Here is a 56,643-nt window from a genome sequence, read left to right as displayed (position 1 = left end):
CCGGCGGCCTGTGGTCACCGCGGCGGCCGCCCTGCTCTCGAGTGCCGCCCTGCCGCGCACAGCGGCCGCGGCCGGGACCGCCGCCGCACCCGGTGTCAGCATCCACGTCTCCCCCCGTGGCAGCGACCGGGCCCCCGGCACCTCCGCGCGGCCGCTGCTCACCTTGCAGGCCGCCCAGGAGAGGGCACGGGTCGCCGCCCGCACCGAGGCGGGACCGGTGAAGGTCGTGGTGCACAGCGGCACCTACCACCTGAAGAAGACCCTCACGTTCGGTGTCGAGGACTCCGGCACGGCCGGGGCTCCGGTCTCCTACGAGGCCGCGCCGGGCGAGACGGTGGTACTCAGCGGCGGCCGGCTGCTCAGGCCGACATGGCAGGAGTACCGGGGCGGCATCATGGTGGCCGACATCGGCACCGGCCTCGACTTCGACGGGCTGTTCCTGAACGGTGAGCGCCAGACACTCGCCCGCTATCCCAGCTACGACCCCAAGGCCCAGGTCCTCGGCGGCACCGCCGCCGACGCCATATCCCCCGCGCGCGTGGCCACCTGGCGAAACCCGGCCACCGGCCTGGTCCGTGCCCTCCACCAGGGAGAGTGGGGTGGGAACAGCTACAAGATCACCGGAGTGAACGAGGACGGCACCCCGCAGCTGGAATGGGTCGGCGACAACAACCGCGGTAGCGGAATGCACCGCACCCACCGCATGGTGGAGAACGTTTTCGAGGAGCTCGACACCCCTGGAGAGTGGTTCTACGACAAGGATGCCGGACAGCTCTACTTCTACCCGCCCGAGGGCACCGACCTGGCCTCGGCCCGGATCGAGACCGCCGAACTGAACGAGCTGATCCACGTCGAGGGCGAAGGCCCCGGCAAGCCGGTCGCGCACCTGGCCTTCTCCGGGTTCACCTTCACCCAGACCCATCGCACCCTCTTCAACACGCCTTACGAGAAGCTCCAGTTGGGTGACTGGGCGATCGCCCGCACCGGCGCCGTCTACCTGCGGAACACCGAGTACATCACCGTGGAGGGCTCTCTCTTCGACCAGCTCGGCGGCAACGCGGTCTTCATGGACGGGTACAACCGCCGCAACACCGTCGCCCGGAACGAGTTCAGCCACTCCGGCGCCTCCGACGTCGCGATCGTCGGCCGCCCCGACGCGGTGCGCGAGCCGTCCACCTGGGACGCCTTCCGCAAGACCATCGACGACACCACACCTGGTCCGCAGTCCGAGAACTACCCGCGCGAGATCACCGTCAGCGACAACCACATGCACGACAACGGGCAGTTCGAGAAGCAGACCTCGAATGTGCATATCTCGATGAGCAGCCGCATCACCGTCAAGGGCAACACCATGCACGACGGCCCCCGTGCCTGCGTCAACATCAACGACGGCACCTGGGGCGGTCACCTGATCGAGGACAACTCCATCTTCAACGCCGTCAAGGAGACCTCGGACCACGGCCCGTTCAACTCCTGGGGCCGCGACCGCTTCTGGCCGCTGGACGCCGACGACGCGACGAAGAAGAGGTACGCCAAGCTGGACGTGATCGAGACCATCGTCATCCGGCACAACCGGATCCGGCACCACTCCGCGTGGGACATCGACCTCGACGACGGCTCATCCAACTACCTCATCGAGGACAACCTGCTGCTCAACGGCGGTGTCAAACTACGCGAAGGCTTCTACCGCACCGTCCGCAACAACATCTTCGTCAACGGGGGCGCCCACTTCCACGTCTGGTACGCGGAGAGCAGCGACGTGATCGAGACGAACGTCTTCGTCACCGGCGAGCCGTACAGCCTGATCGGCGTCGACATGGCCAAGTCCAGGCCGGTCATCGACAAGAACCTCTTCTGGGCGGACGGCAAACCCGTCCGTGACATCAGCGACTCCTGGCGTGCCCAGGGGCTCGACGTCAACTCGGTCGTCGCCGACCCGGAGTTCAGCGGCTCCAACCCCTTCACCGACCCGAAGAACCTGGACTACACCGTCACGGACGACTCCCCCGCGCTCGCCCTGGGATTCCGCAACGTCCCCATGGACAACTTCGGCACACCGGGCACACCCACGCCGCCGCCGCTCACGTGGCAGGCCGCCGCCCCGATCGACCCGTACGAAGCACTCGCCGAGCCACTGTGGGGCGCGCCCGTGACCATGGTCTACTCGGAAGAGGTCAAGTCCTCGACGGGACTGACCGACTACGACGGCCTGGTGCTGCGCACCGTCCCCGGAGACTCGTACGCCTACCAACAGGGACTGCGCACCAACGACGTCATCCAGGAGATCAACGGCACGAAGGTCACCGACCGGAACAGCTTCTGGCGCCCGTACACCAAGCTCCCCGCCGGTTCGGAGATCAAGCTGACACTCTGGCGCAACCAGGCTGCCGCCACCCTCACCGTGCACAAGCCGACCGGGGTCGAGACCGTCAACAACACGGCAGGCACAGCGTTCACCGGCACCTGGGGTCTCTCCGCGGGCCGCGGCCTCGGTGACCTGGCCGACGACGTCCACTACACCACCGGCAATGGCGCTTCCGCGTCCCTGACCTTCCACGGCACGGGCATCGAGGTCCTCGGCGAGAAGTACTCCGACCAGGGCAACGTGGAGATCTTCGTGGACGCCACCTCCCAGGGCGTCGTCGACACCACCTCCCCCACGCGCCAGGTGCAGCAGGTGATCTTCTCCGTCGAGGGGCTGACGGCCGGTGAGCACACCGTGCAATTGGTCAAGCTCAGCGGCAAATACGCGACGCTGGACGGCTTCCGCATACGCGGTTAGACCGAGCGGCGTCTGCACCCGGCACACGACGGGACGGGTTCGTACTCCGCGGCTCGAAAGCCGGGGCGCCGGCTGGGGCATGCGGTTCCTCCGATACTGCGACATCAGGACCGTCAGCCGGACGGGCGAGGCCAAGAGGTACAGGAAGTGCACGACTAGACCTCCTACCTATCTGGGAAGACTGTCGCAATCTGGCGCTTTACCTCTCGAACATCTACGGTTCTCTCGCGAAATCAATCCGATGTATCCGGAGCTTGCAGCGTGAACGACTTCCCTCAGAGCGGTCGGCCGGTCCCCACGTGGTTCACCGACGCCAAGTTCGGCATCTTTCTCCACTGGGGCGCGTACTCGGTGCCGGCGTGGGCCGAGCCCACCGGCGAGCTCGGCGTCGTCGACCCCGACGTGTGGTTCAAGCACAACCCGTACGCAGAGTGGTACTGGAACACCATCCAGATCGAGGGCAGCCCCGCCCAGGAACACCATCGCACCGTTCACGGCGGACGCCCCTATGACGAGTTCCTCGACGCGTGGAAGGCCGAGCTCTTCGACCCCGCGGACTGGGTGGACCTGTTCGCCCGGGCGGGTGCGCGCTACGTCGTTCCCACGACCAAGCACCACGACGGAATAGCCCTGTGGGAGGCGCCGGGCACCGGCACCCGCAACACCGTCCACTGTGGTCCGCGCCGCGACCTGATCGCCGACCTCGCCGCCGCCGTCCGGGCCCGCGACCTGCGGTTCGGCGTGTACTACTCCGGCGGCATCGACTGGTATGCCGGCCGACGGGATCCCATTCTCCACGAGGACCGGATGGACGAGGGACGGCCTCACGAGGCCGCTTACGCCGCCTACGCGTACCGGCAGGTCCTCGACCTGATCGACCGCCATCGCCCGGACGTGCTGTGGAACGACATCGGCTGGCCCCGAGCGGGCCGCCCCGACCTCCCGGAGCTCTTCTCCCACTACTACGCCACCGTGCCGGAAGGCGTGGTGAACGACCGCTGGGACAGCGCTCACGCCGACTACCTGACCACCGAGTACGAGGCGGGCCGGGCCAACGAGCGGGCCGCCTGCTGGGAGAACTGCCGGGGCATCGGTTTCTCCTTCGGCTACAACCAAACGGAAGGACCCGAGCACCTGCTGGATCCGGCGGGCGCAGTCCGGCTGCTGGTCGACGTCGTCTCTCGCGGCGGGAACCTGCTGCTCAACGTCGGCCCGAAGGCCGACGGCACACTCCCGCCGGAGCAACGCGCCGTTCTGGAGGGCATGGCGTCCTGGATGGCATGCCATACCGGCGCCGTGCACGCGACGCGGCCGTTGCATCCGGGTGACGTCGAGCCGCAGGACGGCGCTCCGTGGGTCCGTTGGACCCGCGACGAACACCACGCCTACGCCTTCGTGGCCGACATCCCTGACGTGGCAGGCGGACGTGTCGTCCTGAAGACGCGGCAGGGACTGCTGGATCCGGCTACGGCGGAACGCCTGGACGGTCATCCCGTCGAGGCGGAAGCCGCCCCGGTCGGCGTCCACGTCACGACTGGCGGCCTTGGTACGGCGCTACCCGTCGCCATCCGCTTCGCCCTCCGGTGACCGCCCACCGAGCCGCTCGAGGAGCGGGAGGGATCCTCGCAGGGCGAAGCTGATCCTTGCCCGTCCTCGCCACCTCGCCTTCGGCCCTGGCGGCGAGCTGGTGTTCGGCGCGGACGAAAGGGCTGACCACTCCGACGTACCCGCCGTCCATGGGCCTGCCGACCACGGCCAAGGCCACCATCACGCTCACGCCTGGGAAGAACCGATGACCCCCATTGCCCGACCTCTGTTCCGCGACCCCATCCACGACGGCGCGGCCGACCCCACTCTCATCTGGAACCGGCACGCCCGCGCATGGTGGATGTTCTACACCAACCGCCGTGCCGACGCGCCCCCCATGAACGACGTGAGCTGGGTGCACGGGACGGACATCGGGATCGCGTCCTCCGCGGACGGCGGAGCCACGTGGCTGTACCGGGGAATCGCCGAAGGGCTGAACATCGAGCCCGGGCGGCATACCTACTGGGCCCCCGAGATCATCGACGACGGAACCCAGTACCACATGTACGTCAGCGTGATCCGCGGTGTTCCCACCCAGTGGGACGGCCACGCACGTGTGATCCGCCACTACACGAGCCACGACCTCTTCTCATGGACTTACCGTTCCACCCTGTCGCTCTCGTCCGACAGAGTGATCGACGCCTGCGTCCTGCGTCTGCCCACGGGGGGCTACCGCATGTGGTACAAGGACGAGGCCGATCAGTCGCACACCTACGCGGCTGACAGCGACGATCTGGCCCAGTGGACCGTCCGGGGGCCCTCCGTGGAGATCTCGACGCACGAAGGTCCGAACGTCTTCGAGTTCGGCGGTAGCCACTGGATGATCATCGATGAGTGGCACGGACAGCGGGTACTCCACTCGACGGACCTGGAGACATGGGAACCGCGAGGACTCATCCTCGATCGCCCCGGGCAGGGCCCGGACGACGGAGGATACGGCTACCACGCTGATGTCGTCACCAGCGAACTCGGCGCGTTCATCTTCTACTTCACGCACCCCGGGCGCTCCGACGAGCACCCCGGACCCCACACCAGCCGCGAGGACCGCCGGAGTTCGGTCCATGTCGCCCGCCTCCGGGTGAGCGGAGACACCCTCGTGTGCGATCGCGACGAAACCCTCGCGGCCCCCGTCCTCCCTCTCGACGGACCTGACCGATGACACTGGGCCTCCAGGCCGGCCGGGACGGCGACCTCTGCAAGGTCGCGGCCGACGAACTGCAAGGCCCGCTCGCCCCGCACGCCGGACAGACCGCTGTGTCCTACCTCAGCCCGGCACAACCCGAGCCCACCACTTGAGTTGGAGGCTGCCGCAGTCATGTACGAGGATCGGAGAGGAGACCCGGCCGCGGACTCCTGTGGCGTCGGTGATTCCGCGGCCGGGCCGTTCACTGCACCCGCCCCGTCCCCACGGGTGTGCGGACCGGGCACGCATCCGCTCGCTGCGCGTTGCCCGGGGCCAAGCGTCGATCCCCCTCGCGGAGGCTACGGTGGACGCCCGCGCTCACCCGCTGCTCGGCCGGGGTGACGGTGACCGGCCGGTCCGGCCTGGTGTCCTTGCCGGTCTGCCAGGTGTGCAGGGTGTAGGGCTGGCTAATGACGCCCTTCGGGAGGGCGTACTGGACGACGTAGACCTCGTAGGTGCCGGGCTCGGTGAGGTCGACGTGCTCGTCGGTGCCGCTGGTGGGGTCGGAGGGCAGGTCGCCGCCCTTGTCGAGCACCCCTAGGCCCTGTCGCTTGGATCATCCCGGCGTCGCGGGGTCTGGCGCCGACGCCGCGGACTACTCGCTCGACCGGCCCATCGACAGGCACCACCATGACGTCGTGCTCTGAGGTTCGGCAGCCGCGGGCGAACCACTCCGGGCGCGTGCTAGACCGCCGCGAACCGGAGCTGTTCAACCACCTCGCCACCCTCCCGTCTGGTGAAGGTGGCCGATCGCTTGCCCAGTTCATTGCCGCGGATGACAGCGCTCCAGCCGGGACGAACGTCGGCTGCGACTTGAAGCAGCTTGCTGTCGGGGCTGGTGATGGTGACGAAGGGCTTCTCATCGGCGTACGGGTCGGGCTCTCCCTCTGCCAGCTCTCGCATGAAGAGGTATTCCTCCACTATCTGCCCCTTGTGGTGGCGGGCGAAGGTGCAGAGGCGGAAATCGCCGGGGACGTAGTGGCCGACGACCGCCGTCCACTCGCCCTGGGCCACCTGCGGGTAGTGCTGGAGTATCCGGGCGTCGGGGTTGTCGACCAGGATGTCCTTCATGGCGGCGATGTGTTCGTCGACGGTGGTGGTCGCCGCACCGCCCATCTCCACGTAGACATCCGATGCGTGGTAGTAGGCCTGCATGTCGAACTTACGGTTGTTCCAGGCGACGAAGTCGACCATGTGGAAGTGGATGCAGTTGTCCTTCTCCAGCTCGTACCTGCCGCCGGAACGCGGCCACTGAGGCGACGCCGAAGCGGGCGCCACCAGTGCAGGGGCCACAGCCAGCGGCACACCAGCAGCAGCGGCACCGAGGAGAGTCCGCCGGTTCAACGATTCCATGTCCATCTCCAGTTCACTCGAAAAGCCAGGTCGAGCAGGGCCGACCTGGCCCAGGCCGTTGCCCTGTGCATCACGTCTGATGCGAGGACGCGTGGGGTGCGGCTTCGAATCGAAGCCGAGAGCGCATCAGCCTTGTGTGCCGTCGCGGTTGATGGGGTACAGGCCGAGGACGCCGTTGGGGTCGGAGGGGTCGACGCCCTTGACGTCGCCGACGTAGAGGGTGATCAGCGCCTTGTAGCGGTCCAGGGCGGCGCGGTTGCTCATGAACGTGCCGAGGCCGAGCGGGTTCGTGTTCTTGTAGTCGAAGATGCCCTTGCGGCCGGCGGGTGCGGCGACGTCGTTGCGGGCGCTCCAGGTGAAGATGGAGTTCTGCTGGGCGTCCTTGGACAGCAGCCAGCTCAGGTAGAGCTTGGCGGTGGCCTTGTGCGGGGCCTTCTTGAGGATGGCGGCAGTCTGGGGCCAGGTGACCCAGGGGCTGTGCCGGGGGATGCTCGCGGTGGACAGGCCGGAGAAGCTGCCGGCGCTGCCGAAGTTGGCCACGTAGCCGTCGGTGCCGACCGTGTCGGCGGCGGCCTGGGTGCCGCGGACGAACTTCGGCTGCTGGGCCATGAGCTTCTTCAGGTAGTCGAAGCCGTACTTGTCGGTGAGCTGCTTGAAGTAGTAGAGGACGGCGTCGTCGTCATTGGGGTAGGTGAAGACGAGCTTGTTCTTGAACTCGGGCTTGAGGAAGTCCTTCGCCTCGACGGGCGCGTTGCTGCCGAGGCTGGTTGCGGTGACGTTGGCGAAGCCGAAGAACATCGCGCCGGTGTAGTAGCCGTCCGCGTCCTTGATCTGGTTGTAGACCTTGTCCCAGCCGACCGGCTTGTACTTCGCCAGCGCGCCTTCCTTCTTCCAGCGCGGGAAGTCGTCGAGGGTCTGCAGCTGGACGACGTCCGCGACGACTCTGCCTGTGGCGATCTGGTTGTCGATGCGGGCGTCGTGGTACTTGCTGAGGTCCGTGACCATATTGAACTTGATCTTCGGGAACTTCTTGAGGAAGGCGTCACGGAGGTAGTCGGCCTGGTAAGGCGTGTCGCCGCCGGCATAGACGGTCAGGGTGCCGCCCTCCGCCAGCGCCTGCTGGTACAGCTTCTGCAGCTCAGCCTGCTCGCTCGACTGTGCGGTGCTCGTGCTGTCGGCGCCGCTGGAGGCGGAGTCGGCGAGAGCGACGGTGGCGCCGCCCGCCAGCACGCTGAGCGTGAGGGCTCCGATCAGGGTCTTGCGCATGGGGGTCATGACAGCTCCCGGGATTCAGTTACTTCAACTTTTGAGCACTTTCGTCACGGCTCAAGCTAGAGCGAGAAACTCAAAACTTCAAGCACTTGGCGAGAAGTTGCTTAAAAGTTGAAGTAGCGCTACGGTCGCCCGCATGAAGGAGACCCGCTGGCTGAACGCCGAAGAGCAGCACGCCTGGCGCGCCTACTGCAACGCCAGCGCCCTTCTGGAAGACACCATCGATCAGCAGCTCAGAAGTACGATGGGCGTCCCCCAGCTGTACTACGCAGTGATGGTCCGCCTCTCCGAGGCCCCCGGCAGGCGTCTACGCATGACGGACATCGCCGAACAGCTGAAGATCTCCCGCAGCCGGCTCACCCACATGGTCCGCCGACTGGAGGAGGAGGGCTGGGTGCGCCGCGAGGACTGCCCGACCGACAAGCGCAGCCAGTTCGCCGTCCTGACGAATGAGGGCGTGGCCGCCCTGGAACGGACCGCACCCGGCCACGTCAGCACCGTCCGTGCCGCGGTCTTCGATCACCTCACCGCCGAGCAGACCCGCTGCTTCGCCGAAATCTGCGAAACCATCCTCAACGCCCTCACCGACCCGCACGGCCCCGCCACCACCGGATTGCCCTGGCGCCGCTGACAGGCGTGAGAACCTAGCCGTCTTCCGTCAAAAGACCTTGCGGGACGGCTGTTGAGCTCGGCGGCCACGTAGGCAAGATCTGGTGTTCTCTCTCCCCCCGGCCGAGGTTGCGGCCTGGCCTGCTCCGAAGTCCTCGCCCGGAAGCGCCACCACCTCGCCGAGAACGACTTCGCCCCCTCCGGCCCGGCCCGCTACCTCATCAAAGACCTGGGCTTCGTCCAGGACAGCGCCGCCGACCAACGACTCGCGCTCCCGCTGGCCGACACCGTCAACCGGGCCCGCCCGGCATGGATGACCCCGCAGGGCGTCACCGCGCGCGGCAGCGTGCTGGAGAGCGTGGGCATCCAGGCCCCGAACCTTCAGCGGCCATCATCGCCCAGCTCCGGGTCAGACCGGCGTCGGTCTGGGCGTCGTAGTGGAGGACCGGGTGGACGGCGCCGGTGATCTGCCGCAGCGGCTTGAACTCCGCCAGGAGGCGGCAGAAACCGGGCAGCGCCTCGATGGGGGTGGTGGCGCCACACGGTGACCAGGGTCCCCATCAGCGGGGACAGGCCGACCATGAGGGTGCTGCTGATGGCGAGGGCCTGCACCGGAGTCGCCCGGATCAGCGCGCGATGCCGGCACAGCGGGCCCAGGTCGTTGTGGGTATAGCCGAGGGCATGATCCACCTGCCCGCTGATGACGGTATCGGAGAGCATTCCGCAGACCACCAGGACGAGCGCGTGGTAGAACGCGTCAGGCCCAGGCCGCTGCGCGAGGCGCGGCCGGGCGCAATGATGAGGGTGGAATCACCGGCGCAGGCGTGCGACTTCTGACTGGCCGGGCTGCCACGTACCGACTATTCAGTTGATGCCATCGGCCTGTTCAGTCGATGTCGTCGGTACGGAGGAGCAGGTCCAGCAGCCCGGGGAAGCGCGCGTCGAACTCCTCGCGGCGCAGTCGGTTGACCCGCCTGGGTCCCTCGTCGCGCTGCTCGACCAGCCCGGCACCGCGCAGTACCGAGAAGTGGTGGCTGAGAGCGGCTTTGCCGACCGGCACGTCGAAGCTGCCACAGCTGCGCGTCCACTCGGCGGAGCCCGCCAACTCGCGGATCAGCTGGATGCGCACAGGATCGGCGAGCGCGGACAGTGCTGTCAGCACGGAGACGTCCTCGGGGTCCGTGTGCACCGGGGCCGCACGGTGACTGCTCCCCACCTGGTTCGACATACCCCTCTCCTGCCGCGCACATCCCGCTGGGGCACCCCGGGGAGTGCTCCAGCCGCTTGCTTAGTGTTCGATGAGCATCTTACAGTGCCAGTGTTCGCTTTCCATTGAACACCTTGTTGAAGGGTGCGTTCCGCCATGCGTGCAGTCGAGTTCCAGGAGTACGGCGATCCCGAGGTGCTGCAGCTCGTGAAGGCCGAAACCCCCCAGCCCGGGCCTGGCCAGGTGACCATCGACGCCGCATACGTGGGCGTGAACTTCGCGGACCTCAAGGCGCGCGCGGAGGGATACCGGGTGGACTCGCTGCCCTTCCGCCCGGGTCTGGAGGTCTCCGGACGGATCCGGGCCGTCGGCCGCGACGTCGAGGGGCTGGCACCGGGGCAGGAGGTCGCCGCCCTCGTCAACAGCGGCGCCTACGCGGAAGTCGTGGTCGCCGAGACCGCCACCGTCTTCCCGCTTCCCGAGGGCCTGGATCTGCGGACCGCCGCCACGCTGCCCACCGTACTGCCGACCGCGCACGCCCTGCTCCACGAGGTGGGGCGGCTCCGGGCCGGAGAGAGTGTGCTGGTGCACGGCGCCGCGGGAGGCATCGGCACGGTCGCCGGGCAGCTCGCCCGGGCGGGGGGCGCCGGTGCGGTGTACGGCGTGGTCTCCTCCACGGCCAAGGCCGATCATGCCCTCAAGCACGGCTACGACGAGGTGTTCACCACCGACACCTTCTCCGACGGCGTCCGCCGCGCCACCGGCGGCAGGGGCGTCGACCTGATCCTCGACCCGGTCGGCGGCGACACCTTGCGCCAGGGCCTCGACACGCTGGCCGTCTTCGGACGCCTGGTGTCCTTCGGCAACGCGAGCGGGGCGGAGCCGTGGCACGTCGGGCAGCCCGAACTCTACGCACAGGGCCGTTCCGTCGGGGGCTTCTCGATTCTGGCACTCGCGCAGTCGGCGCCCGACGCACTGCGATCGCTCGCCGAGCGCGCCTTCCGGACCGTCACCGACGGCACCGTGCGCCTTCCGGTCACCGCGGAGTTCCCCCTGCGGGACGCGGCCGAGGCCCACCGGCTCATGGGCGGGCGCGGGTCAACGGGCAAGTTGCTGCTGCGGATCGCCGACTGAGCGGAACGGCTCCGGCAGCAAATCACCTCGGCGTTCCACCCGGCTCAGGCCCGGACGCGCACCACGTGCGGATACCGCGGCGTGGGCTGCGCCCTCGACGTGGTCACACAGGATGTTCCGACACCGGGCCGCGCGGTGTGCCCGGGCCCTGGGGCCGTACCGCAGGCGCACGAGCATCTTCGTGTAGCCCGCGTAGAACCCGGCGCCCACGCCGATCGCGGCCATACCGCCCACGAACCGGCCGGTGGTCGTCGTTGAGCCCGCTCATCGGTGGACCGGTGAGGTCGCCGTCCCGGTCCAGCCATACACGCACGGTGCTGGAACTGGCCGCCCGGGGCGGTGGCCCCGGGGACCGGCCACGGCCGCATCGCCGGCGCGGCCCCTGGGAGGAACTGACGACAGTGCCCGGACCGCTGCTGCGCACGGCGGAGCGCGAGCGCGCCGCCGGAGTCCGCCCCGCCGACCAGGGCGGAAGCACCTGTCGGCGCTGAGGCGGTGCGGCTACTGGCCCGTCACCGGCACCCGCCAGCGCAGGACGGTGCCGCCGGTGGCCGGGCTGGTCCACTCCAGGTTCCCGCCCAACTGCTGTGCCCGTTCCGCCATGTTGCGCAGGCCGCTGCGTCGGCCCTCGGCCGGGATGCCCACGCCGTCGTCGGAGACCTCCAGCCGCACTTCGCGCCCGTCGGTCTCCAGCACCACCTCGGCACGGTTGGCCCGCGCGTGCCGGGCGACATTGGTCAGGGCCTCGGAGAGGACGGCCACCACATGGTCGGCGATCTCCTTGGGCACGTGGGTGTCCAGCAACCCCTCCATCCGCAGGCTGGGGGCGAATCCCAGCACCGGAGCGGTCTCGCCGACCACGCGTACCGCCCGTGCCCGCAGGCCGGGTCCGGCGGCCTCGTCGCGCGACCGGAGCCCGAAGATCGTGGACCTGATGATCTTGATGGTCTCGTCCAGGTCGTCGATCGCCCGCACCACGCGCTCCGAGGCCTCCGCGTGCTCGATGAAGCGGCCGGCGCTCTGCAGCGTCATACCGGTGGCGAACAGTCGCTGGATCGCCAGATCGTGCAGGTCCCTTGCGATCCGGTCGCGGTCCTGGAGTACCGCGATCTGTTCCGCGTCCCGGCGGCGTTCGGCCAGTTCCATCGCCACCGCGGCCTGTGCCGCGAAGCCCTGCAGTGGTTCGGTCTCCTGCTCCGCGAACACCTTCCGGCCCGCCTCCCTGACGAGCAGCACCACGCCGCGCAGTCCGTCGCCGGAGCCGATGGGCACGGCCACGGCCGGACCGAGGCCGATGAAGCGCTGCCGGTCCGTCGCCACGCGCTCGTCGCGGGAAATGTCCGGGGTGGAGACGGGAGCCACGTCGGAGAAGGCCTGGCCGATCAGGCTGCCGTTCACGGGCAGTACCAGTCCGCGGTGCGCCTCCGCCTGCTGTCCGATGGCCAGCTCCACCGTGAGCGAGTCGGTGTCGGGCATCGGCAACGCGACCACGGCCAGGGCCGCACCGATGATCTCCCGGGCCCGATCGGCGATCAGCTGCAGCACCTCGCTGCGATCGCTGCCGGACATCAGGCTGTGCGTGATCTCGGCACTCGCCCGCAGCCAGCGCTCGCGCAGCCGGGATTCCTCGTACAGACGGGCGTTGTCGATCGCCACACCGGCCGCCACGGCCAGCGTCGACAGCACCGACTCGTCCTCGTCGTCGAACTGCTGCCCACCCCGCTTCTCGGTCAGGTAGAGGTTGCCGAAGACCTGGTCACGCACCCGGATCGGAACGCCCAGGAAGGTGTTCATCGGCGGGTGGTGGGGCGGGAAGCCGTACGAAGCGGGATGCTCGGAGAGCTTCGTCAGCCGCAGCGGCTCCGGGTGGCGGATGAGTTCACCGAGGATGCCGTGGCCCTCCGGGTAGTTGCCGATCTGGACGATCTGCTCGTCGCTGATGCCCACGGTGAGGAAGTCCGACAGCCGCTTGCCGTCCGGACCGATCACACCCAGGGCGGCGTACTCGGCGTCCACGAGCACAGCCGCGGCCTCCACGATGCTGCGCAGCGCCTGTCCGAGGTCAAGCTCCCGGCCGACCGAGAGGACCGCCTCCAGCAGGCTGTGCACGCGGTCCCGGGTGCCGCGGGCCGCGTCCAGACGGGCCTGCAGCTCCTCCAGCAGCTCGTCCAGCCTCAGCTGGGGCAGCTGTACGCGGGCCTCCCGAGGCTCCTCGGAACTTCCCACCCGTGATCCTCCAGGTCCCCATCCAGCGCGCCGACAACCGACCGTGACCGGTCATGTGCCACGGTACGGCCCACCGCAGGGGACGGTACAGGATCAGACGGTGCCGGGTACGACGGCGACCGGGCAGGCGGAGTGGTGCAGCAGAGGGTGGGCGACGCGGCCGAGCCGGAGTCCGAAGGCGCCCTTGTGGCGTCGGGCGCCGACAACCATCAGGTCGGCGGTGGCCGACGCGTCGAGCAGGATCTTACGGGCGGGGCCCTCGGCGGTGCGATCGGCTGCTCGCTGTCCGCCACCGAGCACTCCTCGCCATACGTCTGGTCATGCGCCGGGATCATGCGTCATGCGCCGTTGTCAGCCCGCCATGGGCTGTCAGCTCCCCATACGGGATCCTTCCCGCTTCAGAGCGTAACGGCCAGGGCCCGCCGAGCCCGATTCCCGTCGGCGGGCCTGACGGGCGAGGTACTGGGTGGCCGAGGGCCGACCGGCCCACCGGCCGGGACATCCGGCACCTCCCTCCAGGCGGGTACCCGTTCGACGCTGGAACGGCCACAGAACCGCCCTATGAGGCTGAGGAGCGCGACACCATGGTCCGTTACGTGTACGACTTCCACCAGGGCGGCCGTGACATGGCCGACCTGCTCGGCGGCAAGGGAGCGAACCTGGCCGAGATGACCCGGCTGGGTCTGCCTGTGCCGCCCGGTTTCATCATCACCACCGAGGCATGCCGGGCCTTCCTGGCCACTGGTGCCGAGCCCGAGGGGCTGTCCCGGGAGGTCTCCCGCCACCTGGCCGCGCTGGAGGAGTCCGCCGGGCGCCGTGTGGGTCAGCCCGACGATCCGCTGCTGCTGTCCGTGCGCTCCGGGGCACGGTTCTCCATGCCCGGGATGATGGAAACGGTCCTGGACATCGGCCTGAACGACGACTCCGTGCTGGGGCTGGCGAAGGTGTCCGGCAACGAGCGGTTCGCCTGGGACTCCTACCGCCGCCTGGTCCAGATGTTCGGCAGTACGGTCATGGGGGTCGACTCCGCGCTGTTCGAGCAGGCCATCACGCTGCTGAAGGACTTCCGGGGCGTCCCGGACGACGTACACCTGGACGCCGGCGATCTCGCCCAGCTGGTGGAGACGTACAAGAACCTGATTCACGACGAGACCGGCGAGTACTTCCCCCAGTCGCCCGCCGAGCAGCTGCGCCGGGCCATCCTCGCGGTCTTCCAGTCATGGAACGGCGACCGCGCCCGCCTGTACCGCAGACGCGAGCACATCCCGGACGACCTGGGCACCGCCGTCACCGTCCAGCGCATGGTCTACGGCAACCTCGGCTCCGACTCCGGCAGCGGCGTCGCCTTCACCCGCGACCCGGCCACCGGACGCCCCGGCCTGTACGGCGACTACCTGCCCAACGCCCAGGGCGAGGACGTCGTCGCCGGCATCCGCAACACCGTGCCCCTGGCCGCACTGGAACGCCTCGACACACGGTCGTACCGGCAGCTGCTCACCCACATGCGCACCCTGGAGAACCACTACCGGGACCTGTGCGACATCGAGTTCACCATCGAGCGCGGCACCCTGTGGATGCTGCAGACCCGAGTGGGAAAGCGCACCGCCGAAGCCGCGTTCACCATCGCCGCGGAGCTGGCCGACGAGCAGCTCATCACCGCGGACGAGGCGTTGGCACGGGTGAGTGGGGAGGGACTGGCCCGGCTGATGTTCCCCCGCTTCGACGCCTCGGCCACCGGTGAGGCGCTCGCCCACGGCCTGCCCGCCTCGCCGGGCGCCGCGGTCGGCTCCGCCGTCTTCGACTCCGCCACGGCCGTACGGCGCGCCGCGGCCGGCGAGAGGGTGATCCTCGTACGCCAGGAGACCACCCCCGACGACCTGCCGGGCATGGTCGCCGCCCAGGCGGTACTGACCAGCCGCGGCGGCAAGACCAGCCACGCTGCCGTGGTGGCCCGCGGCATGGGCAAGGTCTGCGTGTGCGGCGCCGAGGAGCTCACCGTGGACAGCGAGCGGCGGCGGTTCACGACCCGCGACGGCACTGTCGTCGAGGAGGGCTCGGTCATCTCGGTGGACGGCTCCGCAGGTGCCGTGTACCCGGGCGCTGCCCCGCTGGTCGACTCCGAGGTCATGCGGTACCTGGAGACCGGTGAGCGGTCGGAGGGCGTGGTGACCGCGGTCGCCCGCGTCCTGGAACAGGCCGACGGGGCACGGCGGTTGGAGGTGCGGGCCAACGCGGACACCCCGGAGGACGCCGCGCGCGCCCGACGGTTCGGCGCGCAGGGCATCGGTCTGTGCCGCACCGAGCACATGTTCCTCGGCGAGCGCCGCAAGCTGGTCGAGGAAATGATCCTCGCCTCCGACGACACCACGCGCCGGCGTGCGCTGGACGCACTGCTCCCCCTGCAACGGCAGGACTTCATCGGCATTCTGAAGGCGATGGACGGCCTGCCGGTCACCATCCGCCTCCTGGACCCGCCGCTGCACGAGTTCCTGCCCGACCGCACGGAACTCGCCGTGCGGACCGCCACCGCCGAGGCCCGTGGCGGTCTTCCGGACCCGCACGATGCCGAGTTGCTCGACGCGGTGAGCCGCCTGCACGAGGAGAACCCGATGCTCGGCCTGCGGGGTGTTCGTCTCGGCCTGGTGGTGCCGGGTCTGGTCGCCATGCAGGTGCGGGCCATCGCCGAAGCCGTGGTCGAACGCACGAGGGCCGGAGGCTTCCCCCAGGCCGAGATCATGGTGCCGCTGGTCGGCGCCGTCGAGGAACTGCGGATCGAGCGCGACGAGGTGCAACGGGTGCTGTCCGAGGTCTCCGCGGAGACCGGTATTCCCGTCACATGCCCGGTCGGCACCATGATCGAGCTGCCCCGCGCCGCACTCACGGCGGCCCGGATCGCCGAGCAGGCGGAGTTCTTCTCCTTCGGCACGAACGACCTCACCCAGACCACCTGGGGCTTCTCCCGCGACGACGTCGAGGCCGAGTTCTTCTCCGCCTACCTGGACCAGGGCATCTTCGCCACCTCACCGTTCGAGACCCTCGACCGGGAGGGCGTGGGCCGACTGGTCCGGATCGCCGTCGCCGAGGGCCGCGCGACGCGGCCGGAGCTGAAGATCGGAGTCTGCGGGGAACACGGCGGCGACCCCGACTCGGTGCACTTCTTCCACGGTGCGGGACTTGACTACGTCTCCTGCTCGCCGTTCCGCGTCCCGGTGGCCCGCCTGGAGGCCGGACGGGCCGCGCTGTCGGGGACCGAGGTGAGCGACAGCCGGTGACGAGAATCCAGGCCCCGCCCCTGGACCCAGCGGTGCTGCCCCGGCTCGCGCCCGGCCGACGTGACAAAGAGCGGCAGTTCGGTGGGAGACCATCGCCATCGCCGGAATCGGCGAGAACCCGGCGAGCCGGTCCGACCCGTACGCCTTGATGGTGTGCACATGCACGCGGCTGCGACCATCTCCACCGCCACCCGTCACCAGATGGCCCGGGCCTCCCGGTGAATCTGCGGCAACACCCGTCCGTCTGCCGGCCGCCGGCGCTGCGCACCCTGGCGCCGGCATCGGCAGCACCGTCCGGCGAACCAATCTGAAGCCGTGGGATCCGGTTCCGTGGCCAGCGCGCCGCAATCTCGTCCGCCCGGCGGCAGCGCACTGCGCCGGGCGGACGATCGAGGTCAGCGCCCCCTTCGGGGCATCGGGTCAGGGCGACGTCGCCGGTAGGCGGCTGCCGACGCGGGCGCGTACCGCCTCGACGGCCTCCCACTGCTCGGGGTCGAGTACGGCCAGTGCGGCGGGGAAGACCCCGTCCTGCTCCTTGAGGATGTGTTCGCGCAGCAGGGCGAGCGTCTTGATGAGACGCTCCGGCCAGGTGGGATCGGCCAGGAACGGCCCGTCCGCCTCTGCCAGCACCACCTCGATGCGGCGGTGCTCGGTCTCCAGCGCGGCGATCTTCTCGGGGAACTCAGCGGCCATCGCGGGGAACAGGCCGCCTTCCTCCACCTGGGTGTGCGGATCGAGCACGGCGGCGATCTCCCGGGCCAGTTCCGCCATGCGCGTGACCCTGCCGTCGCGGTGGGCGTCGCGCACGTGGCTGATGAGGGTCACGACCGTGTCGTGCTCACGGGTCAGTTCGTCGATCGCGGTGAGGGACTGGCATCCGCAGTATTCGCACATGTCAGGCTCCGTTCCTGATCAGTGCGAGTGGACGGCGGGCGACCGGCGGGTGAGCGCGTGCCGTACACCCGTGCCCGTGAAGGCCAGCGCCAGCGCCGCGACCACGCCCAGCAGGATCAGTCCGATCGCGTAACTGCCGTAGGCGCCGTACAGCGAGCCCATCACCAGCGGCGGTACGAACCCGCCAAGGCCGCCCGCGGCGCCGACGATGCCGGTGACCGAGCCGACCTTGTTCGCCGGGGCCACCAGCGCCACCAGGGCGAAGACGGCGCCGCTGCCCGCGCCGAGCGCGGCGGCCATCGACAGGAACGCGATCGTGCCTCCCGGAGCCAGGGACGGAGTGAGCGACTGTGCGAAGGCGCCCACGAGGACGACGGCCAGCGATCCGGCCAGCACCCTCACCGGGCCCAGCCGGTCGGACAGCCAGCCGCCGACCGGGCGCATCGCCACCGCCAGCAGCACGAAGCCGGCCATGCGGTTCGCCGCGTCCGCCTGGGTCAGGCCGTAGCCCGTCTTGAGATAGGTCGGCAGGTAGACGGAGAACGCCACATAGCCGCCGAAGGCCACGGCGTACAGGGCGGACGCCTGCCAGGTGATGCCCAGCTTGCAAGTCGCTGCCAGACGACAGGCCAGCGGCTCAGGGGGCACCGTACGGCCGGGTGCGTCCCGCAGCACCAGCGCCGCCGCCACGCCGTACGCGGCGAGCACGCCCGCGGTGATCAGGAAGGGGTTCGCCATGCCGTACGCGTCCACCAACCTGACCGTGGTCAGCGCGCTGATCGCGGTGCCGCCCATGCCCATGCCGAAGACACCGATGGCCAGACCGCGCCGCTCGGGCGGGAACCAGGCGTTGACGAAGGGCACCCCGACGGCGAAGGCGGTGCCGCCGATACCGAGGAAGAACCCGCCCACCAGCAGGGCCGTCAGCGAGGAGTGCCCCGCGAGACCGAGACAGAGCACCGGGACGATCGTGGCGGCGGAGACCAGCGGGAACATCACCCGCCCGCCGAACCGGTCGGTCAGCGCCCCGACCGGGATCCGCCCCAGGGAACCGACCACCACCGGCACCGCCACCAGCAACGACTGCTCGAACGAGGACAGCTCCAGGGAGTCCTTGAAACGCGGGCCCAGCGGGCTGAGCAGCGCCCACGCCCAGAAATTCACGGCGAAGCCGACCGTGGCGAGCGCCAGCATCAGCCACGCCCGGCCCGACACGGTGGCCGGCCCGTCGTCGTTCTTCCTCGGTGCTTGCAGCATGCTGCCGCTCCTCCTGCTCACAGTTCTGGTCCGGCCGGCTCCTCCGGCCAGGACCGAGCCCCGTCCGCGACGTACCGCGTGGGCCCTGAGCCAGAGTCGGTGAACGAGCGCCGTCGCGCGGTGGGCCGAAAGTCCCTCGCCGCACGCCGAGCGGGCCCCGCCCGGTGGCCCGGGTCGGCCTGCGAAAGGACCTATGGCCCCATGAATCGACGCCGGGGTGTCCAGGACAGTGGAAGTGCGGCCATGCATCGGGCACTGATGGCCGTCAGTCCGCAGGGAGTGGAGGAGCCACCCACATGCACGAGAACGACGGCTTTCGCAGGCTCGACCGGCAGGAGTGTCTGCGTCTGCTGGCCACAGCACCCGTGGGCCGAGTCGTCTACACCCGCCAGGCACTGCCCGCGGTCCTCCCGGTGAACTACAGCCTCGACACCGACTCCGCTGTGGTGCTGCGCACCTCGGCGGGCTCCGACCTGGTGCGTGCCGTCGACGGCGTGGTCGTCGCCTTCGAGGCCGACGACTTCTCCCCCGCCCACCACTGCGGGTGGAGCGTGATCGTCACCGGCCGGGCCACCGTCATCACCGACTCCGCCGAGCGGCAACGGCTGTCCCGCACCGGTCCCCGCTCATGGGCACCCATCGCGGACCCCGTCTTCGTACGGATCGAGTCCGAACTCGTCACCGGCCGGGAGCTCGTGGGCGCCGGGGCACGGACCGCGTGAGCGCCTCCACCTGAGCTTCCAGCCATGCCCCGGAACGTCCGTACGCGAGGGTGTGCCGACACCCTCGGAACCTGCGGGGCGGATCACCTGTCCCCTGGTGTCCGAGCCGGTGCCCCAGGGCCGGATCGGGCGTCCTCGGCTGTCGCCGTTTCCCCTTCCATGGCACCGCGGCCGTTCGGACGTGCTGCCGCACGCGGGGTCGGCTCGCCCTCGGGTCCGTAGCCGAACCGGATCAGCAGCTGCGGATGGCACCGCTTGGCCGCGAGGTCGCGCATCGCCTCGCGCAGATCCCGCCACTCCATACGGGGCGGCCACCGCTGCTGCGCTCCGTCCCGAAACAGGCGCTCTCCTGCCCGAACGGGGCCCTCGGTCCCACCGGTGCGGAGGAAGGTCGGGCCGGAAGGACGCACGGAGAGGGACCTTCGGCCCCAGGCTCGGCACGCCGCGGGAGCCTAGCGTTCCCGGCCATGGAGAACGATCAGAACGCCCGACGGGGACAGTCGCGCGTCACCCAGGACTGGCCGCTTGACGCGCGGCGACTGCTGACGCGCCGAGAGGTGTCGGCCGACGGGCGCGCCGTGTTCGGCACGGGCGATCCGCAGTGGGAGGGCTTCTACCGCGACCGATGGGCCCACGACAAGGTGGTGCGCTCCACCCACGGGGTCAACTGCACCGGTTCCTGCTCGTGGATGGTGTACGTCAAGGACGGCATCATCACCTGGGAGCACCAGGCCACCGACTACCCCTCGATCGGCGCGGACTGCCCCGAGTACGAGCCGCGGGGCTGCCCGCGCGGGGCGTCGTTCTCCTGGTACACGTACTCCCCCAGCCGGGTCCGCTACCCGTACGTGCGCGGCGCGCTGCTGAAGCTGTGGCGCGAGGCCCGCAAGCGGCTCGGCGATCCGGTGGCGGCCTGGGCCGAGATCACCTCCGACCCGGCCAAGGCCCGCGCCTACAAGCGGGCCCGCGGCAAGGGCGGCCTGGTGCGCGCCGACTGGGACGAGGTGTCCGAGCTGATCGCCGCCGCCCAGGTGCACACCGTGAAGGCGTACGGCCCCGACCGCGTCGCGGGCTTCTCGCCCATCCCGGCGATGTCGATGGCGTCCTTCGCGGCCGGTGCCCGGTTCCACTCGCTGATCGGCGGCACGCTGCTGTCGTTCTACGACTGGTACGCCGACCTTCCGATCGCCTCGCCGCAGGTCTTCGGCGACCAGACGGACGTGCCGGAGGCGGCCGACTGGTGGAACGCGGGCTATCTGATCATGTGGGGTTCCAACATCCCCGTCACCCGCACGCCCGACGCGCACTTCCTCACCGAGACCCGTTACAACGGCACCAAGGTCGTCGCGGTCAGCCCCGACCACGCCGACAACGTCAAGCACGCCGACGAGTGGCTCGCCCCGCACCCCGGCACCGACGGCGCGCTGGCGATGGCCATGGGGCACGTCATCCTGCGTGAGTTCCTGGTCGACCGCGAAGTGCCGTACTTCCAGGACTACCTGCGCAAGTTCACGGACGCGCCCTTCCTGGTGGCGTTGCGCGAAGGGGTCCACGGTCTCGTCCCGGACGGGTTCCTGACCGCGGCCGACCTCGGCCAGGACGAGGAGACCGAAGAGAACGCGGCGTTCAAGACCGTCCTGCTGGACCGGGCCACCGGGGAACCGGTGGTCCCCAACGGCTCGCTCGGCTTCCGCTGGGGGGAGGCCGGGCGAGGCCGTTGGAATCTGGACCTGGGTGATGTCGAGCCCGAGCTGAGCCTGCTGCAGCGGGCCGAGGACACGGTGGAACTCGCGCTTCCACGTTTCGACGAGGGGGCGACCGAAGGCGGCTCGTTCATGGTGCGCGGTGTCCCGGTCCGCCGGCTCGGCGGGCGCCTGGTGACCACCGTCTTCGACCTGATGCTGGCGCAGTACGGGGTTCGGCGGCCGGGTCTTCCGGGCAGTTGGCCGTCGTCGTACGAGGACACCTCCGAGCCGTACACCCCCGCCTGGCAGGAGACGGTCACCTCGGTGCCGGCCGGGCAGGCGGCACGGATCGCCCGGGAGTTCGCCCGCAACGCCGAGCGCACCAACGGCCGTTCCATGATCGCGCTGGGGGCCGGTACCAACCACTGGTTCCACTCCGACACCATCTACCGGGCCTTCCTGGCCCTGACGACGATGACCGGCTGCCAGGGCGTCAACGGCGGCGGCTGGGCCCACTACGTCGGCCAGGAGAAGGTCCGCCCCGTCACCGGGCAGCAGCACCTGTCGTTCGCCTTCGACTGGCAGCGGCCCACCCGGCACATGGCGGGCACCTCGTACTGGTACCTGAACTCCGACCAGTGGCGCTACGAGGCCTTCGGGCCGCAGGAGTTGGCTTCGCCGCTCGGAGAAGGGCGGTTCGCGGGCAAGGGGTTCGCCGACTGCCTGGCACAGGCCGTACGACTGGGCTGGACGCCCGGCCACCCCGGATTCAACCGCAACCCGCTCGACCTGACGGACGAAGCCGAGCGGGCCGGTCGGCCCGTCGCCGAGCACATCGTCGGCGAACTGAAGTCCGGCCGGCTGCGGTTCGCCGCCGAGGACCCCGACGACCCTGCCAACTTCCCCCGCGTCCTGACCGTATGGCGGGCCAACCTGCTCGGCTCCTCCGGCAAGGGCAACGAGTACTTCCTGCGCCACCTGCTCGGCACCGACGCGGCCGTCCGCTCCGAACAGACGCCGCCCGAGCACCGGCCGAAGGACGTGGTGTGGCGGGACGAGGCGCCCGAGGGCAAGCTCGACCTGCTGGTCTGCATGGACTTCCGGATGACCTCGACCGGCCTGCTGGCCGACGTCGTACTGCCGGCCGCTACCTGGTACGAGAAGGACGACCTGTCGTCGACCGACATGCACCCCTTCGTGCACGCCTTCACACCCGCCATCGCCCCGCCGTGGCAGGCCCGCACCGACTACGACACGTTTCTGACCATCGCCGACCGGTTCAGCGAGCTGGCCGTCGACCACCTGGGCACCCGCACCGACGTCCTCGCCGTGCCGCTGCTGCACGACACGCCCGACGAACTCGCCCAGCCCGGCGGGGTCGTACGGGACTGGAAGACCGGCGAGTGCGAACCGATCCCCGGCCGCACCATGCCCAAGCTGGTCGTCATCGAACGCGACTACGCCGCGACGGCCCAGAAGATGCGCGCCGTCGGCCCCCTGCTCGACACCCTGGGCACCACCACCAAGGGCATCACCGTCCACCCCGACCAGGAGATCGACGACCTGCGGCGCCGCAACGGGACCGTACGCGACGGGATCGCCGCCGGACGCCCCTCCCTGGCCACCGCCTCCGACATGTGCGAGGCGATCCTCGCCCTGTCCGGCACCACCAACGGACGTCTGGCCACCGAGGGCTTCCGCGAGTTGGAGCGGCAGACCGGCAGCGAAGGCCTGGCCGAGCTCGCCGCCGAACGCGAGGCCGAGCGGATCACCTTCGCCGACACCCGCACCCAGCCCCGCGCGGTGATGACCTCCTACGAGTGGTCCGGCAGCGAGACCGGCGGACGCCGCTACTCCCCCTTCGTCATCAACACCGAGCACAAGAAGCCCTGGCACACCCTCACCGGCCGGCAGCACTTCTTCGTGCAGCACGACTGGATCGCCGAACTCGGCGAACAACTTCCCGTCTACCGGCCGCCGTTGAACACGCCGAGGCACTACGGCAACGAGGAACTCGGCGGCGACCGCGCCGAGGTGACGGTCCGCTATCTCACCCCGCACTCCAAGTGGTCCATCCACTCGAACTACCAGGACAACAAGTACATGCTCGACCTGTCCCGCGGCGGGCCCACGATCTGGATGTCCGTGGCGGACGCCGACAAGATCGGCGTGAAGGACAACGAGTGGATCGAGGCGTACAACCGCAACGGCGTCGTCGCCGCCCGCGCCGTGGTCACCCACCGCATGCCCGAGGGCACGGTGTACATGTACCACGCCCAGGACCGCACTGTGAACGTCCCGAAGACCGAGGTCAGCGGCCGTCGCGGCGGCATCCACAACTCCCTGACCCGGCTGCTGCTCAAGCCCACCCATCTCGCGGGCGGCTACGCGCAGTTCACCTACGCCTTCAACTACTACGGGCCCACCGGCAACCAGCGCGACGAGGTCACCGTCATCCGCCGGCGCTCCCAGGATGTGGAGTACTGACATGCCCCGTGGCGAAGCCACCATCGGACGCGTCATGGCCCAGGTCGCGATGGTGATGAACCTCGACAAGTGCATCGGCTGCCACACCTGCTCCGTCACCTGCAAGCAGACGTGGACCAACCGCACCGGCGTCGAGTACGCCTGGTTCAACAACGTCGAGACCAAACCCGGCGTCGGCTACCCCCGCCGCTACGAGGACCAGCAGCAGTGGAAGGGCGGCTGGACGCTCGACAAGCGCGGTCGTCTCGTCCTGCGCTCCGGCGGCCGGATCAAGCGGCTGCTGTCCCTCTTCTCCAACCCCGACCTGCCGTCCATCGAGGACTACTACGAGCCGGTCACCTACGACTACGACAGCCTCGTCAGCGCACCCGCCCGGAAGGACCTCCCCGTCGCCCGCCCCCGCTCCGTCCTCACCGGCAAGCCCACCGCCATCACCTGGGGCGCCAACTGGGAGGACGGCCTCGGCGGCGCACCCGAGAACGCCGGTGGCGACCCCAACCTCACCGGCGCCTGGGCCGAGAAGGTCAAGTTCGAGTTCGAGCAGACCTTCCTCTTCCATCTCCCCCGGCTGTGCGAGCACTGCCTCAACCCGGCCTGCGTCTCCGCCTGCCCCTCGGGCGCGATGTACAAGCGGGTCGAGGACGGCATCGTCCTCGTCGACCAGGACCGCTGCCGCGGCTGGCGGATGTGCGTCACGGCCTGCCCGTACAAGAAGGTGTACGTCAACCACGCCACCGGCAAGGCCGAGAAGTGCACCTTCTGCTTCCCGCGCATCGAGGCCGGACAGCCCACCGTCTGCTCCGAGACCTGCGTCGGCCGGCTCCGCTACCTCGGCCTGCTCCTCTACGACGCCGACAAGGTCGGCGAGGCCGCGGCCGGCCCCGACGAGCAGGATCTCCTCGATGCCCAACGGGGCGTCTTCCTCGACCCGCACGACCCCGAGGTCATCGCCGCCGCAAGGGAGTCGGGGATCCCCGAGGACTGGCTGGACGCCGCCCGCCGCTCCCCCGTGTACGACCTGGTCATGCGCTACAAGGTGGCCCTGCCGCTGCACCCGGAGTACCGGACGATGCCGATGGTCTGGTATGTCCCGCCCCTCTCCCCCGTCCTCGACGCCGTCGACGCGGCGGGCGGCGACCGGGACGACCCCGACCACGTCTTCGCCGCCGTCACCCGGCTGCGCATTCCCCTGGAGTACCTGGCGGAGCTCTTCACGGCCGGGGACACCGACGTGGTCGCCGGTGTCCTGATGAAGCTCACCGCGCTCCGCTCGTACATGCGTGAGCGCACCCTCGGCGAGCCGGGCGACGACATCGCGCTCAAGGCCGTGGGCCTCACCGGTCGCGAGGCGCAGGACCTGCACCGACTCCTCGCCGTCGCCAAGTACGCCGACCGGTACGTCGTCCCCGCCGCCCACAAGGAGGACGCCGCCGCGCTGACCGCGCTGGAGAACCGCTGTCCGGTCGAGTCATCCGGCGCCCCGCAGCCCGCCGGCGGCCGCCGCGTGATGCTCGGCATCCCCACCCTGCGCCGCCGTACGACCGACACCCCTGCCGGAGGCCACCTGTGAGCCCGCTGCCCTCGCGCAGGACTGAACGCCCGGGGGGATCCCCCTCCATGACGGCCATCGTCCGCACCCGCGTCCGCGCGGCCCTGCGCCGCCCGGACCGTGCGTCCCGCCCGACCCGTCCCACCCTGATCACCCCGGAGGAGGCCGAGGCACGCGCCCTTCTGCTGCGGCTGATGTCCCTGCTGTTGCAGTACCCGGACGCCGACCTCACCGCCGCCCGTCCCGTGCTCACCAGCACCGTCGTGGCACTGCCGCCCTCGCCCGCCGCCGAGCACCTGACCGCCTTCACGGCCTGGTTCGCCGAGCAGGAGCCGGAGGCGCTGGAGCGGCACTACGTCGAGATGTTCGACCTGCGTCGCAAGAGCAGCCTCCACCTCACCTACTACCTGCACGGCGACACCCGCCGCCGCGGCATGGCCCTGCTCACCCTCGCCCAGCGCTACCGCGCCGCCGGCTGGGACACCGACGGCGGTGAACTCCCCGACCACCTCCCGGTCGTCCTGGAGTTCGCCGCCCTCACCGGACCGGGCCGGGGCGAAGCGCCTTTGCGTTGGCACCGGCGCGGGATCGAACTGATCCATCGTGCCCTGACCGACGCGGACTCCCCCTACCGGCACGTCATCGCCGCGCTGATCGCGCTTCTGCCACCGCCGACCGAGGCCGACTTGCGGGCCGTGGCCGAACTGGCCGCCCAGGGCCCGCCCCATGAGGACGTCGGCCTCGACCCGTACGGAGCGGGCGAGTTCGCCCCGCCCGGCGCGTTCGTCCCGCCGGAGCAGGCCCCGCCCACACTTTGCCCACCTGCCGCGCACCGCCACGAGGACCGCTGATGAACGCCTCCGCAGCCGACCTGCTCCTGTGGGTCGCCATCCCCTACGTCTGCCTTGCCGTCTTCGCCGTCGGGCACGTCTGGCGCTACAGACAGGACCAGTTCGGCTGGACCTCACGCACCACCCAGCTCCTGGAACACCGGTGGCTGCGCTGGGGCAGCCCCTTGTTCCACCTGGGCGCCTTCATGGTGATCGCCGGGCATGTCGTGGGGCTGGCCATCCCCGACTCGTGGACCGAGGCCGTGGGCATCACCGAGCACGCCTACCACGCCATGGCAGTCTGGGCGGGCTCGGTGGCGGGCGTCGCCATGGTGACGGGCCTGGGCATGCTGTGCGCCCGCCGGCTGCTGACCCGCCGGATCCGCCTCGGCACCGACCGCAGCGACAAACTTCTCTTCCCTCTGCTCTCCGCCACCGTCCTGCTGGGCGTCACCGCCACCTTCGCCCACAACGTCTTCGGCCACGGCTACGACTACCGCTCCACCGTCTCCGTCTGGTTCCGCGGCCTGTTCGTCCTCCAGCCCCGGCCCGAGGCCATCGCCGGCGCCCCGCTGCTGTTCCAGGTGCACGCCCTGACCGCCTTCCTGCTCTTCGCGGCCTGGCCGTTCACCCGGCTGGTGCACGTGTGGAGCGCCCCGATCGGATACCTTGCCCGGCCGTACCTGGTCTACCGCCGACGAGCGGCCACCCCGGCACCGGAGGCGCCCAGCACCCGGGCGCACCGGCCGCGTACCCGACGCGCCGCATGAGAGGGGCGCCGGGGAGGCGCATCGGCCGGCTCATGACTGGGACCGGTGTCGTCGGCCCGGCCGGCAGGGCAACCTCTTCGGCTTCCCCAGCACGCTTGCTCGGACTGGGCGCCTTCGCCGCCGTGACCGCCCTGGTCATCGCCGCGCTCTCCGGGGCACGCCTGCACCGGGCACTGCGACCTCAGCTGCGGCCTGATACGACGCCGGCCCCCGCGACCGCCGATGTCCTCGTCGGTCGCGGGGGCCGGTTGTTCGTTCTCAGCCCTCCGCGTGGGCCAGCCACAGGTCGGGGCCGAAGACCTCGTAACGGATGTGCCGGGCGGGGACGCCGGCCGCCAGCAGCTGCGAGCGCACGGCGCGCATGAAGGGCACCGAGCCGCACAGGTAGACGTCCGCGTTCTCCGGGAGGTCCAGGTCGGCGAGGTCCATCAGGCCGGTGCGGGCGCCGGGTTCGTCGGTGGCGTCCTGCTCGTACCAGAACTGGGCCCGGGCGTCCGGCAGTTCACCGAGCAGTCGGTGCGTGTCGGCGCGCAGGGCATGGTCGGCCGGGGAGCGATCGGCGTGCAGCACATGGACCGGACGGTCGCTGCCGGTGGCCGCGAGGTGCTCCAGCATGCCGGCCATCGGGGTGCAGCCGATGCCCGCCGACACGAGCAGCAGCGGGGTGTCGGCGTCGTCGAGAACCACGTCGCCGAACGGTGCTGACAGGGTGAGCTCGTCGCCGGTCCGGACGGTGCGGTGCAGTTGGTTGGACACCTCGCCCTCGGGGGCGTCGGCCACGCTCGCGACCCGCTTGACCGTGATGCGGCGCAGCTTGTCACCGGGCGCGTTCGACAGGCTGTACTGGCGGGTCTGGTGCACGCCGTCGGGCATGCGGACGCGGACGCTGACGTACTGTCCGGCGCGGGCGGGCGGCAGGGGGGCGCCGTCAGCCGGCCGCAGCAGGAAGGACACGGCGTCGGGGGTCTCCTCGCGCCGCTCCACCACGGTCCACTGCCGCCAGGGGTGGCGCGGGTCGACCTGTGCCTCCAGGTACAGGCGGGCCTCCTGGGCGATGAGGGCGCCGGCCATCAGCCAGTACACCTCGTCCCAGGCGGCGGCGACCTCGGGGGTGACCGCGTCGCCGAGGACGTCGCCGATGGCCCGGAACAGGTACTTGTGGACGACCGTGTACTGGTCCTCGGTGACGCCGAGCGCGGCGTGCTTGTGGGCGATCCGGGACAGCAGGGCGTCGGGGCGTGCGTCGGGGTCGTCGAGCAGCGCCTGCGCGAAGGCCGCTATGGACCCGGCCAGCGCCTTCCGCTGTTCGCCACTGGCCTGGTTGCCGCGGTTGAACATGCCGTCCAGCAGCTCGGGGTGCTCGCTGAACATGGTCCGGTAGAAGCGCGTCGTGATCTCGTCCAGGGCACCGCCCACGGCGGGCAGGGTGGCACGGACGACAGCGGCGGACTCGGGCGAAAGCATGGGTCTCCTCGGACAACGCAGACGGAAGTGCAGACGTGAGGGCACGCGGCCCACGCATCACAACTGCAATCCATTTATCCGCCGATCGGTCCCCCTGTCGGCCTCCTCGGCTCGATCGAGGCCCAACGGCTCTGCAGGTCAGGCCCTTGGGCCCGGCAATGTGGAGCGAACCGGGGCCGGACGGCCCTACCGAGCCCCTCACCACCCGCATTCAAATGGCCTGATCCACCCCTGCCGGTGACCCGCCGTCCACCGGGCTCCGCCCCGAGGCTTCGGCGGTTCCATGCCCCCGATCTCCGAAGGGACACGCCGATGCGGTACCGGCCCCGTCACGGCAACGGCAACGGCAACGACACTCCCACCGAAGCCCCGAGCAGTGAGCGACGAACCCCTACGGAAACCCGTTATGACCACCGACAACACCCCGCTCCCCACCGCCGGACCACGGCACAGCGTGGAACTCGACAGCGCCGAAGCCCTGCGACTCCTGGGCAGCGTCTCCCTGGGCAGGATCGTCTTCACCCAGCACGCGCTCCCCACGATCAGGCCGGTCAACCACATCCTCGAAGACGGCGACATCGTCATCCGCACCCACGAAGGCTCGGCGATCACCGCGCACACCCGCCATGCGAACGGCTCGGGCGTCGTCGTCGCCTACGAGGCCGACGCCATCGACCCGGACACCCACCTCGGCTGGAGCGTGGTCGTCACCGGCTACGCCCGGCTGATCACCGACCCCCACGAACTGGCCCGCTACCAGGCACTGCTCCATCCCTGGGTGAAACAGACCATGGACTACGCGGTCCGCATCCATCCCGACCTGGTCACTGGAATCCGGCTCACCGCCGCCGACGAGCCCAGCGTGTCGCCCCGTCACCGGCGGTCCGGCTGCCCACCGAACCGTCCACGCCGACCACAACCATCCGCCCCGTGACGGCTCGCCTCCCTCTCCATACGTCCGCCCGTCACCCGCGACCAGCGCCCCGTGGCCACGGCTTCCACCAAGTGGCCGCCTGTTCCGTCGATCGGCGTGCACGTGCGCGACAGGCCCGCGACCGCGGTCATGACCATGGAATTCGCCGAGCAGGACGGCCACACGCAGATCGGAGCCGCCGAGCACGTCTGGCCCGTACGGGCCACGTCGCGGGACCACCGGCCCCTCCCCCACACCGCCAGGGCACTCCCACCATCGGTGAGAGCACGATCCGCGCGGCCTCCGCGCGGCCCGGGACGGGCAAGGAGGGCCCTCATGCGATCCACCACTCTTGACGCCTCGATGTTGGAAGCCTGCCTCGCGGCCGCGACCGCCGCGCCCTCGATCTTCAACACCCAGCCATGGCGCTTCCGCCTGGCTCCCGAGACCGTCACACTCCAGGTCCGCGCGGCTCCGGAGCGAGGTCTGCGGCACGTGGACCCCGCGGGCCGTGCCCTGCATCTGTCGGTGGGCGCGTCCGTGTTCAACCTCCGTGTCGCGGTGGCCCGCTTCGGCCGGCGCCCCGTCACCCGTCTGCTGCCCTCACCGGAGGATCCGGAGCTCCTCGCCACCGTCCGCCTGACAGGCCCCGCTTCCCGGTCTGCCACGGGGCATCGCGGGAACCTGTACGAGGCGATCGGCCGCAGGCACAGCAGCCGGTTCCCGTTCCTTGACAGGCCGCTGCCGCCCCCGCTGTGCGCGGAACTCACCGAGGCCGCCCGCGCGGAGGGTGCGGTGCTCGCTTTCCCCGCAGCCGCCGAGACCGATCGTCTGCTCCGGGTGACCGCCGAGGCCGAGCACCGCAACCGGGCAGATCCCGACCGGGGAGCCGAGAGCCGCCGCTGGATCCACCGCGACCGGGACGCGCTCACCGACGTCGGGCTCGCGCAAGCCGCCCTCGGCCCGCAGGACGCCCACGAACACCTGTCCATGCGCGATTTCACCGCGCAGCGGCACACCGAGCGGCTTGCCGCCCGGCCCTTCGAGACGAACCCGGTCATCGCGCTGCTGACCACCGAACACGACCGCCGGGCGAACTCGACACCCCACCTCATCGGGCACCCCCAGATGCTGATCCGCCTGGGATACGGCACCGAAGGCCCGGCCACCCCACGCCGCGTCACGCTGCTCGACACCGGACCGACCGGCCTCCACGGCGACTGAGGGACGCGCGTGACCGCCCTGTTCTTGCCGCCGGCCGTCACGCCGGCCCGGCATCCACCTGCCACGTAGGGGCTGAACGGCCCACTGGTCCTGGGCCGTCCGGCCCCAGACCGCCGCACCGGACAGAGCGATGCTGGACGTGAAGGCAAGAAGTCCCCGGGAGCCCGTCCAGCGCCCGGTCGCCGATAAGCAGGTGAGTGGCGATGATGTTCTGGTACGCCCACGGTATGAACGGGTGGGGCTGGTTCGGGATGTCGATCGGCATGGTCGCGTTCTGGGCACTGGTCATCACAGCCCTCGTGCTGGTCTTTCGCGCTGCCAACCGGCCCCACGAACACACTCACACCCCGCACAGCTCCGCCGCAGCCACACCGCAGCAGATCCTCGGTGAGCGGTTCGCCCGCGGGGAGATCGACGAGGAGGAGTACCGGCGCCGCCTGGACGCGCTGCACGCCGGTCCTTCCGCCAAATCCTGACCACCCGGCAGCACCCCGTGCGGCAGTGGCCCTCCGCTGAAGCGGTAAGGCACGAGGAGGAGTGGCGCGCGGGGCTCAGGGATCGACGCAGGACGTGCCCGCGCGGGGGCGGGGCTGCGCGGACGCGGGCCCGAGCCCCCGACGCGGGTGTCGTCAGCTCGTGTCCTGCCGGCCACGGTGACCGCCACCGCCTGGCCGCCGACGAGATGTCATGCCGGCTGCGATCGCCGGCGGAACGTGCGCGGCTGCCGCGGTCCCGGCCGATCGACTTCACGGCCGTCCGCCGGTGAGGTGGGGGTCCGGCGTCGGCCGACGTCGCCCGGGGCGGGCCGGGTGACCGGCCCGCCCGCGGTTGCCGCCCGGTGCTGGCGGCGCCGGTCAGTACAGTTTGTCGACCGCGGTGACGGTGGTCTTCTTGAAGTCGGCCACCTGGGCGTGCTGGAAGGTGCCCATCTGGCCCCACTGCACGACCGTGACGGTCCTGCCGTCCCGGCCGACCGAGAACAGACCGATGTCGGAGGCGCCCCATTCGGCGACGGTGTGGATGCCGTAGACGTGTGCGCCTTCCTCGACGTTCAGCTTGCCGTAGTACTTCTGCGTCGCCGTGATGTCCGGGTACTTCTTCATCAGGTTCTTCGCGCAGTCGGCGAGGTCCTTGCGGAGCAGGGCCGCGAACTCCTTCGCCCGCTGTGCGTCCCGCTCCACGACCGTGACCTGCAGGGCGCCGGTGTCGTACTCGGTCCAGTACCTGCGGTGGCTGGAGATGGACGGCAGCGCGTCGCCGACGCAGATCGGCAGCGGGTCCGGCTGCCCGGCGGTGACGTCCCCGGCGTACCAGGCGGAGGTCGGGTGCGGCGGCAACTCGTCCGGCGCCAGGAACCGGGGCGTGCCGGAGTCTGCGGTGCCGGCAGCCGCCGGTACGGCGGTCGCGGCGACACCGGCCACCGCCGCGAGGGCGGCCACGGCCAGTCGGACACGTCGAGCACGGACGTACATGGTGTTTCCCCCTGTGAGGTGCTGCCCGGGGCGTCAGGCGCGGCTCGGCCTCAAAACCCCTGCGGCTCTTGGTCCTTGCACCACATACGACCCGTCACCACCCCCATCCGTTGCCCTCCGCATCTGCTACGGATCCGTGCCGAATGTCACCGGCGGGCAACAGCGGTGACGTCAGCCGGGCGCGTTCCCGGGGCCGAGGCCCTCGCCGAGGGCGGCGATGGCGGCGGGACCGTGCCCCGCGGCCAACAGGGGGGCGCGGACGTCGTGTTCGAGGTCGGGGACGTAACCGATCAGCACGTCGGCCGGGCCCTGGATGCGCAGGTCGCCCAGGACGGCGGGGAGCAGCAGGGTCCGCGCGCGGTCGAGCCGCCCGGACCAGCCGCCGGAGGTGACGGTCACGGGTGCTCCGGCGTTGCTGAGGATCAGGGCGGTGGAGAAGGTGTGCACCAGCGGGGCCGCGGTGCCGGCGGTCCACCGTTCGAGGGCGAAGTACGGGCCCGCGCACAGCACCGTGCGCTCGACCCCGTCGTCCACCGCGATGCTCAGGCCGGGCCGGAACTCGGGCCGTGGCTCCGGGCGCCACTCGTCGAGGAGCCGTGCGATGTTCGCGTGCCGCTCCTCCTCGTCGACGGGCGAGCCGTCTTCCATGTGCCAGGGCATGGCGTGCTGCTGGATGTCGGAGGTCTGCTCGATCTCGTACACCAGTGTGTCCGGGCCGAAGCTGTGCAGGGTGCCGCCGGGGACGTAGACGGTCTGCCCGGGGCGCACCGGCAGGCGGCGCATGACCGCGTCGAAGTCCTGTGCGAGCAGCGCCTGTCGGAGTCGGTCGCGGCCGACGCCGGATCGGACCCCGACCAGGGCGGTGGCGCCGGGGGCCGCGTCGAGGACGTGCCACGCCTCGGTCTTGCCGTGGGGTTCGCCCTCCAGGCGCCGGGCGGTGGCGTCGTCGGCGTGCAGGTGCACGGGGAGCGGGCGGCTGCCGTCGATGAACTTGGTGAGCAGCGGAAAGCGGGGGCCGGACGGGAGGTGTCGCCCCAGCAGTTCTTCGGGGTGTTCTTCCATCACCTGCCGCAGGGTGCGGCCGGCGAGCGGGCCGTCCACCACGGTCGAGGCGTCGCCGTCGACATCGCTGACCTCCCACGTCTCGGCGACCGGGCCGTCGGGCAGTCCGGTCCGGCCGAGCCGGTCGGCCAGGGCCCGCCCGCCGAAGACGTGCTGCTTGACAGGGGTGGTCAGCCGCAGCGGGTGCCAGTCCACGGGCGTTCTCATCAGAGGATGGGCTGGCCGCCGGTGACCGCGATCCGTGCGCCCGAGATGTAGGAGGCCTCGTCCGAGGCGAGCAGCACGTACGCGGGGGCCACCTCGGCCGGTTGGCCTGCGCGGCCGAGCGGGGCCTGCTCGCCGCCGAAGTCCTCGACCTGCTCGGGCGGCATGGTGGACGGGATCAGCGGTGTCCAGATGGGGCCCGGCGCCACGCTGTTGGCCCGGATGCCGCGGTCGGCCAGCATCTGCGACAGCGAGCCGACCATGTTGGCGAGGCCGGCCTTCGTCACGTTGTACGGCAGCAGGGCCGGCGGCGGCATGTCGGAGTTCACCGAGCTGGACGCGATGATCGACGCGCCGGGCCGCATGTGCGGTACGGCCGCCTTGCACAGGTGGAACATCGCGCTGAGGTTGGTCGCGATCGTGTGGTCCCACTCCTCGTCGGGGATCTCCTCCAGCGAGCGGCGGGTCATCTGGAACGCGGCGTTGCTGACCAGGACGTCGATCCGGCCGAAGGCGTCCACCGCGCGCGCCACCACCTCCCGGCAGTGGGCAGGGTCCGCGAGGTCTCCCGGGACCGCTACCGCCTTGCGGCCGGCGTCCTCCACCCAGCGGGCGGTGTCGCGGGCGTCCTCCGCCTCCTCGGGGAGATGGGTGAACAGTACGTCGGCGCCCTCGCGGGCGAAGGCGAGCGCGACCGCCTTGCCGATGCCGCTGTCACCGCCGGTGACGACGGCCGCCTTGCCCTCCAGTCGGCCGGACCCGCGGTAGCTGTGTTCGCCGTGGTCCGCCTTCGGTTCGAGCGCGGACTCGGTGCCCGGGGGCTGCTGTTGCTGCGGAGGCAGGGCCACCTGGATCCCTCCTCGTCGGGTTGCCGGATCTCAAGACACCGGCGGGGTACCCGGGCGAGGAGGGGGAAAACTGCGTCGGTGGATCAGCCCGCCGTGTTCTCCACGCGCAGCCGCACCTGCTCCTCCAGGCGCCGCAGGCTGGTGTCGAGGGCGTCGTCCACCGTCTGCCGGCCCGGGTCGTGGCTGTCGTCGATGAACGACAGGTGCACCGTCACCTCGCTGGCTCCGCTGCCGAGACCGGCGACCTGGAGCCAGCCGGTGTAGCTGCCCTGTTCGCGGGTGCCCCATTCGAGGCGCAACTGCTCGGGCCGGGCACGCAGCAGGGCGGGGGTGTCCTCGTCGGTGTGGTCCTCGTGCACAGTGACCGCGGGCGGATCCTCGGCGTGGACATGCAGGTCCTCCGGCATCCAGGTGTCCAGCCGGCTGACATTGGCAGCCTGATCGAACACGTGCTCGGGTTGCGCGGGCATGGTGCGGGAACGCTCGTACTCGGTCATGGTGGCACCACTCCCCTCGGTTCGGTGTCGTGCGACGGGACGTGTGCCCGGTCTGCGGGAGCCGAACCCGGGACGCCGTACGGCGATGGAGAAAGGGCCTCGCCGGGCGAGGCGTGCCACCATGGGCCGTGTTCTGTGGGACGGTCGGGTGGTGGAGGCGGCACATGGACTGGCGGGTGTTCGCGCAGCAGATGGCGTCCATGGCCCGCGATCTTCTGGCGCAGGAGACACTGGGCGCCACGCTGGAACGGATCACTGACTCGGCGGTGCAGCTGGTGGAGGGCTGCGACGCGGCCGGCATCCTCATCCTCGACGGTGAGAAGGTGCACTCGCTGGCGCCCACCGATGAGCTGGTGGTGGAGAGCGACCGGCTGCAGGGGCAGCTGCGGGAAGGTCCGTGCTTCGACGCCGCGCGGCCCGAGTACGGCGAGCGTGTCTTCCGCATCCCCGACTTCACCGAGGAGGCCCTGCGCTGGCCGGCCTTCGTGCCCCACGCCCGTGAGCTCGGGCTGGGCAGCATGATGGGGTTCCTGCTCTACACCCGGGAGGAGGAACTGGGCGCGCTGAACCTGTACTCCCGGTCACCCGGCGCCTTCACCGAGGCCAGTGAGACAGCGGGCTGGCTGCTGGCCTCCCATGCCGCGGTCGCCTTCGCCAGCGCCCGGAGCGACGCCCAGCTGCGGGAGGCCATCAACACCCGGCACATGATCGGTGAGGCGATGGGCATCCTGATGGGCCGGCACAACATCACCGAGGAGCAGGCCTTCGACATCCTGCGGACCCACTCCCAGAAGACCAACACCAAGCTGCGGGACATCGCCCGCCGCGTCTGCGAGACCGGCAGCCCGTCGCGGTGAACGCCCGTACACAGGGCGGTTCTCCCGGCACATGCTCCGAACCGGGAGAACCTGGCCGGGCCGGTCCCCTGGGGATACGCCGCCGTACCCGGCCTGGCTCACGGAGTTCCCTGTTCAGGCGGTACGAAAAGGTCACACCGTGTGTCCCTGTGACCTCAGCCAGCCATGAACGGTGTCCTTGTCCGACGGGGTGATCCGGACGGGGCCCTCGGTCTGCGGGCCTTCGTCCTCGTTGAACGCGGTGTCCGTGACCCGGGCGGTGACCCAGGTGGCCAGATCCTCGGCGGACCGGTCCGACAGTGAGCCCCGTTCCCAGCCGGTGCGGGCCTCGCGGGCCGCGGCGCTGTCGTGCCGTCCGGTCTCCTCCAGCCACGCCGACACCAGCCGTTCCACGGTCCGGCGCTCGTCGGAGGACATCCGCTGCTGCATGTCCTTGCTGTTCATGACGTGCGAGTTCCCGGAATCCGGTGGGGAACGTACACCCGGACGGACTCGTGTCGACGGGGACGCACCGGGTACCCGAGGGTTCACGGTCACTGGGCTTCGAAACGGTCCCTGGCGCCGAAGAAGGGGGCAGCAATGACGCAGCACGCCGACGACCGCGCTCTCGACCAGCGCGCCGGCGTTCCCGAGCTCCGTCTGGCCGCGGGCGATCCCGAGCTCGTCCCCCAGAACGACGTACGGGAAGGGGATCTCCCCCTCGACCGCAACCAGGCGATCCTGCAGGCCGCCAAACAGGTGGGGTCGATCCTGAAGCGGAACGAGCACGCGTTCGCACTGGCGGGCAGTGTCGCCGTGTACGCCCACGGCGGCACCCAGAATCTCCAGCACGACGTCGACTTCTGTATCAGGCCCGAGGACGCGGAAAGCGTCGCGGACACGCTGCGCGAGGCCGGCCTGACGGTCTACACGCCCCCGGAGGACTGGCTGCTGAAGGCCAACTGTTTCGGGCAGCAGGTCGACCTCATCTTCGAGCTGGCGCACGAGCCCGTCTCCACGGAACTCCTGTCGCGCGCCGAGGAGCTGTCGGTCGACTCGGTGCTCATGCCGGTGCTCTCGCCGACCGACCTCATGCACAGCCTGCTGGCGGCCTTCTCGGAGCACCACTGCGACTTCGGGGCGGTGCTCCCGATCGCCCGCACGTTGCGGGAGAAGATCGACTGGGACGCGGTACGCCGGGCCTGCGGGGACGCCCCGATGCCCGCCGCGTTCTTCTTCATCCTGGAACGGCTGGAGATCATTCCGGCGAAGGAGGAAAAGCGATGAGCGACCCGGCCGCGCGACGGGAAGACGCGGCAGGACACGCCCCAGAGAACGCCCCTGGGAACATCGAGTACCGCGTCGCCCACCTCCACGACCGGCTCGCCGCGGAGGAGCTCGGTGAACTGGGCGTACGGGCCGAGGTCCGGGCCGGAGCGGTGGTGCTCACCGGTACGGTCCCCTCCGCGCAGTGCCGCGAGACCGTGCTGCGGACCGTCCACGAGGAACTGGCCGGGCTCACCGTGCACACCGACATCGTGGTGGCAGAGACGACCTCTCCCGACCATGCGGAGGAGCTGTCATGATCCGCGTCGCCGCTGTGGGTGACATCCACATGGGGCCCGACAGCCAAGGGCTGTTGCGGCCCGCGTTCGACACCCTGCCCGACTGCGCCGACCTGCTGCTGCTCGCCGGGGACCTCACCCGTCACGGCACCCCGGAGGAGGCGCGGGTGGTGGCGCGGGAGGTGCGTGGTCTGCCGGTGCCGGTCGTGGCGGTGCTGGGCAACCACGACCACCACGACGAGCAGCCCGAGAAGGTCGCCGCCATCCTCCGGGACGCCGGCGTGACGGTCCTGGAGGGCGAGGCGACGGTCGTGGACTGCGCGGGCACGCGCGTCGGCGTCGCCGGCACCAAGGGCTTCGGGGGCGGGTTCGTCGGCCGCTGCGCCGGGGAGTTCGGCGAGCCGCTGATGAAGGAGTTCGTCCGCACCACGCGGCGCAGTGCGGACGCTCTGCGGGCCGCGCTGGAGGGCCTGGACCGGCAGGGCTGCGAGGTACGGGTGGCGCTCACCCACTTCTCGCCCGTGGCCGACACCCTTGCCGGGGAGCCACTGGAGATCTACCCGTTCCTCGGCAGCTACCTGCTGGCCGAGGCGATCGACACGGCCGGTGCGGACCTCGCCGTCCACGGCCATGCCCACATGGGTTCCGAGCACGGCATGACGGCCGGCGGCGTCCGGGTGCGCAATGTGGCGCAGCCGGTCATCCGCCAGGCGTTCAGCGTGTACCAGCTGCACACCGCCGAGCAGCCCGTCTGACCGGCCGGGCCCTCACAGCCGGTCGAGATCGCCCGCCGTACGTCCGAGGTAGCTGGCCGATCCGGGGTCCGGTACGTGGATCTCGTGGAAGCCCATACGGTCGTAGAAGGCCCTGGCCGGTGTGTTCGCCGTCGCCATGCCGGTTTCAACCACTGCCTAGCGGCGGAACGCTATGTGCGTGATCCATACAGGGTCAAGAGGTGCGCGGGCGTTCGATTGGCCCGGAGGGGGTGGGGAACCCGGTGACCCTCTGTAGAGCACAACACCTCTGGAGAGCGTCATGAGTCTTCTGCGTGTGACCGGCCGCCCCATGCTCGCCTCGATGTTCGTCGCCGGCGGGCTGGAGTCCCTTCGCCATCCCGAAGACGTGTCCCCGGTCGCCGAGCCCGTGGTACGCCCCGTGACCGAACGGGTGGATGCGCTGCCGGACCGCACGGAACAGCTGGTGCAGCTCAACGGCGCCGTACAGGTGGTGGCCGGCGCGCTCCTCGGGATCGGCCGCCTTCCGCGACTGTCCGCCCTGGCCATCGCCGCGACGCTGGTACCCACCACGCTGGCGGCCCATCGCTTCTGGGAGGCGGACGACCCCTCCGAGCGCACCCAGCAGCGCATCCACTTCCTGAAGAACCTCTCCATGCTGGGCGGCCTGCTGATCACAGCCGACGACACCGCCGGCAAGCCGTCACTGCGGTGGCGCGGCCACCACGCCGCCACGGACCTGCGGCGGGACGCGCACCTGGTGAGCCGCACGGTCCGTGCGACGGCCCGCCCGGCGGCGGCAGCCGGGGGCATCAAGGCGAAGCTGGGTGGCTGAACGTCCAGTGCTGAGCATCCGGTGCTGAGCATCCGGTGCTGAGTGTCCAGTGGGGCGCCTCAGGTGTACTCGGGCTCCCACATGGCGTCCTGCACCTGCTGGATGACGTCGTCCAGCCGGGCGCGGGCGACGCCGTCGTCGGCTGCCCGGCGTGCGACGGCGGTCGCGACCGTGGCGGAGGAGATGCGCAGGTTCTCGACCTGGGGCAGGAGTGAGGCTCCGGGCTCCCCCAGGTCGGCCAGCCCTGCCACGGCCTCCGCCGCGGCCTGGAGCATGCCGTCCGTGACCCTGCTCGCCCGGGCCACGATCGCGCCGAGCCCCAGACCGGGGTAGATGAGCGCGTTGTTGGCCTGGCCGATGACATGGGTGGTGCCGTCCAGTTCCACCGGCGGCAGCGGGATGCCGGCGGCCACGAGGGCCTTGCCGTCGGTCCATCGCAGGATGTCCTCGGGCATGGCCTCGATCTTCTCGGTGGGATTGGACAGGGGCAGCACGACCGGTCGTTCGACGTGCCCGGCCATGGAGCGCACCACGTCCTCGGTGAAGGCGCCGCGCACGGTGGAGGTGCCGACCAGCACCGTCGGACGGACCCGGTCGACCACGGCCTGGAGCCCGATCGGCCCGTCGTCGCGCCACTCCTTGTCGGGGCGGGCGTACGGCTGTTGGTAGTCCCGCAAGCCGGGAGTGGACTCGCGCAGCAGTCCCTGACGGTCGACGCACCAGATGCGCCGGGTGGCCTCGTCGCGGTCCAGGCCGTCGCGGACCATGGCGTCACGCAGCTGATCGGCGATGCCCACCCCGGCGGTACCGGCGCCGAAGACGACCAGGCGCTGGTCACGCAGCGGAGTGCCGCTGACCCGGGCCGCGTTCCTCACGCAGGCGAGGGTGATGGCACCGGTCCCCTGCATGTCGTCGTTGAACGTGCAGACCTTCTCGCCGTACCTCTCCAGCAGGCGCCGCCCGTTGCCGGGCCCGAAGTCCTCCCAGTGCAGCAGCGCGTGCGGGAACAGGTCGTTCACGGTCTCGACGTACGCGGCGACCAGGGCGTCGTACCGTTCGCCGCGTACGCGGCTGTGCCGGTTGCCGACGTAGAGCGGGTCGTTGAGCAGCGCCTGGTTGTCGGTGCCGACGTCGAGCACCACCGGCACCGCGCGGGCGGGATCGATACCGGCGGCGGCCGTGTACACGGCGAGCTTGCCGACCGAGATCTGCATGCCGCCGACGCCCCAGTCCCCGATGCCGAGGATCTGCTCGGCGTCCGTCGCGACCACCAGGTCCACGTCGTCCGGGCCGAGGCCGAGCGCCTCGAAGGCGGGACGGACGTCCTCGGGACGGTCGACGGAGAGGTAGACGCCGCGTGGGCGTCGGTACTCGTGGCTGTACCGCTTGATGGCCTCGCCGACGGTGGGGTCGTAGACGATGGGCAGCAGTTCGGTCAGGTGGTCGGTGAGCAGCCGGTGGTACAGCACCTCGTTACGGTCGTGGAGCTGCTCCAGGTACACGTTCTTCGCGAGGTCGTCGGGCTGGGCCGCCAGCTGCTCCCAGGCGCGCCGCGCCTGCCGCTCCAGGGAGAGCACGCCGGGCGGCAGCATGCCGACCAGTCCGTGGCGCTCCCGTTCCTCCTGGGTGAAGGCGACTCCCTTGTTCCGCAACGGGTCCGCCAGCAGGGCGCGACCGCCGGACTGTGTGCGGCGCGAGGCCATACGTGCTCCCTCCGCTCGGCTCCGGCCTGCGGGTGCCCGGCGCACATGGTCACAAACCGGAAGGAGTAGTCGGACGGGCGGCGGCGGACCGCGTGTGGTCGGGTGTCCACAGGTGGGCCGGACGACTGAAGCGACGTTAGTCCACTGAGGGCGGGGGGACTCGACGCTCGTGGCGGACCGGTTTCCAGGCCGCCACGACCTGGCTGGAGGTGAAAGACATGGGACACGGTGGAAACGTCATCGACGAGTTGGTGACCGATCACCGGGAGGTCGAGGAGCTCTTCGGCAAGATCGAGGGGCTGCCGCCCGGACACAAGGACCGCAAGATGTACGCCGACCAGGCCACGATGGAGCTGGTACGGCACTCGGTGGCGGAGGAGGAGTACCTCTACCCGGCCGTGCGCGAGTATCTGCCGAACGGGAACGCCGTGGCCGACAAGGAGATCGACGACCACTCCAGGGCCGAGCAGCTCATGAAGGACCTGGAGAGCTGCGACGCCGAGGACCGGGAGTTCGACCGGCTCATCGGCATGCTGATGAACGAGATTCGCTCGCACGTCGCCGACGAGGAGGAGAACCTCTTCCCCATGCTCCGCGAGGCCTGCTCGCCGGAGGCGCTCAACGAGCTGGGCGACAAGGTCCGGCAGGCGAAGAAGATGGCCCCGACCCGGCCGCACCCGTCCGCCCCGGACAAGCCGCCGATGAACAAGCTGCTGGCACCGGGTGCCGGGATGGTCGACCGGTTGCGCGACGCCCTGACGGGGCGCGGCAAGTCGGAATGACGGCTCCCCCGCCGGGGGCGCCCGGCAGGGCGCCCGCGCCGCACCCGGGCGAAAGGCCCGTCGCCATGGCGACGGGCCTTTCGTCTGCCGTTTCACCTGCCGGCCTTCAGCAGAGCAGCTTCCGCACGGCCCTGACCACGTCCTGCTCGGTGACCCTTGCCAGGCCCTGCTCGCCGAGGGGAACCGTGGGCACCCGGTAGGGCGCCCCGTGCTCCGCCGGCTTCACCGCGGCGGAGAACAGCGAGACGACCGGTGTGCCGACCGCCGCGGCGAGATGGGCGGGACCGGTGTCGCCGGCGACCAGGACGTCGGCGGACCGCAACACGCCGGCCAGTGTCCGGGGGGTCGTACGGCCGCCGAGGTCGACGGCCGTGTCACCGCCGACACGGCGGGTCAGGGCGGCCTCCTCCGGTGCGCCGGTGACGACGACGCGGTGACCGGCGTCGGCGAGCAGGGCGACGGCCTCCGCCCAGCGCTCGGGGTCCCAGGCGTCTGCCGGACCGCCGGATCCGGGGTGGACGACGACGTACGGGCCGTTGCCGGTGAGGGTCGCGGTGTCGGGCGCCGGCAGCACACGCAGCCGTCCGTCGTCCCCGGCCCTGAGGGCGAAGCCCAGGGCGGTGGCCGTGTCGAGCGCCGCCTCGGCCTCGTGCCGGCCGGGCGGGAGCCGGTGACGGTCCTCGGGGAGGAGGCCGCCGGCCCGGGCCGTACCGTCGGCGACGACACGGCCCACCCGCGCCCTGCGCAGCAGCTCTGCCGTGGGCAGGGGGCACCGCCCGTCCGAGGTGAGGACGAGGGCGACGTCGTACGCCTCGTTCCGCAGGCGCCGGATCACGCTCTCGGTGTCCGTGTCCGTGTCCTCGGCCGGCGGGTCGGTGCCGTCCTGGGGCGTGTCCCACACCACCACGTCGTCGACGTGGGGAAGCAGCCGGGCGGCGGCCGCGCCGTCGGCCTCGCAGAGCATCGTCACCCGGGTGGCCCGCGTCGCCACGGCCCGGACGGCCGGGCCGGTCAGGAGGACGTCTCCGAATCCGCCCGGGCGGGCGACGAGCGCCTTCACGCCGGCCACTCCCCTCCGCGTCCCACGACCGCCGGGGTGCGTTCGGGCGGGGCGGTGAAGGAGGCGAGGGTGCGTTCGAGGCCCTCCTCCCAGGGGACGCGCTGCGTCCAGCCGAAGAGTTCGTGGGCGAAGCCGGTGTCGGGCGCGCCCCGTCCCAACGGGCCGTCGGGCCCGTCGACGAACGTCAGCGGCGCCTCGGAGCCGGTCAGGTCGATCACCCGGCGGGCGATCTGCTCGGCCGTCGTCTCCTCGTCGCCGCCGATGTCGACCGGCCGCACCGACCGGCTGGCGGCCAGCAGCAGTACACCGTCGACCATGTCGTCGACGTAGCACAGGGAGAGCCTCCGGCCGCCGTCGCCGGGCACGGTGACCGGCCCGCCGGACAGGGCCTGCTCGATGCAGGTGGAGATCATCCGGCCGTCGTCGGTCCGCATCCGGGGCCCGTACGCGGTGAACAGGCGGACGATTCCGGCGTTGCTGCCGTCACCGGCGTGGGCGGCGACCAGCGCTTCGGAGAACCGTGTGGCCTCGCAGTACGCGCTGTACGGGACGACCGGGTCGGTGCCGTCCCAGGAGTCGTCCCCGTGGGCCTCGGGCGAGGAGGCGAGCAGGAACCTGGCGCCGTCCCGGTCGGCGACCGTGAGCGCGTTGCGGGTGCCGAGGCTGCCCGCGTCCAGGACCTCCCGGGGGCGTTCCGGCCCGTCGGCCGGTGCCGTGGGGCCCGCCAGATGCAGGACCAGGTCGTACGGGCCGGTGAGGGCGTCCACGCTGTCGGCGTCGGCGATGTCGCGCTCCAGGAACCGGAAGCCGGGGCGTCCTGCCAGGTGCGCCACCTTCTCGGCCCGTCCGGTCGAGAGGTTGTCCACGCAGTCGACTTCGACGTCTGAATCGAGCAGCCGCGTGCACAGGTGCGAGCCGAGGAAGCCCGCGCCGCCGGTCACCAGGGCGCGGCCCCAGGGGGCTCGTGCATCGGCGTTCATGGTGAACGTCGTCATCGGCACCATGAGGACGACCTTCCTTCCCCGAAAGACAGCGCTGACGACGGACCCCGGGTGCCCCACCGAGTCGCTTTCATTCCCTGATGTCTACTTCGTCCGCCACCCAGGTGACAGGCTGCGATCTGACGTCTGGGTGAACGTGGCGGGAGCCGGTGCGGAGGGGGTCTCGCTGTGGCCGTCGTCACGCCGGTCGGGGTGGGCGCCGGAGTCGGCGGACGCTGTGATCAAGCACACTCGCTGTGCCAACTCCCTTGCGGGTTTCGGTGTTGGCCTCCGGGCGCGGGTGCGGCGAAGTGAGCCGTCATCGACTCGGCGGTCCCTTCTGCCACCATGGTCCGCGCCGTACAACCGGCTCAGTGGAGCGGCCGCGCAGCGCAGCCGGCGTTCCTCGCTCCCGTCGTCTTCCCCTTCTGGGTCCTTCGACCCGTCTTCGAGTAGCGCACTGTGTCTTCCTCGCCTTCCCCTGCCCTGCCCGCTCCTGCGCCCGAACCCGCCTCCGCGCCGCCCAAGGGTGGGTCCCGCTCGCCCTGGCGGTCCCTGAGGCACCGCAGCATGCGCTGGTGGTCCGTCGCGAACTTCGTGTCGAACGCCGGCACGTGGATGCAGCTGACGGTGCAGAACCTGCTGGTCCTCCAGATCACCGGCTCCGCCGCCGCGACGGGGCTGTCCATGTCCGTCCAGGCCGCGCCCGCCCTGCTCATCAGCGTGCTCGGCGGTGCGGCCGTCGACCGCTGGCCGCGGAAGCTGACGGCCGCCGTCAGCCAGGCCCTGCTCGGGGCGGTCGCGTTCACCACGGCGACCCTGGTCGCGCTGGACCGGCTCGACATGACCTCGCTGATGGTGCTGGCGGCCGTGACCGGCGTCATCGCCACCGTGGACGGTCCGGCGTGTGCTCTGCTGGGCAACGACCTCGTCCCCGTGGAGGACGTGCCCTCCGCCATCGGAGTGGGCGCGCTGGTGCACCAGGCGGGGCGGCTCGTGGGTGCCGCGCTGGCCGGAGTGACGGTCGGTTTCCTCGGCACGGCGGCCGCGTACGCCGCCAACGGGCTGTCGTTCCTGTTCGTGGCCTCCGTCATCCCGTTCCTCCGCCCTGCGTACGGGGCGGTCAAGGGCGCCGGGGCCGGTGTGCGGTCCGCCACCGGGCGGGGGCGCGAGGGAGCCGACATGACCGTGCGCCAGGGTCTGGCGTTCTTCGTGCGGCGGCCCCGGCTGCTCGCGCTGGCCGGTGTCACCGGGGTCAGCGCGGTCTTCGGGCGCAACTACGGCCTCACCTTGGCCGTGCTGGTGACCGGACCTCTCGCGGGCGGTGCCGGAGCGTTCGGGACGGTCTCCACCGTGCTCGCCGTCGGCGGCATCCTCGGTGCGCTCCTGGGCGCCCGGCTGCGGCGGCCCTCCGTACGGGTCGTGGGTCTCCTGGCGGCCTCGGGCGCGCTCCTCCAGGTCGTCGCCGGGCTGTCGCCGTCGCTGGCGGTGCTGCTGGTGCTCGTGCTGCCCATGGCCGTGGTGGAGTCCGTCTCCGACACCGCCGGTACGGCCGTCCTCCAGACCGATCCGCCCGCTCATCTGCGGGGCCGGGTGCTCGGCGTGTGGGGCAGCATCGGCACGGTGTGGAGCCTCGGCGGGCCGCCTGCGCTCGGCCTCCTGATGGAGCTGGCGGGCGCGCGCGGCGCCCTGGTGACCGGGGGCCTGATCATCGCCGGCTCCATCGGCGCGGGCTACCTCCTGCGCGAACGCAGGTCCACGACGACGGTGGTGCTGCGCACCGAGGAGGGCGATGTGACGGGCAAGGCGGCGCTGAGCACGGCGGCCTGAGCAGGGCGCCGGGCGCGCAGCCTGCACCGGCTCGACGCGGGGCCTTCACTCGGCTCGGCGTCGGGCCGTTTCGGGTCGGCGTGGGGGGCGGTTTCGTTCGGCCCGGGGGTGGGACCGTGCCGCTCGGCTCGGGACCGGCTGGTGTCGGCGTGGCCGGGTGCCTGGTACCGCTCCCCTCGGAGTCGAGTCGTACCGCTCGGCCCGCCCCCAGCCGGTACGGCCCGCAGCCGAGCCGAGCCCGTACCTCGCCTCGGTACCTCCCGCGCCCGCTGCGGGCCGGTTCGGCGGCGATTCGGGTCACGTGTCGAGCATCCGCTGGACGGCGTCCGAGCGGTGCCGCCCCTGCCGGACCGGCGAGGCGGGAGGTGTTGTCTCGGGCCTGGGCTGCCTCCGTACCGGCTCAGGAAGTGAGGCCTGTCCCGGTCGGGCGGTCGTGTCCCGGCCCCGCCTCAGGCGGTCAGCGCCTGCCCCGGGTTCAGACGGTCGAGCAGCTGCGCGTGGTGCAGTTCGGCCACCGGTGCCAGGAGGTCGGGGTGGCGCAGGAGCGCCGCCGCGCGGCGGTCGCTCTCATCGGGTGTGACCAGACGCCGGAACGTGGACGGCGTACCGGTCGTGTGCTCGCCCTCGGCGACCGCGGCCACCGCGAGGACGGCGAGTTCCGGGTCGGTGAGGAGGCTGGCCGCCCAGCTGGCGACGACCTCGTCGACCCAGGTACGCCAGGCCTGCCCGTCCGTGTGATCGTCCGCGGCACCGTCCGCGCCGGTGATCCAGTCGAGCCGAGCGGAGCCTCCGGGCCCCGCCATCCCGACCAGGGCGGCGTCCATCGGCGTCGGGTACCGCAGCCACGCCGCGACCGTCACGGCCTGCCGCGCCTGCACCTCGCACAGGGCGGAGGCCAGCGCGCCGCCGCTGGAGGGGTAGGCACAGGTCAGCCATTGGGCGGTCGCCGCTATGACCGGGGAGAGATCTGCTTGCACTGCAGGGCCGTCCGAGCTGCGTTCGTCGGGACAAGGAGACTGCGAAAACCGTAGCCCGCGGCACCCGGCGCGGGACATGGCCCGGCCCTCCTCCGATGCGTGGCTTCGGCCACATCCGCCCGGCCACGGCGGGGCGGCGCTGCCCGGCGTCGCAAAGCGCCCACCGAGGTGATCAAGGACCGGTAGTCTGAGGCGGCTGCGGCTCCCCCCACCTCACCTGCGTCGACGTGGTGAGGTCCGGCCCGCGGCGGTCGAGTCGGACGTACCACTGCATGAGGAAGAGACACAGGTGCTGATAGCGGGCCGGTACCGGCTGCAGGACGCGATCGGGCGGGGCGCGATGGGCGAGGTCTGGCGGGCCTTCGACGAGACGCTCGGCAGACCCGTGGCGGTGAAACTCCTGCTCCCCCAGGACTCGGATCCCACCGCCACGTCCCGTTTCCGTTTAGAGGCGCAGACCGCCGGCCGGCTCGCCCATCCGCATGTGGTCGGCGTGCGCGACTTCGGCGAGCACGAGGACCGTCTGTTCCTGGTGATGGAGCTGGTGGAGGGCGACAGCCTCGCCAGTGTGCTCGCCCGCAGCGGCGCACTGCCCGCCGAGCGGGTGGCCCGCATCGCCGGGGAGGCGGCTGCCGGGCTGGCCGCCGCTCACCGGCAGGGCATCGTGCACCGCGACATCAAGCCGGCCAACCTCCTGCTGGACGCCGACGGCACACTGAAGATCGGCGACTTCGGCATCGCCCGCTTCCTCGACGACCCCGGCGCCGCGCTCACCGCGACCGGGCAGATCATCGGCACCAGCCTCTATCTGGCACCCGAGCGCGCCCTGGGCCATCCCGCCGGACCGGCCTCGGACGTGTACGCGCTGGGCTGTGTGCTCTACCAGCTCCTCACCGGCCACCCGCCGTTCCATGCCGACAGCCCGCTGGCGGTCCTCCACCAGCATCTCGACGCCTCTCCCGTGCCGCCCCGGCAGCTCGGCGCCGACCTCCCGCACGCCTTCGAGAACTATCTGCTCGGTCTTCTGGCCAAGCGGCCCGAGGACCGGCCCACGGCCGACGACGTGGCGGACTGGTTCGGGCGCGGAGCCTGGCGGGGGGCATCGGATCCCCTGCCACGGGAACAGCCGGACCAGGGCCGTGCCGCCTCGGTGACGGACGCGGAGTGGAGAACGACCGTGCACCGTGCCGCGGCGCGGCGCCGGCAGCAGTCGTACGCCCGCGGGTCCCGCCTGGTGGCCGTGGTGGGTGCCGTGGCCGTGTTCGTCGCGGCACTGGTGGCCGGCCTGGCCTGGTTCGGGCCCGACACGGGCTCGCAGCGCCCGCAGGCCGAGCCGTCCGCGTCCGCCAGCCCCCCGCCCGAGGGTTCGCCGGCGCCCGCGGACGCGGCGACGCCGACCAGCCCGTCCACACGGGTGAGGCCATCCCCGTCCGGGAGCCCGTCGACGTCGGCAAGGCCGTCCACGCCCGCGAGCCCGTCCACGTCACCATCGTCGACCACGGGCGGCGGCGCGCCGTCGGCCACGCCCTCCTCCACACAGAACGCTGACGAGGAAGGCGACGACGAGGGCGACGACTGACCGGGAGCCGGAAGCACCGGGGACGGGGCACACGAGCGCGGGCGCCGATCCCATGCCCCTGATCCAGGACTTACCCGTGGATGGGACCCTGGGGCGTTGTCGATCAGACGGTGCCGTCCGTCCCGGTGCTGGAGGAAGTCCGCTGAGTACCACCGTCGTCCCCGAGACCGTCTCGGTCGCCCTGCTGCTGGGCGTGCTGGGCTTCGCCGTCGTACGCCCGCGGGGGTGGCCCGAGGCCGTGGCCGCCGTACCCGCCGCCGTGCTGGCCGTGGCGGTGGGCGCCGTCTCGCCGCACGAGGCCTGGGAACAGACCCGGAGTCTGCTGCCGGTCGTGGGCTTTCTGGCCCTGGTGCTGGTACTGGCGCACCTGTGCGCCCAGGAGGGGCTGTTCGAGGCCGCCGGGGCGGCCGTCGCCCGCTGGTGCGGCGGCAGTCCACGGCGGCTGCTGGCCGGCGTGTTCGCCGTGGCCTCGGCGATCACGGCCGTGCTCAGCCTGGACGCCACGGTCGTCCTGCTCACCCCGGTGGTCTTCGCCACGGCGGCCCGCGCGGGCGCGACGGCACGTCCGCATGTGTACGCCACCGCGCACCTGGCGAACTCCGCCTCCCTGCTGCTGCCGGTCTCCAACCTGACCAATCTGCTGGCGTTCACCGCCAGCGGGCTGTCCTTCACCCGGTTCGCCGCCGTGATGGCCCTGCCGTGGCTGGCCTCGATCGCCGTCGAGTACGCCGTCTTCCGCCGCTTCTTCCGCACCGACCTCGCCGCGCCCGCCGCACCCGGCATCCCGGAGAAGGGCCCGGACGTGCCTGTCTTCACGCTCGTCGTTCTGGCGTTCACGCTCGCCGGGTTCGCCGTGGCCTCCCTCGCCGGACTGGAGCCCGCGTGGGCGGCGCTCGGCGGTGTCGTGGTGCTCGGGGCGCGGGCGCTGGCGCGGCGCCGCACCACGCCCCGGGAGCTGATCGGCGCCGCCTCCCCGCTGTTCTGTCTGTTCGTCCTGGCGCTGGGTGTCGTGGTGAAGGGCGTGGTGGCGGGGGGCCTGGCCACCGGGCTCTCACGTCTGCTGCCGGAGGGGGACTCGCTGCCGGCGCTGCTGGGTGTGACGGTGGTGGCAGCGGTGCTCGCCAACGTCATCAACAACCTGCCGGCCGTCCTGGCCCTGATCCCCCTGACCGCGGCAGCCGGCCCCGGCCCGGTCCTCGCGGTGCTGATCGGCGTGAACCTGGGCCCCAACCTGACCTACGTCGGCTCACTGGCCACCCTGCTGTGGCGGCGCATCCTGCTCCACCACGGCACCCGGGCGGAGCTCGGCGACTTCACCCGGCTCGGTCTGGTGACCGTACCGGCCACCCTCCTGGCCTCCACCGTGGCGCTCTGGGGCACACTGCACGCCGTCGGCATCTGACCACCCGGTGCCGTCCCGCCGGCCGGCACCGTAGTCCAGTCCCCGCGCGGTCCTGACCAGCGGTTCCAACGGGTCCTTGCGGAACGGGTGCCACCGAAGCGCCGCCCACGTCATCCGCGGCGCCCTGGAGCGCCGGCCCCACTGCACGAGTGCCCTCACGGCGTCGCAGCGCCGTCCGCAACCGGGGGAACACCTGCTCTCCGAGCGAACATTACGGAGCTATTCGCCACGGTTCGCCACCCCTTCCGCGCCATAGAAATATCCACAACGATGGTGCCTCTCGTCGGCACGGGCCGACCGAGCGGAGGGACACCATGCGAGGAGTCATGCGGCAGGCCACGGAGTGGCTCGCCGCCGCCGCAACCGATCCACGGGCCTGCAAGCGTCAGTGGCATTCGGAGTCCGGGGTCGCGGTGCTGGCCTGCGGACGCTTCTGGGACGTGCTGAGCGTGCCGGAGGAGCTGGGTGTGCTGGCTCTCGACGCGCTGCTGTGCGGTCCGCAGGCGCCCGGTCCCGCGCTCGCCGACGCCGGCTCCCGACGGGTGGGCTTCTTCCTGCCGCCGGATCCGGCCGGCCACTGGATCGGCTCGGACATCCGGTACTTGGGCCAGGAGGCGTGGATCGCGGTGCCCGCACCGCACCGGGCCGCGGGACGGCTGCGCTGGCTGGTTCCGCCCGACGGCACGGGCACCCTGTTCGTGCCGTCGGCGGTGGAGCTGGCGTTGCAGCAGGCGCTCGGTACGCTCGCCGCGCAGGCCAGTGCGAGGGGCCGGTGCCCGACCTGCGGCGGGCCCGCCGCCGGGCTCCGGGCCCACAGCGGTGACGGGCCCGGCTGAGTACCGGTTGCCGTGCCGCTCAGTGAACGGGGATCAGGTCCGTCCGTCGTTCCGGGGGCAGGTCGACGGCACCGTCCCAACCGCCGTAGCGGGGCTGTGCGGCCGAGTACCCGTACGACCCGGTCGTGGCGGGGCCGACGGAGGTGAGGACGGTCCACTGCGCGTCCCGCGCGCCCGGGACCATCCGGCCGACGTCCTGCCACTCCGTGACGAGGGCGGCGTAGATGGGCGGATCCCCGTGCGGCGCTGCGAAGGGTTCTCCATACCGTGCCGGTTGCCCCTCGGCCTTCAGGAGGAGGCACCCGGCGGTGACTGTCCACTTCATGCTCCCTGCAACGCGGCCGCGGACGTGGTGGTACGCCCGGCGCCCGTCATGCCCCGCATCGGATGAGGTGATGTCCCTCGTTCGGGGGCATGCGGTTATCCGACAAGCGTGGCGGCCTGCCGTACCGGCCGCGCCGTCAGCGCGCAGGGGCGCCGGCTCGGAAGGTCACGGCCGCAGTCACCACGGGCCGCTGGTGAGGGCCGGCTGGTGGGCGGCGTTGGCGGCGTCCCGCAGGTGCAGGGCGACACTGATGACGGCGCGCAGGGCGGAGGGCCGCAGGGTCTGGGCGCTTTCGGCGGCCAGCACCAGCAGGCAGGCGGCGGCCTGTTCGACGACGGAGACGGAGAGCGCGAAGTTGCTGCTGTCGGCTCCGCGGAAGGCACGCCAGGGAGTTGCGGCTCCGTCGATGGCCCGTTGCACGGCGTGCTCCAGGTGCTGTGCGGCCTGTTCGCAGACGGAGGCCGGCAGGGTGATGGTGCGGTGGAAGGGTGAACTCGTCATGATCCCACTGCTCCCCCGGTGCCGGGGTGTTCGATCGGCGTGCGGCGGATTTTTCACCGGGTCGGCGGGAGCGGCGCCCGGCCGTCCGCCGGTCGGTGGCAGGGCCGTACCCTGGTCGCCGTGCATGTCATGACCTCATCTCCAGGCTCTGCGGACGGCGAGGGACCGGGGGCCGCCGCGGCACGTCTCACCGGGCGGGCGGTGACCGGCGAGCGCCGGCTGTCCTCGACGCTCGCCGAAGTGACCCTCGACGACGGCCGGGTGGTGATGGCCAAGCGGGCCGAGGGCGACGGTGCGGTACGGGCCGAGGCGGCGGGGCTGCGCTGGCTCGCCGACGCCGGCGCGGTGCGCGTTCCGGCCGTGCACGGCGACGACCCGCACTGGCTGGTCGTCGACCGGGTGCCCGGGGGCCGGCCCGGCGCTGCGGCGGCGACGCGGTTCGGCCGGGAGCTGGCCGCGCTGCACGCCGCCGGTGCGCCCGCGTTCGGCGCCGCACCGCCCGGTGGTCCCGAGGACGCGTACATCGGGCTGGCCCCGATGCGCAACGCCCGGGGGAGCGACTGGCCGCACTGGTACGCCGAGCACCGGGTGCTGCCGTATCTGCGCCGCGCGGTCGACGACCGCACTGTCCGCGCCGCCGAGGCCGGTGTCGTCGAGCAGGTCTGCGAGCGGCTGCCCGAGCTGGCGGGGCCGGACGAGCCGCCCGCCCGCCTGCACGGCGACCTGTGGAACGGCAACGTGCTGTGGGGCGCCGACGGCGAGGTGTGGCTGATCGACCCGGCCGCGCACGGCGGGCACCGGGAGACCGACCTGGCGATGCTTCACCTCTTCGGCTGTCCCCATCTGGACCGGGTGCTGGAGGGCTACCAGGAGGCCGCGCCGCTCGCCGACGGCTGGGCCGAGCGGGTCGGCGTGCACCAGCTGTTCCCACTGCTGGTGCACGCGGTGCTGTTCGGCCGCGGCTATGCCGAACAGGCCCTCGCGGTGGCCCGGGCGGCTCTGGCCCAGTGACCGTTCAGCGGGTCACGACGTGCCGTTCGTCGGGGACGCAGTGGGTCATGGTGAGGCCCTCCACGTCGCGCGGCGGGTTCTTGCCCAGGTTGGACAGGCGCTTGCGGTCCTCGTCCGTGAGGTCCTGACTGGCCAGCGGTTCCAGCCCGGCGACGTCCTCGGGGCTGATGCCCAGGCCCTCGCCGACCCTCAGTCCCAGGTCGTTCTCGACCAGGAGGAAGTGCCACACCATGCGTTCCTGCACCGGCCGGTCGCACTGCGACAGCAGGGTGACGAAGTTCTTCACCAGGTCCTCGCGCTCCCAGTCCTCCAGCAGCAGGTAGCGCTGACCGGCCTGCAGGTAGTCGTTGGTGCGGGGGATGCGTTTGCGGGTCAGCCGCCCCCGGATCTCCGGTCCCTGCTCGTCGTGGGTCGGGTATTCCGACTCCCGCAGACCGCCCCTGATCGAGGGTTCGTAGTTGACGTCGGGGTTCTCCCCCGCGCCGTCCACGTGGTACGTCATCGCGCCGTCGCGCTGGTTGGTGCGGACATCGGCGTTCTTGGCCTGGTTGACGGGGAGCTGCAGGTAGTTGGGGCCGACCCGGTAGCGCTGGGTGTCGCTGTAGGAGAAGGTGCGGCCGACGAGCATCTTGTCGTCGGAGAAGTCCAGGCCGTCGACGAGTACACCGGTGCCGAAGGAGATCTGCTCGTTCTCGGCGAAGAAGTCCTGCGGCATCCGGTCGAGCACCATCCGGCCGACCGGCTTCGGCGGGAACTCCTGTTCCGGCCAGGTCTTGGTGTCGTCCAGCGGATCGAAGTCGAGCTCCGGGTGCTCGTGGTCGTCCATCATCTGGACCAGGAGTTCCCACTCGGGGCAGTCGCCGCGTGCGACCGCCTCGTACAGGTCCTTGGTGGCGTGTCCCAGGGACTCTGCCTGGACGTTCGCGGCATCCTCCTCGGTCATGCTGCGCACGCCCTGCTTGGGCATCCAGTGGTACTTGACGAGGACGGTGCGGCCCTCGGCGTTGACCCACTTGTAGGTGTTGACGCCGAAGCCCTGCATGTGGCGGTAGTCGGCCGGTATGCCACGCGGGCTGAACAGGTTGACCAGCATGTGCATCGCCTCGGGCGTCTGCGACATGAAGTCGAAGATGCGGCGGGGCTGCTGTTCGAACGTCACCGGGTCGGGCTTCAGGGCGTGGATGACGTCCGGGAACTTGATGGCGTCCCGGATGAAGAAGACTCCGAGGTTGTTGCCGACGAGGTCCCAGTTGCCGTCCTCGGTGTAGAACTTCACCGCGAAACCCCGGGGGTCCCGGGCCGCCTCGGAGGAGTCGCGTCCGCCGATGACGGTGGAGAACCGGACGGCGACGTCGGTGCGCTTGCCCCGCTCCTGGAACAGCTTGGCCCGGGTGTAGCGGTCGATCGGCTCGTCGCCCCAGGTGCCGTAGGCCTCGAAGAACCCGTACGCGGTCACGCCACGGGCGTGGACGACGCGCTCGGGGATGCGTTCCCGGTCGAAGTGGCTGATCTTCTCCAGGAACTGGTAGTTCTCCAGCGTGGCGGGGCCGCGGGCGCCGACCGTGCGCTGGTTCTGGTTGTCGTAGACCGGGTGGCCCTGCCGGTTCGTGAGCACCTTGCGGTCGTCGCCCGGGGCGGGACCCTGGCTCGATACGTCCGTCATCTTCATGGGCTCCTTGGACTCGTGTCTGCCGTCAGGCGAGGCAGCCCGAGTACCCGATGAGGCGGGGTAAGTCACACGCGAGGCCGACCCGCACGCGGGCTCACGACGCGTCAGCGGCGGTGCCGACCGGGCCCGTGGGTTCCGCTGCCTCGTCGAGACGGTTGTTGCGCTCGATCTCCGGCATGTGACGTTCGGCCCAGGTCCGCAGCGCTGCCAGGGGGCCTTCGAGGGACAGGCCCAGTTCGGTGAGCCGGTAGTGCACGCGCGGGGGCACCGTCGGCTCGACACGGCGAGCGGCCAGGCCGTCCCGGACGAGGCTTTGGAGGGTGGCGGAGAGCATCTTCTGTGAGATCCCCGGCATACGTCTGCGCAGGTCGGCGAAACGGACCTCTTCCGGGGACGCCTCGGCCAGCACCTTGACCGCCATCGAGGTCCATTTGGTGCCGATACGGTCCAGCAGACGACGGGTCGGACACTCGGGGTCGAAAAGGTCGCCGCGCCGCACCGGGGTCACCTGGAGCTCACCACCTGAGGAGAAAGTGCCTTCTTGGCCCCACCAGGCTAGTCACCTAGCGTGCGGTTGTCACTTTTGGTTACCACAGGAGGATCTGTGACCGAGCTGCGCCGCGTCCCCGTCAACGGCGTCGAACTCAACGTGGCCCTGGCCGGCCGGGGGCCCGCCGTGCTGCTTCTGCACGGCTTCCCGCACACCTGGGAGTTGTGGACCGACGTCATGGCGGGCCTGTGCGACGAGTACCGGTTGATCGCGCCGGATCTGCGCGGGTTCGGGGCGAGCGACCGGGCGGAGTCCGGCTATGACGCGGGCTCCCTGGCCGACGACGCCGCAGCTCTGCTGGAAGCGCTCGGTGAGTCCCCGGCCGCCGTGGTGGGCATCGACGCAGGCACCCCGCCCGCCTTTCTCCTCGCGATGCGCCGTCCCGGCCTCGTGCGGCGGCTGGTGCTCATGGAGTCCCTGCTCGGCAGGCTCCCCGGCGCCGAGACCTTTCTCGCGGACGGCGCCCCGTGGTGGTTCGGCTTCCACTCCGCTCCCGGTCTCGCGGAGAGCGTCCTGGACGGCGACGAGGACCGCTACGTCGACTGGTTCCTCGACGCGGGCACGCTCGGGGAAGGCGTACGCCCGGTGATACGGGACGCGTTCACGCGCGCCTACACCGGCCGCGAGGCCCTGCGGTGCGCCTTCTCGTACTACCGGGCTCTGCCTCTCAGTGCCGCGCAGATCCAGCAGGCGGTCGCCACGTCACGGCTGACGGTTCCGGTGATGACGGTGGGCTCGCATCCCGTCGGCACGGCCCTGGAGCACCAGCTCCGCCCCTTCGCCGACGACCTCACCGGCCGTCTCGTCGAGGACTGCGGCCACATCATCCCGCTGCACCGCCCGGACGCCCTGCTCGGGCTGCTCCGCCCGTTCCTCAGAGATGGGCACCGCGCCCGCACGACCGTGGCGACGCCGCCGATCAGCTAGCCGTCGTCGGTGCGACCCCGCCCCGTCTGTGTCCGAACGCGCCCGGACACCGGTCTCGTCACGGTGTCCGGGCCTTCCGGGTGAGTCGCGCTCAGCCGCCGTTCAGCCGTGTACGGAGGAGTTCCTTGCCCAGTTCGGCGCCCTTGCGGCTGTCCGCCTGAGCCTTGCGGAACAGCTCCGCGAGCTGGGAGTCGTTGTCGCGCTCGGCGTCCTGGATGTAGGTCTCCAGGCGCAGCGCGTTCTCCAGGCACGACTCGACGTACCAGATCAGGTCGTAGTTCTTGTCGCGGGTGCCGGTCACACCGCCGGTCTCCGTGCTACTGGTCATGCGAGCCTCCTAGTCGCGGTACTCGTCCGGGTCCACATGGGCCGGGCCCCGCGGCGCCCGGGCAGCGGACCCCTTCAGCGCCGGACGGGTACCCGCCCTTCAGCAAGGCACACAGCCTGGGACGGGACGACCGGGACGATACCGGCCAAGACTGCTCAATTGCGACATATCGCGTCAGCATGGAAGCTCCTTCTCCTCCTCAACTCCCCTTTACCTCACGCCAATTCAGACAGTCCACGCAGAATCGAAGAGAGACCGGTCACTTTCGAAGCGAAGTGTCGCTCACTCGCGCGAGAGCGGTCGATGACGGTGTGTACTGTGCTGCGAGCACCTCGTCACCGGGGTCTCGGAGCCCACCCTGCCCCTCTCCCCCTGGAACCGATTCCCTTGGAACCGATTCGATGATCGAACTACCGGACCTGGTGGCCGGCGGTCTCGCGGCCGGCACGCTGTCCGCGCTTGCCCTCGGCGGCGGGCTACTGCGATCACGACGCCAACGGGCCGCGCAACGCGAGGAGTTGGCCACGTTGCGCACCCGGCTCGACGGCTTACGGCGGGCGGTCGCGGCGGAGGTCGAGCATCTTGCGACGCGCCGGATACCCGCCGCCGCCCGTCAGCTGGCCCACCCCCACCTCACCGTGCCGGGTCCGCTGCAGCCGCTGACCGCCGACTCGCAACTCGGCGAGGCACTGGAGAAGGTCCTGCAGCAGCTGCGCACCGAGCTGGTCGCGCAGCACACCCGGATCGACGCGGCCGCACAGGCCGGGATGCGTGGCGCCACACGGGAGATCCAGGCGGCCCTGTACCGGTTGCAGGACGCGCTTCGAGGTCTGCAGCAGCGGTTCGACGATCCCGAGTTGGCGCAGACCCTGTTCGCACTGGACCACGAGAACGAGCAGTCGCTGCGCCGGGCGCAGGTGGCCGCGGTCGTGTGCGGAGCCTGGGTGGGGCTCGCCCGGGAGGACTCCCACCTGGTGGACGCGGTGACAGGCGGTCAGGCACGGCTCGCGGGCTACCACCGGGTGCGGGTCCACAACCACCTCAAGGCGGGCACCGCGCTCATGTCGCACGCCGTCGAGCCGGTCGCGATCATCGTCGCCGAGCTCCTCGACAACGCGCTGCGGCACTCGGCGCCCGACACCGACGTCGTGGTCAACCTGGAACATGTCCACCACGGCGTCTGCGTCACCATCGACGACGCCGGCCTGGGTATGACGGAGGACGAACGGGCGCGCGCCCAGCGGCTGGTGGCCGGTTCCGAACCGATCCTGCTCACCGACCTCGGCGATCCGCCGCGCATGGGCCTCGCCGCCATCGGCCAGCTCACCCGGCAGTTCGACCTGGGTGTGGACGTGTCGTCCCCGTCCCCGTACGGCGGGGTGCGTGCGGTGGTCAGAGTCGACAGCCACCTTCTGACCCATCTCGACCCCGAGGAGAAGCCGCCGGCGGCCAGCGCCCCACGCCCGACGCGCAGGGCCCTGCGGGAGGAGAGGGCCGCGACCGCCGCGCCGCAGCCGGCGTCCGCCCCGTCCGGCACCGTACGGGACGAGACCGACGCTCCCTCCTCCACCCACGGTTACGGAGCCGAGCAGGAATCCGACGCCTCCGCCGCCGGATCGGGCCACCGCGGGCCGCGCGACGCCGGAGGGCTGCCCCAGCGCCGGCGCCGCGGCCGGGCCACCGCCCCGGCCGCCCCGGCCGAGCCACCCG

The 56,643-nt window shown here is 71.1% G+C and carries 50 protein-coding genes and 3 pseudogenes (1 of these 53 only partly in view); 28 read left to right on the top strand and 25 right to left on the bottom strand.

The window, feature by feature from the left end:
• The 4 genes from NW895_RS33215 to NW895_RS33200 all read left to right on the top strand — a co-directional run.
• On the top strand, positions 1-2,782 hold the 3' portion of the coding sequence (locus NW895_RS33215) for a PDZ domain-containing protein (RefSeq protein ID WP_289940425.1). Its footprint begins 20 nt before the window's first position; only the last 2,782 of its 2,802 coding nucleotides appear in the window; its start codon lies off the left edge, out of view; its stop codon occupies positions 2,780-2,782.
• 261 nt (positions 2,783-3,043) lie between these two features.
• Positions 3,044-4,369 carry an alpha-L-fucosidase gene (locus tag NW895_RS33210; RefSeq protein ID WP_289940424.1) on the top strand — a complete coding sequence of 442 codons (1,326 nt, stop codon included), beginning with the start codon at positions 3,044-3,046 and terminating at the stop codon, positions 4,367-4,369.
• A 205-nt stretch (positions 4,370-4,574) separates the two neighbouring features.
• Positions 4,575-5,528 (top strand): glycosyl hydrolase, encoded by a 954-nt coding sequence (locus NW895_RS33205; protein ID WP_289940423.1) that lies wholly within the window; start codon positions 4,575-4,577, stop codon positions 5,526-5,528.
• Positions 5,525-5,665 carry a hypothetical protein gene (locus tag NW895_RS33200; protein WP_289940422.1) on the top strand — a complete coding sequence of 47 codons (141 nt, stop codon included), beginning with the start codon at positions 5,525-5,527 and terminating at the stop codon, positions 5,663-5,665. The genes NW895_RS33205 and NW895_RS33200 overlap by 4 nt, the downstream gene beginning before the upstream one ends.
• 89 nt (positions 5,666-5,754) lie before the next feature.
• Here the strand turns inward: NW895_RS33200 and NW895_RS33195 are convergent, their stop codons facing one another.
• From NW895_RS33195 to NW895_RS33185, 3 genes are all read right to left on the bottom strand, one after another.
• Positions 5,755-6,087: a hypothetical protein gene (locus NW895_RS33195; RefSeq protein ID WP_289940420.1), complete on the bottom strand. Its 333-nt coding sequence runs from the start codon at positions 6,085-6,087 to the stop codon at positions 5,755-5,757.
• 149 nt (positions 6,088-6,236) lie between these two features.
• A complete protein-coding gene (locus NW895_RS33190) occupies positions 6,237-6,911 on the bottom strand; it encodes a hypothetical protein (RefSeq protein ID WP_289940418.1) in 675 nt (224 codons plus the stop codon).
• Positions 6,912-7,031: 120 nt separating this feature from the next.
• Complete coding sequence (locus tag NW895_RS33185; protein WP_289940417.1) at positions 7,032-8,180, bottom strand: ABC transporter substrate-binding protein; 1,149 nt, start codon at positions 8,178-8,180, stop codon at positions 7,032-7,034.
• A gap of 133 nt (positions 8,181-8,313) precedes the next feature.
• Here NW895_RS33185 and NW895_RS33180 point away from each other — a divergent pair, with 133 nt between their 5' ends.
• Positions 8,314-8,808, top strand: a complete 495-nt coding sequence (locus tag NW895_RS33180; RefSeq protein WP_289940414.1) for a MarR family transcriptional regulator — start codon at positions 8,314-8,316, stop codon at positions 8,806-8,808.
• 864 nt (positions 8,809-9,672) lie between these two features.
• On the opposite strand, the gene NW895_RS33175 is transcribed toward NW895_RS33180, so the two are convergent.
• Positions 9,673-10,014 (bottom strand): ArsR family transcriptional regulator, encoded by a 342-nt coding sequence (locus NW895_RS33175; RefSeq protein ID WP_289940412.1) that lies wholly within the window; start codon positions 10,012-10,014, stop codon positions 9,673-9,675.
• Between the two features lie 135 nt (positions 10,015-10,149).
• Between NW895_RS33175 and NW895_RS33170 the strand changes: the two genes are divergently transcribed.
• On the top strand, positions 10,150-11,127 hold the full coding sequence (locus NW895_RS33170) for a zinc-binding dehydrogenase (protein ID WP_289940410.1): 978 nt from the start codon (positions 10,150-10,152) through the stop codon (positions 11,125-11,127).
• A gap of 501 nt (positions 11,128-11,628) precedes the next feature.
• Here the strand turns inward: NW895_RS33170 and NW895_RS33165 are convergent.
• Entirely contained in the window at positions 11,629-13,353 is a 1,725-nt protein-coding gene (locus NW895_RS33165) for a GAF domain-containing sensor histidine kinase (RefSeq protein WP_289940409.1), read from the bottom strand.
• A 93-nt stretch (positions 13,354-13,446) separates the two neighbouring features.
• Positions 13,447-13,623: pseudogene (locus NW895_RS33160) on the bottom strand (universal stress protein); the annotation flags it as partial.
• Between the two features lie 314 nt (positions 13,624-13,937).
• On the opposite strand from NW895_RS33160, the gene ppdK reads away from it, so the two are divergent.
• A complete protein-coding gene (gene ppdK / locus NW895_RS33155) occupies positions 13,938-16,625 on the top strand; it encodes a pyruvate, phosphate dikinase (RefSeq protein WP_289940407.1) in 2,688 nt (895 codons plus the stop codon).
• Between the two features lie 420 nt (positions 16,626-17,045).
• On the opposite strand, the gene NW895_RS33150 is transcribed toward ppdK, so the two are convergent.
• The gene (locus NW895_RS33150) at positions 17,046-17,519 is read right to left on the bottom strand and encodes a hemerythrin domain-containing protein (protein WP_289940406.1); all 474 of its coding nucleotides are present in this window, start codon (positions 17,517-17,519) and stop codon (positions 17,046-17,048) included.
• 18 nt (positions 17,520-17,537) lie between these two features.
• Positions 17,538-18,776 (bottom strand): NarK/NasA family nitrate transporter, encoded by a 1,239-nt coding sequence (locus NW895_RS33145; RefSeq protein WP_289940404.1) that lies wholly within the window; start codon positions 18,774-18,776, stop codon positions 17,538-17,540.
• Between the two features lie 296 nt (positions 18,777-19,072).
• Between NW895_RS33145 and NW895_RS33140 the strand changes: the two genes are divergently transcribed.
• Positions 19,073-19,498: a pyridoxamine 5'-phosphate oxidase family protein gene (locus tag NW895_RS33140; protein WP_289940403.1), complete on the top strand. Its 426-nt coding sequence runs from the start codon at positions 19,073-19,075 to the stop codon at positions 19,496-19,498.
• 83 nt (positions 19,499-19,581) lie between these two features.
• Here NW895_RS33140 and NW895_RS33135 read toward each other — a convergent pair.
• Positions 19,582-19,800 (bottom strand): annotated as a pseudogene (locus NW895_RS33135) (hypothetical protein); the annotation flags it as partial.
• Positions 19,801-19,965: 165 nt separating this feature from the next.
• Between NW895_RS33135 and NW895_RS33130 the strand changes: the two are divergent.
• The 4 genes from NW895_RS33130 to narI are packed head-to-tail and all read left to right on the top strand — an operon-like array spanning position 19,966 to position 26,819.
• Entirely contained in the window at positions 19,966-23,670 is a 3,705-nt protein-coding gene (locus NW895_RS33130; protein ID WP_289940402.1) for a nitrate reductase subunit alpha, read from the top strand.
• A gap of 1 nt (position 23,671) precedes the next feature.
• Positions 23,672-25,240, top strand: coding sequence for a nitrate reductase subunit beta (gene narH, locus NW895_RS33125; protein WP_289940401.1), 1,569 nt, complete (start codon positions 23,672-23,674; stop codon positions 25,238-25,240).
• A gap of 47 nt (positions 25,241-25,287) precedes the next feature.
• On the top strand, positions 25,288-26,070 hold the full coding sequence (gene narJ, locus NW895_RS33120) for a nitrate reductase molybdenum cofactor assembly chaperone (RefSeq protein ID WP_289940400.1): 783 nt from the start codon (positions 25,288-25,290) through the stop codon (positions 26,068-26,070).
• Complete coding sequence (gene narI, locus NW895_RS33115) at positions 26,070-26,819, top strand: respiratory nitrate reductase subunit gamma (protein WP_289940398.1); 750 nt, start codon at positions 26,070-26,072, stop codon at positions 26,817-26,819. The genes narJ and narI overlap by 1 nt, the downstream gene beginning before the upstream one ends.
• A 258-nt stretch (positions 26,820-27,077) precedes the next feature.
• Here the strand turns inward: narI and NW895_RS33110 are convergent, their stop codons facing one another.
• Positions 27,078-28,283, bottom strand: coding sequence for a globin domain-containing protein (locus NW895_RS33110; protein ID WP_289940397.1), 1,206 nt, complete (start codon positions 28,281-28,283; stop codon positions 27,078-27,080).
• Between the two features lie 406 nt (positions 28,284-28,689).
• Here NW895_RS33110 and NW895_RS33105 point away from each other — a divergent pair, with 406 nt between their 5' ends.
• The 3 genes from NW895_RS33105 to NW895_RS33095 all read left to right on the top strand — a co-directional run bounded on the left by NW895_RS33105 (position 28,690) and on the right by NW895_RS33095 (position 30,896).
• Positions 28,690-29,217, top strand: a complete 528-nt coding sequence (locus NW895_RS33105) for a pyridoxamine 5'-phosphate oxidase family protein (RefSeq protein WP_289940395.1) — start codon at positions 28,690-28,692, stop codon at positions 29,215-29,217.
• A gap of 315 nt (positions 29,218-29,532) precedes the next feature.
• A complete protein-coding gene (locus tag NW895_RS33100; protein ID WP_289940393.1) occupies positions 29,533-30,420 on the top strand; it encodes a nitroreductase family protein in 888 nt (295 codons plus the stop codon).
• 203 nt (positions 30,421-30,623) lie between these two features.
• Positions 30,624-30,896: an SHOCT domain-containing protein gene (locus NW895_RS33095; RefSeq protein WP_289940392.1), complete on the top strand. Its 273-nt coding sequence runs from the start codon at positions 30,624-30,626 to the stop codon at positions 30,894-30,896.
• A 378-nt stretch (positions 30,897-31,274) separates the two neighbouring features.
• On the opposite strand, the gene NW895_RS33085 is transcribed toward NW895_RS33095, so the two are convergent.
• From NW895_RS33085 to NW895_RS33070, 4 genes are all read right to left on the bottom strand, one after another.
• The gene (locus NW895_RS33085; RefSeq protein ID WP_289940391.1) at positions 31,275-31,892 is read right to left on the bottom strand and encodes a hypothetical protein; all 618 of its coding nucleotides are present in this window, start codon (positions 31,890-31,892) and stop codon (positions 31,275-31,277) included.
• 171 nt (positions 31,893-32,063) lie between these two features.
• A complete protein-coding gene (locus tag NW895_RS33080) occupies positions 32,064-33,161 on the bottom strand; it encodes a type I phosphomannose isomerase catalytic subunit (RefSeq protein WP_289940389.1) in 1,098 nt (365 codons plus the stop codon).
• Positions 33,161-34,006, bottom strand: coding sequence for an SDR family oxidoreductase (locus tag NW895_RS33075; RefSeq protein WP_289940388.1), 846 nt, complete (start codon positions 34,004-34,006; stop codon positions 33,161-33,163). The genes NW895_RS33080 and NW895_RS33075 overlap by 1 nt, the downstream gene beginning before the upstream one ends.
• Positions 34,007-34,089: 83 nt before the next feature.
• Positions 34,090-34,503: an SRPBCC family protein gene (locus tag NW895_RS33070; protein WP_289940387.1), complete on the bottom strand. Its 414-nt coding sequence runs from the start codon at positions 34,501-34,503 to the stop codon at positions 34,090-34,092.
• A 164-nt stretch (positions 34,504-34,667) separates the two neighbouring features.
• Between NW895_RS33070 and NW895_RS33065 the strand changes: the two genes are divergently transcribed.
• The gene (locus NW895_RS33065; protein ID WP_289940386.1) at positions 34,668-35,360 is read left to right on the top strand and encodes a GAF and ANTAR domain-containing protein; all 693 of its coding nucleotides are present in this window, start codon (positions 34,668-34,670) and stop codon (positions 35,358-35,360) included.
• 132 nt (positions 35,361-35,492) lie between these two features.
• Here the strand turns inward: NW895_RS33065 and NW895_RS33060 are convergent, their stop codons facing one another.
• Positions 35,493-35,804 (bottom strand): hypothetical protein, encoded by a 312-nt coding sequence (locus NW895_RS33060; RefSeq protein ID WP_289940384.1) that lies wholly within the window; start codon positions 35,802-35,804, stop codon positions 35,493-35,495.
• A gap of 135 nt (positions 35,805-35,939) precedes the next feature.
• Here NW895_RS33060 and NW895_RS33055 point away from each other — a divergent pair, with 135 nt between their 5' ends.
• Genes NW895_RS33055 through NW895_RS33045 form a run of 3 tightly spaced genes read left to right on the top strand, consistent with a single transcriptional unit; the run spans position 35,940 to position 37,659 of the window.
• The gene (locus tag NW895_RS33055) at positions 35,940-36,626 is read left to right on the top strand and encodes a nucleotidyltransferase family protein (RefSeq protein WP_289940382.1); all 687 of its coding nucleotides are present in this window, start codon (positions 35,940-35,942) and stop codon (positions 36,624-36,626) included.
• Positions 36,623-36,925, top strand: coding sequence for a BON domain-containing protein (locus tag NW895_RS33050; protein ID WP_289940380.1), 303 nt, complete (start codon positions 36,623-36,625; stop codon positions 36,923-36,925). Before NW895_RS33055 ends, NW895_RS33050 begins: the two co-directional genes overlap by 4 nt.
• Positions 36,922-37,659, top strand: coding sequence for a metallophosphoesterase (locus tag NW895_RS33045; protein ID WP_289940379.1), 738 nt, complete (start codon positions 36,922-36,924; stop codon positions 37,657-37,659). Before NW895_RS33050 ends, NW895_RS33045 begins: the two co-directional genes overlap by 4 nt.
• A gap of 12 nt (positions 37,660-37,671) precedes the next feature.
• Here the strand turns inward: NW895_RS33045 and NW895_RS33040 are convergent.
• Positions 37,672-37,797 (bottom strand): annotated as a pseudogene (locus tag NW895_RS33040) (GNAT family N-acetyltransferase); the annotation flags it as partial.
• 142 nt (positions 37,798-37,939) lie between these two features.
• On the opposite strand from NW895_RS33040, the gene NW895_RS33035 reads away from it, so the two are divergent.
• On the top strand, positions 37,940-38,473 hold the full coding sequence (locus NW895_RS33035; protein ID WP_289940378.1) for a DoxX family protein: 534 nt from the start codon (positions 37,940-37,942) through the stop codon (positions 38,471-38,473).
• Between the two features lie 59 nt (positions 38,474-38,532).
• Here NW895_RS33035 and NW895_RS33030 read toward each other — a convergent pair whose 3' ends face one another.
• Entirely contained in the window at positions 38,533-40,176 is a 1,644-nt protein-coding gene (locus NW895_RS33030) for an NAD-dependent malic enzyme (protein WP_289940377.1), read from the bottom strand.
• Positions 40,177-40,394: 218 nt separating this feature from the next.
• Here NW895_RS33030 and NW895_RS33025 point away from each other — a divergent pair, with 218 nt between their 5' ends.
• Positions 40,395-40,958: a hemerythrin domain-containing protein gene (locus NW895_RS33025; RefSeq protein ID WP_289940376.1), complete on the top strand. Its 564-nt coding sequence runs from the start codon at positions 40,395-40,397 to the stop codon at positions 40,956-40,958.
• A 106-nt stretch (positions 40,959-41,064) separates the two neighbouring features.
• Here NW895_RS33025 and NW895_RS33020 read toward each other — a convergent pair whose 3' ends face one another.
• Positions 41,065-42,018: a glycosyltransferase family 9 protein gene (locus NW895_RS33020; protein ID WP_289940375.1), complete on the bottom strand. Its 954-nt coding sequence runs from the start codon at positions 42,016-42,018 to the stop codon at positions 41,065-41,067.
• Positions 42,015-43,022, bottom strand: coding sequence for an NAD-dependent epimerase/dehydratase family protein (locus tag NW895_RS33015; protein ID WP_289940373.1), 1,008 nt, complete (start codon positions 43,020-43,022; stop codon positions 42,015-42,017). The genes NW895_RS33020 and NW895_RS33015 overlap by 4 nt, the downstream gene beginning before the upstream one ends.
• Before the next feature lie 438 nt (positions 43,023-43,460).
• Between NW895_RS33015 and NW895_RS33010 the strand changes: the two genes are divergently transcribed.
• On the top strand, positions 43,461-44,828 hold the full coding sequence (locus NW895_RS33010; protein ID WP_289940371.1) for an MFS transporter: 1,368 nt from the start codon (positions 43,461-43,463) through the stop codon (positions 44,826-44,828).
• 449 nt (positions 44,829-45,277) lie between these two features.
• On the opposite strand, the gene NW895_RS33005 is transcribed toward NW895_RS33010, so the two are convergent.
• The gene (locus NW895_RS33005; RefSeq protein WP_289940370.1) at positions 45,278-45,805 is read right to left on the bottom strand and encodes a hypothetical protein; all 528 of its coding nucleotides are present in this window, start codon (positions 45,803-45,805) and stop codon (positions 45,278-45,280) included.
• Positions 45,806-46,094: 289 nt separating this feature from the next.
• On the opposite strand from NW895_RS33005, the gene NW895_RS33000 reads away from it, so the two are divergent.
• From NW895_RS33000 to NW895_RS32990, 3 genes are all read left to right on the top strand, one after another.
• The gene (locus tag NW895_RS33000; protein ID WP_289940369.1) at positions 46,095-47,384 is read left to right on the top strand and encodes a serine/threonine-protein kinase; all 1,290 of its coding nucleotides are present in this window, start codon (positions 46,095-46,097) and stop codon (positions 47,382-47,384) included.
• A gap of 142 nt (positions 47,385-47,526) precedes the next feature.
• The gene (locus tag NW895_RS32995; RefSeq protein WP_289940660.1) at positions 47,527-48,786 is read left to right on the top strand and encodes an SLC13 family permease; all 1,260 of its coding nucleotides are present in this window, start codon (positions 47,527-47,529) and stop codon (positions 48,784-48,786) included.
• A 326-nt stretch (positions 48,787-49,112) separates the two neighbouring features.
• A complete protein-coding gene (locus NW895_RS32990; protein ID WP_289940368.1) occupies positions 49,113-49,622 on the top strand; it encodes a hypothetical protein in 510 nt (169 codons plus the stop codon).
• A gap of 19 nt (positions 49,623-49,641) precedes the next feature.
• On the opposite strand, the gene NW895_RS32985 is transcribed toward NW895_RS32990, so the two are convergent.
• Together NW895_RS32985 and NW895_RS32980 are read right to left on the bottom strand one after the other, a co-directional pair.
• Positions 49,642-49,947, bottom strand: a complete 306-nt coding sequence (locus tag NW895_RS32985; protein WP_289940367.1) for a hypothetical protein — start codon at positions 49,945-49,947, stop codon at positions 49,642-49,644.
• Positions 49,948-50,124: 177 nt separating this feature from the next.
• A complete protein-coding gene (locus NW895_RS32980) occupies positions 50,125-50,448 on the bottom strand; it encodes a hypothetical protein (protein WP_289940365.1) in 324 nt (107 codons plus the stop codon).
• Positions 50,449-50,577: 129 nt separating this feature from the next.
• Here NW895_RS32980 and NW895_RS32975 point away from each other — a divergent pair, with 129 nt between their 5' ends.
• Positions 50,578-51,459 (top strand): fructosamine kinase family protein, encoded by an 882-nt coding sequence (locus NW895_RS32975; RefSeq protein ID WP_289940364.1) that lies wholly within the window; start codon positions 50,578-50,580, stop codon positions 51,457-51,459.
• A gap of 4 nt (positions 51,460-51,463) precedes the next feature.
• Here NW895_RS32975 and NW895_RS32970 read toward each other — a convergent pair whose 3' ends face one another.
• Both NW895_RS32970 and NW895_RS32965 read right to left on the bottom strand, forming a co-directional pair.
• Entirely contained in the window at positions 51,464-53,122 is a 1,659-nt protein-coding gene (locus NW895_RS32970; RefSeq protein ID WP_289940363.1) for a catalase, read from the bottom strand.
• A 100-nt stretch (positions 53,123-53,222) separates the two neighbouring features.
• Positions 53,223-53,636: a helix-turn-helix domain-containing protein gene (locus NW895_RS32965; RefSeq protein WP_289940361.1), complete on the bottom strand. Its 414-nt coding sequence runs from the start codon at positions 53,634-53,636 to the stop codon at positions 53,223-53,225.
• A 96-nt stretch (positions 53,637-53,732) separates the two neighbouring features.
• On the opposite strand from NW895_RS32965, the gene NW895_RS32960 reads away from it, so the two are divergent.
• Complete coding sequence (locus tag NW895_RS32960) at positions 53,733-54,605, top strand: alpha/beta fold hydrolase (protein WP_289940360.1); 873 nt, start codon at positions 53,733-53,735, stop codon at positions 54,603-54,605.
• A 91-nt stretch (positions 54,606-54,696) separates the two neighbouring features.
• Here the strand turns inward: NW895_RS32960 and NW895_RS32955 are convergent, their stop codons facing one another.
• Positions 54,697-54,933: a hypothetical protein gene (locus NW895_RS32955; protein WP_289940359.1), complete on the bottom strand. Its 237-nt coding sequence runs from the start codon at positions 54,931-54,933 to the stop codon at positions 54,697-54,699.
• A 401-nt stretch (positions 54,934-55,334) separates the two neighbouring features.
• On the opposite strand from NW895_RS32955, the gene NW895_RS32950 reads away from it, so the two are divergent.
• Positions 55,335-56,643, top strand: a 1,309-nt coding sequence (locus NW895_RS32950) for an ATP-binding protein (protein WP_289940358.1), incomplete at its 3' end; no start/stop codon positions are given.

It is taken from the genome of Streptomyces sp. S.PNR 29, assembly GCF_030386795.1.
Taxonomy (GTDB): Bacteria; Actinomycetota; Actinomycetes; order Streptomycetales; family Streptomycetaceae; genus Streptomyces.
The sequence above is the reverse complement of the archived record's forward strand: the minus strand, read 5'-3'. Positions and strand labels throughout refer to the sequence as shown.

Bases quoted from the DNA above. Each gene is read 5' to 3' on its own strand.
- NW895_RS33170 (WP_289940410.1), top strand. From the start codon at position 10,150: ATGCGTGCAGTCGAGTTCCAGGAGTACGGCGATCCCGAGGTGCTGCAG.
- NW895_RS33065 (WP_289940386.1), top strand. From the start codon at position 34,668: ATGGACTGGCGGGTGTTCGCGCAGCAGATGGCGTCCATGGCCCGCGAT.
- narI (WP_289940398.1), top strand. From the start codon at position 26,070: ATGAACGCCTCCGCAGCCGACCTGCTCCTGTGGGTCGCCATCCCCTAC.
- NW895_RS33030 (WP_289940377.1), bottom strand. From the start codon at position 40,176: ATGGCCTCGCGCCGCACACAGTCCGGCGGTCGCGCCCTGCTGGCGGAC.
- NW895_RS33060 (WP_289940384.1), bottom strand. From the start codon at position 35,804: ATGAACAGCAAGGACATGCAGCAGCGGATGTCCTCCGACGAGCGCCGG.
- NW895_RS33025 (WP_289940376.1), top strand. From the start codon at position 40,395: ATGGGACACGGTGGAAACGTCATCGACGAGTTGGTGACCGATCACCGG.
- NW895_RS33085 (WP_289940391.1), bottom strand. From the start codon at position 31,892: ATGTACGTCCGTGCTCGACGTGTCCGACTGGCCGTGGCCGCCCTCGCG.
- NW895_RS32980 (WP_289940365.1), bottom strand. From the start codon at position 50,448: ATGACGAGTTCACCCTTCCACCGCACCATCACCCTGCCGGCCTCCGTC.
- ppdK (WP_289940407.1), top strand. From the start codon at position 13,938: ATGGTCCGTTACGTGTACGACTTCCACCAGGGCGGCCGTGACATGGCC.
- NW895_RS33095 (WP_289940392.1), top strand. From the start codon at position 30,624: ATGATGTTCTGGTACGCCCACGGTATGAACGGGTGGGGCTGGTTCGGG.
- NW895_RS33190 (WP_289940418.1), bottom strand. From the start codon at position 6,911: ATGGACATGGAATCGTTGAACCGGCGGACTCTCCTCGGTGCCGCTGCT.
- NW895_RS33110 (WP_289940397.1), bottom strand. From the start codon at position 28,283: ATGCTTTCGCCCGAGTCCGCCGCTGTCGTCCGTGCCACCCTGCCCGCC.
- NW895_RS33185 (WP_289940417.1), bottom strand. From the start codon at position 8,180: ATGACCCCCATGCGCAAGACCCTGATCGGAGCCCTCACGCTCAGCGTG.
- NW895_RS33150 (WP_289940406.1), bottom strand. From the start codon at position 17,519: ATGTGCGAATACTGCGGATGCCAGTCCCTCACCGCGATCGACGAACTG.
- NW895_RS33070 (WP_289940387.1), bottom strand. From the start codon at position 34,503: ATGACCGAGTACGAGCGTTCCCGCACCATGCCCGCGCAACCCGAGCAC.
- NW895_RS33105 (WP_289940395.1), top strand. From the start codon at position 28,690: ATGACCACCGACAACACCCCGCTCCCCACCGCCGGACCACGGCACAGC.
- narH (WP_289940401.1), top strand. From the start codon at position 23,672: ATGCCCCGTGGCGAAGCCACCATCGGACGCGTCATGGCCCAGGTCGCG.
- NW895_RS33145 (WP_289940404.1), bottom strand. From the start codon at position 18,776: ATGCTGCAAGCACCGAGGAAGAACGACGACGGGCCGGCCACCGTGTCG.
- NW895_RS33205 (WP_289940423.1), top strand. From the start codon at position 4,575: ATGACCCCCATTGCCCGACCTCTGTTCCGCGACCCCATCCACGACGGC.
- NW895_RS33200 (WP_289940422.1), top strand. From the start codon at position 5,525: ATGACACTGGGCCTCCAGGCCGGCCGGGACGGCGACCTCTGCAAGGTC.
- NW895_RS33140 (WP_289940403.1), top strand. From the start codon at position 19,073: ATGCACGAGAACGACGGCTTTCGCAGGCTCGACCGGCAGGAGTGTCTG.
- NW895_RS33045 (WP_289940379.1), top strand. From the start codon at position 36,922: ATGATCCGCGTCGCCGCTGTGGGTGACATCCACATGGGGCCCGACAGC.
- NW895_RS33050 (WP_289940380.1), top strand. From the start codon at position 36,623: ATGAGCGACCCGGCCGCGCGACGGGAAGACGCGGCAGGACACGCCCCA.
- NW895_RS33035 (WP_289940378.1), top strand. From the start codon at position 37,940: ATGAGTCTTCTGCGTGTGACCGGCCGCCCCATGCTCGCCTCGATGTTC.
- narJ (WP_289940400.1), top strand. From the start codon at position 25,288: ATGACGGCCATCGTCCGCACCCGCGTCCGCGCGGCCCTGCGCCGCCCG.
- NW895_RS32955 (WP_289940359.1), bottom strand. From the start codon at position 54,933: ATGACCAGTAGCACGGAGACCGGCGGTGTGACCGGCACCCGCGACAAG.
- NW895_RS32970 (WP_289940363.1), bottom strand. From the start codon at position 53,122: ATGACGGACGTATCGAGCCAGGGTCCCGCCCCGGGCGACGACCGCAAG.
- NW895_RS32975 (WP_289940364.1), top strand. From the start codon at position 50,578: ATGACCTCATCTCCAGGCTCTGCGGACGGCGAGGGACCGGGGGCCGCC.
- NW895_RS33130 (WP_289940402.1), top strand. From the start codon at position 19,966: ATGGAGAACGATCAGAACGCCCGACGGGGACAGTCGCGCGTCACCCAG.
- NW895_RS33180 (WP_289940414.1), top strand. From the start codon at position 8,314: ATGAAGGAGACCCGCTGGCTGAACGCCGAAGAGCAGCACGCCTGGCGC.
- NW895_RS33015 (WP_289940373.1), bottom strand. From the start codon at position 43,022: ATGGTGCCGATGACGACGTTCACCATGAACGCCGATGCACGAGCCCCC.
- NW895_RS32985 (WP_289940367.1), bottom strand. From the start codon at position 49,947: ATGAAGTGGACAGTCACCGCCGGGTGCCTCCTCCTGAAGGCCGAGGGG.
- NW895_RS33080 (WP_289940389.1), bottom strand. From the start codon at position 33,161: ATGAGAACGCCCGTGGACTGGCACCCGCTGCGGCTGACCACCCCTGTC.
- NW895_RS33175 (WP_289940412.1), bottom strand. From the start codon at position 10,014: ATGTCGAACCAGGTGGGGAGCAGTCACCGTGCGGCCCCGGTGCACACG.
- NW895_RS33055 (WP_289940382.1), top strand. From the start codon at position 35,940: ATGACGCAGCACGCCGACGACCGCGCTCTCGACCAGCGCGCCGGCGTT.
- NW895_RS33100 (WP_289940393.1), top strand. From the start codon at position 29,533: ATGCGATCCACCACTCTTGACGCCTCGATGTTGGAAGCCTGCCTCGCG.
- NW895_RS32990 (WP_289940368.1), top strand. From the start codon at position 49,113: ATGCGGCAGGCCACGGAGTGGCTCGCCGCCGCCGCAACCGATCCACGG.